59 protein-coding genes and 1 pseudogene (2 of these 60 cut by a window edge) are annotated in these 57,671 nt (G+C 37.7%); 38 read left to right on the top strand and 22 right to left on the bottom strand.

Annotation, left to right across the window (positions count from 1 at the left end; genetic code table 11):
• The 12 genes from gcvH to F928_RS13900 form a co-directional block, all read right to left on the bottom strand.
• Positions 1-286, bottom strand: the 5' portion of a protein-coding gene (gene gcvH / locus F928_RS13955; RefSeq protein ID WP_002121417.1) for a glycine cleavage system protein GcvH. Its footprint begins 89 nt before the window's first position; 286 of the gene's 375 nt are visible here — the first part of the coding sequence; it begins with the start codon at positions 284-286; its stop codon lies beyond the left edge, outside the window.
• Between the two features lie 37 nt (positions 287-323).
• On the bottom strand, positions 324-1,349 hold the full coding sequence (locus F928_RS13950) for an AraC family transcriptional regulator (protein ID WP_002121430.1): 1,026 nt from the start codon (positions 1,347-1,349) through the stop codon (positions 324-326).
• A gap of 108 nt (positions 1,350-1,457) precedes the next feature.
• Positions 1,458-1,898: a MaoC family dehydratase gene (locus tag F928_RS13945; protein ID WP_002121358.1), complete on the bottom strand. Its 441-nt coding sequence runs from the start codon at positions 1,896-1,898 to the stop codon at positions 1,458-1,460.
• A complete protein-coding gene (locus tag F928_RS13940; protein WP_002121372.1) occupies positions 1,898-3,745 on the bottom strand; it encodes an ABC transporter ATP-binding protein in 1,848 nt (615 codons plus the stop codon). The genes F928_RS13945 and F928_RS13940 overlap by 1 nt, the downstream gene beginning before the upstream one ends.
• Positions 3,746-4,106: 361 nt before the next feature.
• Entirely contained in the window at positions 4,107-4,643 is a 537-nt protein-coding gene (gene yaiL / locus F928_RS13935; protein WP_002121466.1) for a DUF2058 domain-containing protein, read from the bottom strand.
• 3 nt (positions 4,644-4,646) lie between these two features.
• Complete coding sequence (locus tag F928_RS13930) at positions 4,647-5,327, bottom strand: YoaK family protein (protein WP_002121399.1); 681 nt, start codon at positions 5,325-5,327, stop codon at positions 4,647-4,649.
• A 5-nt stretch (positions 5,328-5,332) separates the two neighbouring features.
• Positions 5,333-6,535 carry a serine/threonine transporter SstT gene (gene sstT / locus F928_RS13925; protein ID WP_002121409.1) on the bottom strand — a complete coding sequence of 401 codons (1,203 nt, stop codon included), beginning with the start codon at positions 6,533-6,535 and terminating at the stop codon, positions 5,333-5,335.
• A gap of 408 nt (positions 6,536-6,943) precedes the next feature.
• Complete coding sequence (arsR, locus tag F928_RS13920) at positions 6,944-7,255, bottom strand: ArsR/SmtB family transcription factor (RefSeq protein WP_005076291.1); 312 nt, start codon at positions 7,253-7,255, stop codon at positions 6,944-6,946.
• A gap of 468 nt (positions 7,256-7,723) precedes the next feature.
• The gene (locus F928_RS13915; RefSeq protein ID WP_005076289.1) at positions 7,724-8,287 is read right to left on the bottom strand and encodes a TetR/AcrR family transcriptional regulator; all 564 of its coding nucleotides are present in this window, start codon (positions 8,285-8,287) and stop codon (positions 7,724-7,726) included.
• Positions 8,288-8,640: 353 nt separating this feature from the next.
• Entirely contained in the window at positions 8,641-9,804 is a 1,164-nt protein-coding gene (locus F928_RS13910; protein ID WP_005076287.1) for a ribosomal protein uL16 3-hydroxylase, read from the bottom strand.
• A gap of 30 nt (positions 9,805-9,834) precedes the next feature.
• Entirely contained in the window at positions 9,835-10,428 is a 594-nt protein-coding gene (gene maf, locus F928_RS13905; protein WP_005076285.1) for a Maf family protein, read from the bottom strand.
• Complete coding sequence (locus F928_RS13900; RefSeq protein ID WP_002121396.1) at positions 10,428-10,811, bottom strand: DUF2237 family protein; 384 nt, start codon at positions 10,809-10,811, stop codon at positions 10,428-10,430. Before F928_RS13900 ends, maf begins: the two co-directional genes overlap by 1 nt.
• A gap of 138 nt (positions 10,812-10,949) precedes the next feature.
• Between F928_RS13900 and pgk the strand changes: the two genes are divergently transcribed.
• From pgk to fba, 3 genes are all read left to right on the top strand, one after another.
• Positions 10,950-12,137 (top strand): phosphoglycerate kinase, encoded by a 1,188-nt coding sequence (gene pgk / locus F928_RS13895; protein WP_005076283.1) that lies wholly within the window; start codon positions 10,950-10,952, stop codon positions 12,135-12,137.
• A gap of 123 nt (positions 12,138-12,260) precedes the next feature.
• Positions 12,261-12,506 (top strand): hypothetical protein, encoded by a 246-nt coding sequence (locus tag F928_RS13890; RefSeq protein WP_005069561.1) that lies wholly within the window; start codon positions 12,261-12,263, stop codon positions 12,504-12,506.
• A gap of 121 nt (positions 12,507-12,627) precedes the next feature.
• Positions 12,628-13,665 carry a class II fructose-bisphosphate aldolase gene (gene fba / locus F928_RS13885; RefSeq protein WP_002121428.1) on the top strand — a complete coding sequence of 346 codons (1,038 nt, stop codon included), beginning with the start codon at positions 12,628-12,630 and terminating at the stop codon, positions 13,663-13,665.
• 117 nt (positions 13,666-13,782) lie between these two features.
• Here fba and surA read toward each other — a convergent pair whose 3' ends face one another.
• Entirely contained in the window at positions 13,783-15,093 is a 1,311-nt protein-coding gene (gene surA, locus F928_RS13880) for a peptidylprolyl isomerase (RefSeq protein WP_005076281.1), read from the bottom strand.
• A complete protein-coding gene (gene ostA, locus F928_RS13875) occupies positions 15,093-17,534 on the bottom strand; it encodes an LPS-assembly protein LptD (RefSeq protein WP_002121446.1) in 2,442 nt (813 codons plus the stop codon). Before ostA ends, surA begins: the two co-directional genes overlap by 1 nt.
• A 120-nt stretch (positions 17,535-17,654) precedes the next feature.
• Here ostA and F928_RS13870 point away from each other — a divergent pair, with 120 nt between their 5' ends.
• The 28 genes from F928_RS13870 (at position 17,655) to pyrF (ending at position 39,768) form a co-directional block, all read left to right on the top strand.
• Complete coding sequence (locus tag F928_RS13870) at positions 17,655-18,668, top strand: aminoglycoside phosphotransferase family protein (RefSeq protein WP_002121407.1); 1,014 nt, start codon at positions 17,655-17,657, stop codon at positions 18,666-18,668.
• Positions 18,668-19,357 carry an N-acetylmuramate alpha-1-phosphate uridylyltransferase MurU gene (gene murU, locus F928_RS13865; protein WP_002121402.1) on the top strand — a complete coding sequence of 230 codons (690 nt, stop codon included), beginning with the start codon at positions 18,668-18,670 and terminating at the stop codon, positions 19,355-19,357. The genes F928_RS13870 and murU overlap by 1 nt, the downstream gene beginning before the upstream one ends.
• Positions 19,358-19,444: 87 nt before the next feature.
• Complete coding sequence (gene rsmG / locus F928_RS13860) at positions 19,445-20,077, top strand: 16S rRNA (guanine(527)-N(7))-methyltransferase RsmG (RefSeq protein WP_002121443.1); 633 nt, start codon at positions 19,445-19,447, stop codon at positions 20,075-20,077.
• A gap of 21 nt (positions 20,078-20,098) precedes the next feature.
• Complete coding sequence (soj, locus tag F928_RS13855) at positions 20,099-20,881, top strand: ParA family protein (protein ID WP_002121458.1); 783 nt, start codon at positions 20,099-20,101, stop codon at positions 20,879-20,881.
• Positions 20,878-21,765 (top strand): ParB/RepB/Spo0J family partition protein, encoded by an 888-nt coding sequence (gene spoOJ, locus F928_RS13850; protein ID WP_002121476.1) that lies wholly within the window; start codon positions 20,878-20,880, stop codon positions 21,763-21,765. Before soj ends, spoOJ begins: the two co-directional genes overlap by 4 nt.
• Positions 21,766-21,815: 50 nt before the next feature.
• Complete coding sequence (locus F928_RS13845; protein WP_005076279.1) at positions 21,816-22,451, top strand: MotA/TolQ/ExbB proton channel family protein; 636 nt, start codon at positions 21,816-21,818, stop codon at positions 22,449-22,451.
• A 15-nt stretch (positions 22,452-22,466) separates the two neighbouring features.
• Complete coding sequence (locus F928_RS13840; RefSeq protein WP_002121347.1) at positions 22,467-22,895, top strand: ExbD/TolR family protein; 429 nt, start codon at positions 22,467-22,469, stop codon at positions 22,893-22,895.
• Positions 22,892-24,619 (top strand): lipid A export permease/ATP-binding protein MsbA, encoded by a 1,728-nt coding sequence (msbA, locus tag F928_RS13835; RefSeq protein ID WP_002121388.1) that lies wholly within the window; start codon positions 22,892-22,894, stop codon positions 24,617-24,619. Before F928_RS13840 ends, msbA begins: the two co-directional genes overlap by 4 nt.
• A 2-nt stretch (positions 24,620-24,621) precedes the next feature.
• Positions 24,622-25,632, top strand: coding sequence for a tetraacyldisaccharide 4'-kinase (lpxK, locus tag F928_RS13830; protein WP_002121338.1), 1,011 nt, complete (start codon positions 24,622-24,624; stop codon positions 25,630-25,632).
• A gap of 9 nt (positions 25,633-25,641) precedes the next feature.
• The gene (gene kdsB, locus F928_RS13825; protein WP_002121419.1) at positions 25,642-26,403 is read left to right on the top strand and encodes a 3-deoxy-manno-octulosonate cytidylyltransferase; all 762 of its coding nucleotides are present in this window, start codon (positions 25,642-25,644) and stop codon (positions 26,401-26,403) included.
• 13 nt (positions 26,404-26,416) lie between these two features.
• The gene (gene holB / locus F928_RS13820) at positions 26,417-27,397 is read left to right on the top strand and encodes a DNA polymerase III subunit delta' (protein WP_002121362.1); all 981 of its coding nucleotides are present in this window, start codon (positions 26,417-26,419) and stop codon (positions 27,395-27,397) included.
• Between the two features lie 10 nt (positions 27,398-27,407).
• On the top strand, positions 27,408-27,749 hold the full coding sequence (gene pilZ, locus F928_RS13815) for a PilZ domain-containing protein (protein WP_002121335.1): 342 nt from the start codon (positions 27,408-27,410) through the stop codon (positions 27,747-27,749).
• A 17-nt stretch (positions 27,750-27,766) separates the two neighbouring features.
• Entirely contained in the window at positions 27,767-28,540 is a 774-nt protein-coding gene (ycfH, locus tag F928_RS13810) for a TatD family hydrolase (RefSeq protein WP_005069538.1), read from the top strand.
• 36 nt (positions 28,541-28,576) lie between these two features.
• Positions 28,577-29,185 carry a TetR/AcrR family transcriptional regulator gene (locus tag F928_RS13805; protein ID WP_005069536.1) on the top strand — a complete coding sequence of 203 codons (609 nt, stop codon included), beginning with the start codon at positions 28,577-28,579 and terminating at the stop codon, positions 29,183-29,185.
• Positions 29,186-29,191: 6 nt separating this feature from the next.
• Positions 29,192-29,746: a type II secretion system protein gene (locus tag F928_RS13800; RefSeq protein WP_005069534.1), complete on the top strand. Its 555-nt coding sequence runs from the start codon at positions 29,192-29,194 to the stop codon at positions 29,744-29,746.
• Entirely contained in the window at positions 29,736-30,116 is a 381-nt protein-coding gene (gene gspI / locus F928_RS13795) for a type II secretion system minor pseudopilin GspI (protein ID WP_005069533.1), read from the top strand. The genes F928_RS13800 and gspI overlap by 11 nt, the downstream gene beginning before the upstream one ends.
• A complete protein-coding gene (gene gspJ, locus F928_RS13790; RefSeq protein WP_005069530.1) occupies positions 30,116-30,871 on the top strand; it encodes a type II secretion system minor pseudopilin GspJ in 756 nt (251 codons plus the stop codon). The genes gspI and gspJ overlap by 1 nt, the downstream gene beginning before the upstream one ends.
• Positions 30,872-31,831 carry a type II secretion system minor pseudopilin GspK gene (gspK, locus tag F928_RS13785; RefSeq protein ID WP_005076277.1) on the top strand — a complete coding sequence of 320 codons (960 nt, stop codon included), beginning with the start codon at positions 30,872-30,874 and terminating at the stop codon, positions 31,829-31,831.
• 227 nt (positions 31,832-32,058) lie between these two features.
• Positions 32,059-32,655, top strand: a complete 597-nt coding sequence (locus F928_RS13780) for a 6-pyruvoyl trahydropterin synthase family protein (RefSeq protein WP_002121363.1) — start codon at positions 32,059-32,061, stop codon at positions 32,653-32,655.
• Between the two features lie 53 nt (positions 32,656-32,708).
• Positions 32,709-33,422, top strand: a complete 714-nt coding sequence (gene ung / locus F928_RS13775) for a uracil-DNA glycosylase (protein WP_002121342.1) — start codon at positions 32,709-32,711, stop codon at positions 33,420-33,422.
• Positions 33,419-34,543 carry an enoyl-CoA hydratase/isomerase family protein gene (gene hibch / locus F928_RS13770; RefSeq protein ID WP_016803061.1) on the top strand — a complete coding sequence of 375 codons (1,125 nt, stop codon included), beginning with the start codon at positions 33,419-33,421 and terminating at the stop codon, positions 34,541-34,543. The genes ung and hibch overlap by 4 nt, the downstream gene beginning before the upstream one ends.
• A 5-nt stretch (positions 34,544-34,548) precedes the next feature.
• On the top strand, positions 34,549-35,052 hold the full coding sequence (gene tadA / locus F928_RS13765) for a tRNA adenosine(34) deaminase TadA (protein ID WP_002121378.1): 504 nt from the start codon (positions 34,549-34,551) through the stop codon (positions 35,050-35,052).
• Positions 35,053-35,122: 70 nt separating this feature from the next.
• Positions 35,123-35,563, top strand: a complete 441-nt coding sequence (locus F928_RS13760; protein WP_002121449.1) for an SRPBCC family protein — start codon at positions 35,123-35,125, stop codon at positions 35,561-35,563.
• Between the two features lie 10 nt (positions 35,564-35,573).
• On the top strand, positions 35,574-36,254 hold the full coding sequence (cmk, locus tag F928_RS13755) for a (d)CMP kinase (RefSeq protein WP_002121478.1): 681 nt from the start codon (positions 35,574-35,576) through the stop codon (positions 36,252-36,254).
• A gap of 111 nt (positions 36,255-36,365) precedes the next feature.
• Positions 36,366-38,039: a 30S ribosomal protein S1 gene (gene rpsA, locus F928_RS13750; protein WP_002121348.1), complete on the top strand. Its 1,674-nt coding sequence runs from the start codon at positions 36,366-36,368 to the stop codon at positions 38,037-38,039.
• 156 nt (positions 38,040-38,195) lie between these two features.
• A complete protein-coding gene (gene himD, locus F928_RS13745; protein ID WP_002121337.1) occupies positions 38,196-38,498 on the top strand; it encodes an integration host factor subunit beta in 303 nt (100 codons plus the stop codon).
• A gap of 25 nt (positions 38,499-38,523) precedes the next feature.
• Positions 38,524-38,889, top strand: a complete 366-nt coding sequence (locus F928_RS13740; RefSeq protein WP_002121360.1) for a lipopolysaccharide assembly protein LapA domain-containing protein — start codon at positions 38,524-38,526, stop codon at positions 38,887-38,889.
• A 180-nt stretch (positions 38,890-39,069) separates the two neighbouring features.
• A complete protein-coding gene (gene pyrF, locus F928_RS13735; protein ID WP_023187898.1) occupies positions 39,070-39,768 on the top strand; it encodes an orotidine-5'-phosphate decarboxylase in 699 nt (232 codons plus the stop codon).
• Here pyrF and F928_RS13730 read toward each other — a convergent pair.
• Positions 39,765-40,676 (bottom strand): LysO family transporter, encoded by a 912-nt coding sequence (locus F928_RS13730; RefSeq protein ID WP_005076270.1) that lies wholly within the window; start codon positions 40,674-40,676, stop codon positions 39,765-39,767. The genes pyrF and F928_RS13730 overlap by 4 nt on opposite strands.
• Positions 40,677-40,722: 46 nt before the next feature.
• On the bottom strand, positions 40,723-42,270 hold the full coding sequence (locus F928_RS13725) for a flavin-containing monooxygenase (RefSeq protein ID WP_078210396.1): 1,548 nt from the start codon (positions 42,268-42,270) through the stop codon (positions 40,723-40,725).
• 121 nt (positions 42,271-42,391) lie between these two features.
• Here F928_RS13725 and F928_RS13720 point away from each other — a divergent pair, with 121 nt between their 5' ends.
• The 4 genes from F928_RS13720 to F928_RS13705 all read left to right on the top strand — a co-directional run bounded on the left by F928_RS13720 (position 42,392) and on the right by F928_RS13705 (position 47,717).
• On the top strand, positions 42,392-43,414 hold the full coding sequence (locus F928_RS13720; protein WP_002117929.1) for an AraC family transcriptional regulator: 1,023 nt from the start codon (positions 42,392-42,394) through the stop codon (positions 43,412-43,414).
• 77 nt (positions 43,415-43,491) lie between these two features.
• Positions 43,492-44,634 (top strand): cell division protein ZapE, encoded by a 1,143-nt coding sequence (zapE, locus tag F928_RS13715; RefSeq protein WP_002117902.1) that lies wholly within the window; start codon positions 43,492-43,494, stop codon positions 44,632-44,634.
• A gap of 368 nt (positions 44,635-45,002) precedes the next feature.
• Positions 45,003-47,168 (top strand): malate synthase G, encoded by a 2,166-nt coding sequence (gene glcB / locus F928_RS13710; RefSeq protein WP_005076266.1) that lies wholly within the window; start codon positions 45,003-45,005, stop codon positions 47,166-47,168.
• 99 nt (positions 47,169-47,267) lie between these two features.
• On the top strand, positions 47,268-47,717 hold the full coding sequence (locus F928_RS13705; RefSeq protein WP_005076265.1) for a GNAT family N-acetyltransferase: 450 nt from the start codon (positions 47,268-47,270) through the stop codon (positions 47,715-47,717).
• Between the two features lie 68 nt (positions 47,718-47,785).
• On the opposite strand, the gene F928_RS13700 is transcribed toward F928_RS13705, so the two are convergent.
• The 6 genes and pseudogenes from F928_RS13700 to F928_RS22365 all read right to left on the bottom strand — a co-directional run bounded on the left by F928_RS13700 (position 47,786) and on the right by F928_RS22365 (position 53,747).
• A complete protein-coding gene (locus F928_RS13700; RefSeq protein ID WP_005076261.1) occupies positions 47,786-48,199 on the bottom strand; it encodes an ExbD/TolR family protein in 414 nt (137 codons plus the stop codon).
• 19 nt (positions 48,200-48,218) lie between these two features.
• The gene (locus F928_RS13695; protein ID WP_005076257.1) at positions 48,219-48,641 is read right to left on the bottom strand and encodes an ExbD/TolR family protein; all 423 of its coding nucleotides are present in this window, start codon (positions 48,639-48,641) and stop codon (positions 48,219-48,221) included.
• Positions 48,642-48,656: 15 nt separating this feature from the next.
• A complete protein-coding gene (locus F928_RS13690) occupies positions 48,657-49,538 on the bottom strand; it encodes a MotA/TolQ/ExbB proton channel family protein (protein WP_080632712.1) in 882 nt (293 codons plus the stop codon).
• 40 nt (positions 49,539-49,578) lie between these two features.
• Positions 49,579-50,289, bottom strand: coding sequence for an energy transducer TonB (locus F928_RS13685; RefSeq protein WP_002117943.1), 711 nt, complete (start codon positions 50,287-50,289; stop codon positions 49,579-49,581).
• Between the two features lie 143 nt (positions 50,290-50,432).
• A complete protein-coding gene (locus F928_RS13680) occupies positions 50,433-53,105 on the bottom strand; it encodes a TonB-dependent receptor (RefSeq protein WP_002117976.1) in 2,673 nt (890 codons plus the stop codon).
• A 520-nt stretch (positions 53,106-53,625) separates the two neighbouring features.
• Positions 53,626-53,747, bottom strand: a pseudogene (locus tag F928_RS22365) (hypothetical protein).
• A 131-nt stretch (positions 53,748-53,878) separates the two neighbouring features.
• Between F928_RS22365 and hbpA the strand changes: the two are divergent.
• The 3 genes in view from hbpA to F928_RS13665 are tightly spaced (at most 18 nt apart) and all read left to right on the top strand, a layout consistent with a single transcriptional unit that may run on beyond the window.
• Positions 53,879-55,669, top strand: a complete 1,791-nt coding sequence (gene hbpA / locus F928_RS13675) for an ABC transporter substrate-binding protein (RefSeq protein WP_078210397.1) — start codon at positions 53,879-53,881, stop codon at positions 55,667-55,669.
• A 15-nt stretch (positions 55,670-55,684) separates the two neighbouring features.
• The gene (oppA, locus tag F928_RS13670; RefSeq protein ID WP_005076249.1) at positions 55,685-57,508 is read left to right on the top strand and encodes an ABC transporter substrate-binding protein; all 1,824 of its coding nucleotides are present in this window, start codon (positions 55,685-55,687) and stop codon (positions 57,506-57,508) included.
• Positions 57,509-57,526: 18 nt separating this feature from the next.
• Positions 57,527-57,671: the 5' portion of a M3 family metallopeptidase gene (locus F928_RS13665; protein WP_005076247.1), read on the top strand. Its footprint extends 1,868 nt past the window's final position; the window shows 145 of its 2,013 coding nt (coding positions 1-145); it begins with the start codon at positions 57,527-57,529; the stop codon falls past the right edge of the window.

The raw sequence follows: 57,671 nt of genomic DNA, 5'->3' as shown, positions 1-57,671 counted from the left end.
CATATGGATCGTCATTTACAAAATCAGGATCATCTTCAAGGTCAATATTTACTTCTACTACAGTGCCTGAGACAGGAGCATGGATGTCAGAAGCAGTTTTTACTGATTCAACCACACCAGCTTGTTCGCCAGCAGTAACTTTACTCCCAACTTCCGGAGTTTCAACGTAAACCAAATCGCCAAGTTCATCTTGTGCATGATCGGTAATGCCTGTAATAACAAGATCACCCTCAATCTTTACCCACTCATGTGTACGTGCATACTTCAGTTCCGAAGGATGATTCATGGTAACTCCTTAAGCTTGTGTCCAATAGTTTTAAACATTATAAGTATGGGTCTTTACGCCAGTTGCTTGGGCTACGGCCACTCCAGCGTTTAAAAGCACGGCTAAAATTTGCAACGTCCGAATAGCCAAGTTCATCTGCAATTTGCTCAAGACTATAATCTGTACGTGAAAGCAGAGATGTTGCGTGTCGATAGCGTACTTCATCAACTAAAGTTGAAAATGATGTTCCTTCCGCTGCTAATTGGCGCTTTAGTGTGCGGTCTGACATGTGTAGACATTCAGCTACATTTTCAATGCTTAAATAATGTTGTTCAGAATTACTTAAAATATCACGAACTCGCATTGCTAAACGACGGCGCTCACCTAAAGCGGAAAGTTCTGCTTCGCACTGATTAATAGCAACCTGACTTGCGATAGGATCAGCATTAACTAATTTAATTCCTAAGTATTTTTTATCAAAACTTGAAATCAGATGTGGCTGGTTGAAGCGAATTGTGCTGCTTAGTTTATTTCTATACTTTTCAAAGCCTTCTGGTTCAGGAAAGTCCAAATCTACATCACCAGCTAAATCTTCGATACCCGTAATCGCTTTGGCCATACTCATAATACCAATGGTCAAACCTAAAACGATTTCTGTTCTTAGAGGTTCAAGTTCGATGTCACACTGTAATTGTAGGGTAGCTTTTGGCCCAAACGTTGAAAAATAGAGTTGTAAAAAAGGTAGTCGTAGTTGAATAAAGCGTGCTGCAAGGGCAATTGCTTCAGTAATGTCTTTGGCTGTCATAATCGCATAGCCAATAAAGCCATGAATCGAAATACGCATTTGAGTACCAAGATGGTAACCCAACGTGGTTTCACCAGTTAAATTAAGCGCGTGTTTAACTAGTTCGTTTGCTACAGGTGTAGAAATACGATAATCAGGATCGGCCAGTTGCTCACTAGTAAGATGAAATGGAGCAAATAATGTTTCATCGTTATATCCCCAACGTGAAACAACATCTAATAGCAATAAGCCATAGACACCCGGAATACCTTGATCTTGACGAGCTGAGGTAATTTTCATATGCGTTCCATTGCTCTCATCAATTTGTCACATGCATTTCTTACACATCTTGTCATGAAATATAATCTGAGTTTATAAAAACTGTTAGACAATCATATCAACCATGTTTTAAACATTCTTTTTAAAGACAACAATTTTTGTTGTTGAAATAAGTAATACGTCGCCATTTTGATTTAAGGCTTGCGTAACGTAACTTACAATACCACGATCTAATTTTGTTTTGGATGGTGTGATCGCTGAAATTTCTGCTTCAACATGAATTTTATCACCTGGTCGAGTAGGGCGTGGCCACCGTAAGCTGGACTCTGAACCAATCAGGCCGCCATGAATCGGCATACATTCCGTCCATAACCGCATAGTAATTGCAGAAGTATGCCAACCGCTAGCAGCAATTCCCTGAAAAATTGGATCGTGCTTAGCTTGTTCTTCATCTATATGGAAGGGTTGAGGGTCATAGGAGCTTGCGAATTTTTTGATTTCATCTAAGGTAATTTCATATTCACGGCTAATGAAACGATCACCAATTTTCAAATCTTCTAAATAAAGCATTAATCTTGACCCTGTAATACTTTTTGTTCAATTAGGAAACCACCTGTTTGACGTTTCCATAACTGTGCGTATATACCATTTTGCGCAATTAACTCTTCATGAGTTCCTTGCTCAGCAATTCGACCTTCATCAAGAACGATTAAACGATCCATTTGTGCAATAGTAGATAAACGGTGTGCAATTGCAATAACGGTTTTATCAACCATCAGGTCATTTAAACTTGACTGGATTGCTGCTTCAACTTCCGAGTCTAATGCACTAGTTGCTTCATCTAAAATAAGAATAGGAGCATCTTTTAAGAATACACGTGCAATGGCAATACGCTGTCTTTGACCACCAGAAAGTTTAACACCACGTTCACCTACTTGAGCGTTATAACCACTACGTCCTTTTAAATCAACCAATTGCGGAATAAATTCAGCAGCTTTGGCTTTATTTACAGCATTCTCCATGTCTGCATCAGATGCATCAGGGCGACCATATTTAATATTTTCTGCAACTGAGCGATGCAATAAAGACGTATCTTGAGTAACTAAAGCAATATTAGCTCTTAAACTATCTTGAGTTACATCTTCGATGTTTTGACCATCAATTAAAATGGCACCTTGCTTAAGATGGTAAAAATGTAAAAGCAACTGGATCAGCGTAGACTTTCCTGCGCCAGAACGGCCCACGATTCCTATTTTTTCGCCTGCTCTAATATGCAAGTTGAAGTGATCAATCACATTTTTATTGTTATAAGCAAAGCTTACATCTTTAAATACAATCTCACCTTTGGTCACTGCAAGTGGTTTTGCATCTGGTTTGTCTTGAATATTGATTTTTTTACCTAATGTTTGCATACCATCTTGAATGGTTCCAACATTTTCAAATAAGGCTGACATATGCCACATCATAAATTCAGCCATACTATTAAGTTTTAAAATCATTGCAGTAGTTGCTGCGATTACACCTAATGCTGCTAAACCTTGAGTCCATAGCCAAACAGAGGTACCAATTACACCTACAAACAAAACAGCAGACAACATATTAATGCTGACTTCAAAGAGGGTACCTAAACGCATTTGAGCATAGACTGTAGTCATAAACTCTTTCATAGATGCTTTTGCGTATTGGCTTTCACGTCCAGCATGAGCAAATAGTTTTACTGTTTGGATGTTGGTGTATGCATCTGTTACGCGGCCCGTCATGATCGCTCTAGCATCGGCTTGTTGCTGAGAAACTTTACTTAAGCGGGGGATGAAGAACCATGCGCTTAATAAAAAAAGACTTAACCAAACTAAAAGTGGAATAAGTAAAATTGGTGAAATTGCGCCAAGTACAATGCTGACTGTAATGAAGTAAATGCTGACGTATGCCAACATGTCACCCAAAATAATCCAGAACTCACGGATTGCTAATGCTGTTTGCATAACCTTGGCAGAAAGTCGTCCTGCAAAGTCATTATGGAAAAAGTCCAAGCTTTGTTTCAATAAAAGATTATGGAAACGCCAGCGCAAACGCATTGGGAAGGTACTATATAAAATTTGATGTTTGATAATAGATTGAAGATTTACAAAAAAGATGTTGGTAAATAAGACCGCAATCAAAATGAGTAAATCAGTAGCATGCTGACTTAAAAAGCTTTCCGGATGACTTTTACTTAACCAGTCTACGAGTTGTCCAATCTTTGAAAAAAGTAAGGCTTCAAAGCTTGCAGCACCTGCTGTAAAAAGAATAAGTAAGAATAAGTAAGGGCGTAGGCCTTCCGTAGCTTGCCAAACAAATGGAAAAAAACGAGTCGGTAAAGGTTCATCTAAACCTTTAGTTGGGTAGGGATCTACAAGTTTTTCAAACCACTTCAGCATGAATTACTACCTTTGAGACAAAAGCCACTTAATTAAATCTTTGCAATTTAATTTGCAAAAAGTCAGTTAGATCAATATCACTTAGGGTTTCGATCTTGTGAATATATGCAAATACACATGAACTGATAATGTTGTACGTCTTAAATTAATACATGACGCAAAAATGGAGACTCGAAGAAATCTTCAAGAACGTCGCGAGGACTAAAAATATTATTCATTATATCGAGATTAATAGATAAAGGGTGAAGGAATTTATTCTTTAAGTATTTTTTATTAGTATTTTGAACATTTGTTAAATTATTACAGCTACACATATTAGAAAAGGCCTTTAGATTTGGATCATAAAGGCCTAAGTATCGTATTACCACATTAAGTCATCTGGAATAACATATGCTGCATATGGATCTTCCTCATCAGTGGCTTGTTCGTTTTTCTCAGCATTATTAATCAAAATGAAGCCTTGCATTTTTTGATCAATTTTTTCACCTAAAGCTTTTGGAAGATAGGCGTATTGATCTTGATCTTTAGCAATAACTAGGCTACCTGCAACAAGTGCATTATAAACTTGCTGAGATAGATAAACTTTTTTGATTTTATTTTCATCAATAAACTGATAAGCCACATCACCAGCAAAATCAGTAATTTTATGTTGTTTAATCATCTGAATGATTGATGCTTTAAGTGCTTTTTCTTCAAGCTGTTTCTGTTTTTCTAAATTTAAAGCCTGATCTTTAGCTAACTTTTCTTGTTGAGCTTTTTCAATATTTGCTTTGATTTCAGCTTCATTACTTAGCCCAAGACGTTGTTCGTGATGAGCTTGCTTTGTTAATTTTTTTGCTTTTTTATTATCAACTAAACCAGCTTTTAATAGCTGTGCTTGTAAGGCATTTTTAACCATGTCTTAGTCCTTTTGTGAAGTTGAAGTACTATAGAGATAAACTATCCAGTAAGAAATACTTAAGGCTAAGCTTAAAATTGCTGGCAATAAAAATGATTGTAGTTTCAAATATGGATGTACTGAAGCGGCAAGAATTCCACCCAGCAGGAAGCCAGCAAGAATAAGTAAATGTAAAACAATACGTCGATTTTCTACAATTAAGCCTCTGGCTTTATATCCAAGTGCTAAACCAATATCAGTCAGCACACCAGATAGATGAGTAGTGCGAATAATCGTTCCTTTGTAGTGGCTTACCATCGCATTTTGTAACCCCATTGCCGTACAAGCCCATAATAATCCATAGCGTGGAAAATAAGGAAGCAATAGCCAGCAAAGGAAAATGAATAAGGCAACAAGGCTCAAAGGTAAGCCATAACGACGACCTAGTCGAAAATGACTGCTACCTAAAATAAAACCACTATAAAATGAACCGCAAACATAACAAATAATCACCAGAAGTAAAAAAATGATATGTTCTGGTTGCCACTCTACCAAACTCATAGCCAGCATACTAACGTTGCCAGTCATATGTGAAATAGATTGATGCAAAAGAGTAATTAACCCTAATACATTTATCATTCCGGCATTAAATGCCAGCAAAAAGGCTCCAAGTTGGAACCAGTTTGGTAGACGTTGAAATGGCATTTTGTTTAAGACGCTTGCTTAGAGCGAATATCTACAGCTGCGGTAAATAATACATCTGTAGATGAGTTAAGGGCTGTTTCTGTAGAGTCTTGCAATACACTGATAATCATACCAACGGCCACAACTTGCATTGCTACTTCTGATGAAATACCAAATAAACTACAAGCTACTGGAATCAGAAGTAAAGAACCGCCAGCAACACCAGAAGCACCACAAGCTGATACAGTCGCAACAACTGATAAAATAACCATTGTAGCTAAATCAACATGAATGCCAAGCGTATGGACGGTTGCTAATGTAAGTACAGTAATCGTTACTGCCGCACCTGCCATATTTACTGTTGCGCCTAAAGGAATAGACACACTAGCTGTAGACGGGTTAACACCTAAACGCTCTGCTAAATCCAAGTTAACTGGAATGTTTGCTGCTGAGCTTCGTGTGAAGAATGCAGTGATCCCACTTTCTTTTAAACATTTAAAAACTAATGGATATGGATTACCACGGATAGTTAAACCTACTAAAATAGGGTTCACTACGAGGGCAACAAATAACATTGTTCCTAATAACACCACTAATAAGTGTGCATAGCTCTCAAGCGTCGCAAGACCAGCATCAGCAAAGGTCACTGCAACCAATCCAAAAATACCGACTGGTGCAAAAGCAATTACTTTATGAATAATAGCACTTACAGCATGTGAAACATCTTGCATCACTTGTTTTGTGGTATCTGAACTATGGCGCATAGCTAAACCTAGGCCAATTGCCCAAGCTAAAATACCAATAAAGTTAGCTTCACTAATTGCTTGAACAGGGTTCGCAATAAAGCTTAAAAGCAAGTTTTTTAATATATCTGCGAGACTACCAGGCGCTTGTAAATTATTATGAGAAACCGTGTTGAGGTAAAGAGTGCTTGGAAAAGATAAACTTGCAATAACAGCACTAAAAGCGGCTAACAACATACCTATAACGTACAGTAGTAAAACTGGGCGTAAATTGGCGCTATGACCCACTTGGAAGTTGGCAATAGAAGAAAGCACCAATACAAAAACTAAAATAGGGGCAACCGACTTTAAGGCTTTAATGAAAAGCTCACCAAATAAACTTAAGTAAGGCGTAACGTTCGGAAATAGTAATGCAACGCCTATCCCTAGAATAATGGCGATAATAATCTTAGTGACTAAGCTTAATCGAGAAAAGAATGCAAGCATATAAAGGCCTTATTAACCTAATCATGGCTAAAGGTTGAACAAGCGGAGTATTTTATACTTAAGTGATGTGAATCTTAAGCTTTTTTATAGCACCTATAAGTATTTATACTTAATGGTAATATTAAATAATTGTTTTTATTGGTCTTAATTTAATATTTTTAATTTTATAGTTGGTGGTTTTGCTTGTTAATTGCTCATTAAAAAACTAGGTATATCAAAAAGCTGTGAAAGCATGGAATAGGCTAAAGAAAATAGGGTGGCAAAAAGTTAAATATGGTTGAGCTTTTTAGAAAAGCTACGCGAATTTTCAAAACTTTGTGCTTGGATTGGACTCTAAGCTTTCAAGCTGAAAAATCGCATATTTCAGGAAGTTACTACTATTATTATAAATTTATAATTTAAAAAATATTATTTACTTGCACAGTACAGCTTATGAAGCGTATTTAAAATTGAATGCATATTGTCATCCTTAATTGAATAAAAAATTTGCTTGCCATCACGACGGGTTGATACAACATCACTTTTGCGTAGCATCATAAGTTGTTGTGAAAGAGTGGGCTGGGTAATTTGGGTTTTCTCTTCAATTTGAGAAACATTTAACTCCTCATAAGCTAAGTGACATAAAATTAATAAACGATCTGTATTAGCCAAAGATTTAAGAATTCCAACGACTGAATCAGCCGCATTTTTCATTTCTTCGATTTGGAGTCCATCTTTCATACTTTATACCTATATCAATATAGCGGGCATAGTATAGATTGATCTTAAAGAAATGAATGTAGCAAAACTAATCAATCCAATTGTTTTTGTTGAAAAGCAATATAAGGGGAATTGATAAATAAGTAGTCTTTCTAATTAAAAACAACTATTTGTATTTCTTTTGTGTCTAAAATGTTGCTTTGTGTTATAAGTGTAATTGTTAAGTATAAGTGAAACGAAGTCAACCTAAAATAATTCCAATTTGCATCCAATAAATAGTTAAATCTAATTTATCTTGAGACAAATCATAAAAAAGGATTGAGTTTTTATTTTTTAAATATATAATCTGTTTTGTACAGACAGGTCTGTATATTTTGGTTCAGTAAGGTCGAAAAAAACGTCTAATTGTGAACCAAAATGACTTTCAGACGCAGCGTGATACATAAGAAGAATCATTAAATATAAGAAGAAGAATATCACGCTTTATTTTTATGCTGCTCTTTCGAAATCGATTAATTTTTCTACTCGAGTCCAGTAATCATTAATTTTTATTGAACCATGCTCGACTTGAGCCTGTATGGTCATACCTTCCAAAATATTAACGAGTAGTAAAGATAGGGGAACTGGCTCTTTTACATCATACTGGTTAAGAAGATTTTGCATGAGTTGGGTCAACCAAGCTTTATACAAAGTGGCAGGTTGATGTGTTGAAGGATATTGTTTTAAAACCTCTTCCAAGGCTTTTTGAAACATACAGCCATTAAAATCTTCGCTATTAAACCAGTCGGAATACCATAAAAATACTGCTTTAATTCTCGCAAGAGGCTCTAACTCATCATGTTTTGATAAGGCAGAAGTAAGAGAGTTTTGTAGAAGCGTATTTCGAAGAAGTAGACACTCTTCAATTAATTTTTCTTTTGATGGAAAATGCTTATAGAAAGTCATTTTTGCAACGCCAGATTCATTAATGATGCGATCTACACCTATAGAATTATAGCTATACGAGTTAAAAAGTCTTAATGCGGTATTAATAATGTCATCTTTTTTCGACATATTTTAGCCTCTCACAAATGAATTGCTATTAGCTTGAACGGTGATCTTTATCAATGAGAATCTAGATAATTTAATTTTACAAGGTATTGTTTGTTATTGATAGAAAAAAGATATTATTTTTTTAAACGCTGAAGTTTTACTTTTAAGGGAATGGTAAAGAGTTTTAGGCTATATATTTAAATAATTATACTTCCTTTTCCAAAATCTTTTAACTCCAATATTTTTGCGATAAGTCGATTTTAAAATTAAAAAAAGAAAATTAGTAAACAAAAAACAAATTTATTTTTGAGTTTGTCGGCCAATTTAAAAGTGGACTTCCCGTTGCTTTGAAAAGTCCACTTTTATTAAGTTTCTTACTCTGAAGGTGGCAAAAGCATCAAAATAGATTCATTGAGTAAGTAAGCAACATTTTCAAGGATTTCAAGCTCATTAAATTCGCTATCGAAAGCTAAGCTTTCTCCATCAGCAATAGCTTTTAATTTTGGTGCGAAAGTTTCAGCTATACATAGCGCTTCGCCATTTCCCCAGAAGTTTAGAATTCCGTTATTTTCTGTATAAAGTAGGCGAGAGGCAGGTTCTAATAGAACTTCATAACCTTCATGTAAGATCTCTTGAAGATCATCGGCTTCGATCTCATCAGGTTCTGGAATATTATCTGGATATTTAGGTTCGCTCATATAAGACATGATTGCTGCATCAAGTGCTGCAGAGTCTTGCAACTGAGCTAAAACTAATTCTTTTAGATAACTTAGTTCAGTTGAGCTAATTTCACCAATTTGACTCATTTGTGTGCGTGCGATATCTACAACAGGATTTTGAAGTAAAGTATTGGCTGAAAATTGATCACTAATACGTTCCATCATTCCTGCAACGTTTGGCATGCGAAAGCCAAATGAGAAAGTTAAGCAGTCATCTTCAGCAACCCCATAATGTGCCATTCCAGGAGGAACATAGAGTAAATCACCTGGTACTAAAACCTCATCAAATTGCACATCTATTTCTGGCAAAAGTTTTAATGGTTGATTGGGTACAAATGCAGTATTTACATCGCACCTTTGACCTAGCTGCCAGCGACGATGACCATGACCCTGAACTAAAAACACATCATAGAAATCGAAATGTTTCCCAACTGAACCACCCTTAGGCGCATAAGACACCATAATGTCATCGCGGCGCCATTGAGGAATAAAAGAAAATTTTTTCCAAAGTTCAGAAAGATCAAAAGAGTAGTGATCTACTGCCTGTACTAAAATTGACCATAATTTTGGTAGCTTTTGAAAATCACCTTTGGTTAAAGGTGAAGACTTTACGTGCCATTCATTTGGATTTTTATCTTTTTGGCGAATCAGTCTGGCACTTGCATGTTCTTCCAAGGCAAGTTCTTGCACATCCTGAGGTTGTAAAAGACCTATAATTTCTGGTAATCCGTTACGCACCAGTAAAGGTTTTTTCTGCCAATACTCTGCTAAAAATTGCTCGGCAGTAATACCGCCTAAAACTGTTAAAGGTTCTGTCATGGAAATAACCTATTTATAAAATATCTAGAATTAAGGAATTTGTAGATCAAGTTGCCTTAAAATATGGCAAAGTTGAATCATAGGAAGACCCATAAGTGTGGTCTGATCTAGGCCTATCATTTTTTCAAACAAGCTAATTCCTAAACTTTCACACTTAAAGCTACCTGCGCAATGTAGTGGTTGATCTAATAAAACGTATCGTTCAATTTCAGCTTGATTCAGGTTTCGAAATTTAACTTGATAATGTTCAACGAGCGTTTGTTCAAAGTTTCTATCGAGCCATTGCACGCTAAGCGCTGTACTAAAAAAAACAGTTCGACCAGAATTTTCGGCTAGTTGTGCTTTAGCATTTTCACTAGTCATCGGTTTGCCAATAAAGTCATGCGGAGCATGTTCTCGCCAAGCAACTTGATCTGAACCAATAACGATGGCTGATGGGTTCTGTTCAGCAATCACCTGAGCTTTTGTGAAAGCGAGCCTTTTTGCAAGTTCATCGGCATGGGTTTCATCGCGAGGACTTTCATCAATATCGGGACTAATACAAATATAATTAATTCCAAGACGGTCCATTAAGTCTTTGCGAGTTTGACTACTCGATGCCAAAATAATTTGTGGCTGAACCATTACACTGCAAATTCCATTAATACATCTAAAGGTACATAGCTTAATACAGCTTGATGACATGCATGTATTTTAATAGGAGGTGCTTCACCAGCTTGATAAGCCTCTACCCAGCGAGTTACGCAGATACACCAGAAATCACCCGGTTTTAAGCCAGGGAAGCCTACTTCTGGTAAAGGAGTAATAAGATCATTACCAATTTTCTGAGAAAAATTTAAGAAATCAGAGGTCATTTGTGCACATACGGTGTGTTGACCAAGGTCTGTTACTGCAGTGTGGCAGAAACCATTTCTAAAATAGCCTGTAATAGGGTCAAAGCAACAACTTGCTAAAGGTTCCCCTAAAACATTTAAGCGATTGATTTGTGGATCTGGATGAATAGACATAATGGGTGAAATATCAAATAACTACCTCTATCATAATCAAAACTGGGGCTTTCTACAGCTTTTATGCAAAAAAACTAACCTTTTTTGATGTAATCATTTAAAATTGGCGCGTTTTTAAAATCATAAAGAGAGCTTTACATGAATTTTCAGCGTATGACTGACCTTAACTTAACAGGCAAACGTGTCCTTATTCGTGAAGATTTAAACGTTCCTGTCAAAAATGGTGTGATTACTAGCGATGCTCGCTTACGTGCAGCATTACCAACTATTAAAGCTGCTTTAGATAAAGGCGCAGCAGTGATGGTATGTTCACATCTAGGTCGTCCTGTTGAAGGTGAACCAAAGCCAGAACAATCACTTGCACCAGTCGCTGCTTATTTAACAGAAGTATTGGGCCAAGAAGTTAAATTATTAACAGATTATCTAGAGGGCGTTGAAGTTGAAGCTGGTCAAGTTGTATTACTTGAAAATGTACGCTTTAACCATGGCGAAAAGAAAAATAATCCAGAGCTCGCTCAAAAATATGCTGCACTATGTGACGTATTTGTTATGGATGCATTTGGTACTGCTCATCGTGCAGAAGCATCTACTGAAGGTGTAGCTCGTTTTGCTCCAGTTGCTGCTGCTGGTCCTTTGTTGGCTGCTGAGTTAGATGCACTAGGCCGTGCAATGCAAACTCCTGAAAAACCAATGGTTGCAATTGTTGCTGGTTCTAAAGTTTCAACTAAACTCGATGTTTTAAACTCACTTTCTAGTATCTGTGATCAACTGATCGTTGGGGGCGGTATTGCAAATACATTCTTAGCAGCTGCTGGTTTTAACGTTGGTAAATCATTATATGAAGCTGACTTGGTTGAAACTGCTAAACAAATTGCTGCTAAAGTAAGTGTTCCACTTCCTACAGATGTTGTAGTTACTGATGCATCGCAAATTAATTTTGAAGATTTCTTAGGTTCTTTAGGAGCAGCTCAAGCTGTTGTGAAGAAAGTAGAAGATGTGACTGCAAATGATATGATTTTAGACGTTGGTCCAGAAACTGCTAAAGCATTCGCTAATATTTTAACAACATCAAAAACGATCCTTTGGAATGGTCCAGTAGGCGTATTTGAGGTAGATCAATTTGGTGAAGGTACGAAAGCGCTTTCTCTTGCGGTTGCTCAATCGGAAGGATTCTCGATAGCAGGTGGTGGAGATACATTAGCTGCGATTGATAAATATAACGTAGCTGACCAAATTGGTTATATTTCTACAGGTGGTGGTGCATTCCTTGAGTTTGTTGAAGGAAAAACATTGCCAGCAGTTGCTGTTTTGCTGGAACGTGCTTAATACAGTTATATAGAAATAAGAAGGGATTGGGTAACCAATCCCTTTTTCATTGATAAGTCATTAAACTGTCATATATTTGCAATAAAATGTCGAGTATTAAATCACCAACTGTGGAAAATAGTGATGAATTTAAAGCTTACATTTGCTGCTATATTAATTGTACCGATGATGTTGACTGCTTGTGCTAAGAAAGATGAAGCATCTCAAGCGGGCCAAGAATCAGCTGCATCTACTGCTGTTTCTGAAAAAGTAACGCCTGAGCAACAAGCAGCAATTGATGCGATTGATAAGCCAGTTCTAGATGAAAAGAATACAGATGTGGTTGAAGGTAGTGCGCCAAGTGAGGCTGCTGCTTCAGAAACACATTAATTTGTTGTTTTTTGTTAAAAAATCCCTGCAAATGCAGGGATTTTTTTTGAAATACTGTGATTTGTTGCTGAATTGAAATAAATGACAGGGTAGAATAAGCCGCACTACCTGGGAGGATATTATGGCACTCATTTCAATGCGCCAGCTCTTGGATCACGCTGCTGAACATAACTACGGCGTACCAGCATTTAACGTAAATAACTTAGAACAAATGCGTGCAATTATGCTTGCCGCGGATGCAACCAATTCACCTGTAATTGTTCAAGCATCAGCTGGAGCTCGCAAATATGCAGGCGCTCCATTCTTACGCCATCTTATTTTGGCTGCAATTGAAGAATGGCCACATATTCCAGTGGTAATGCATCAAGACCATGGAACAAGCCCTGATATCTGTCAGCGTTCAATTCAGCTTGGCTTTAGCTCAGTGATGATGGACGGTTCATTAGGTACAGATGGTAAAACACCTACTTCTTACGAATACAACGTTGATGTAACTCGTAATGTTGTTGCTTTAGCACATGCATGTGGTGTTTCTGTCGAAGGTGAGATTGGCTGTTTAGGTAGCCTTGAAACTGGTATGGCTGGCGAAGAAGACGGTGTTGGCGCTGAAGGTGTACTTGACCACTCACAACTTCTTACTTCTGTTGAAGAAGCGACTCAGTTTGTTGCCGATACTAATGTAGATGCATTGGCGATTGCTGTAGGTACTTCACATGGTGCTTACAAGTTCACTCGTCCACCTACAGGTGATATCTTGGCAATTGACCGCATTAAAGAAATTCATGCGGCATTACCAAATACTCATCTTGTTATGCATGGTTCAAGTTCTGTGCCGCAAGAGTGGTTGAAAGTAATCAATGAGTTTGGCGGTGATATTAAAGAGACTTATGGTGTACCTGTTGAGCAGCTTGTAGAAGCAATTAAACATGGTGTGCGTAAGATCAATATCGATACAGACTTACGTTTAGCATCTACTGGTGCAATTCGTCAGTTTATGGCTGAAAACCCAGCTGAATTCGATCCACGTAAATACTTTGCTAAAACTGTAGATTCAATGAAGCAAATTTGTATTGATCGTTATGAAGCGTTTGGTACAGCTGGAAATGCTGACAAGATTCGCCCGATTTCTCTAGAGAAAATGGTTGATCGTTATAAATAATTCCCGTTAGGGTTTAATTTATAGAAACCGGTTATTTATATAACCGGTTTTTAATTATGTAAATTTCATACATAAAAAACCTGTGACAAACACAGGTTTTGATGAAAAGAAAAAGACTTACTTTTGTAAGTTCTTTTTGTCTAGACTTGGATCTTTGATTTCTACATATGCATTTGCACGTACTTCACGTAACCAGCTATCAATCTCAGTGTTGAATTGGCGTTCACCTAAAATTTGACGTGCCATACGCTCTTGATATTCATGCGTCATATCTTTTTCACGTTTATCTGTTACTTGTAAGATATGCCAGCCGAATTGAGTTTGGAAAGGTTCGCTAATTTCACCTACAGGAATTTCCTGCATTTTTTTATCAAATTCAGGAACCATCATTCCAGGTGTTACCCAACCCAAACTTCCACCATCACGTGCTGAGCCTGTGTCATTTGAATAGGTTGCTGCAAGTGTTGCAAAATCCTGACCAGCTTTTAAGCGTTTATAGATGTTATCAATAATTTGCTTAGCATTCTCAAGAGTAACTACTTCAGATGGTTGAATGAGAATGTGGCGGGTTTGAAATTGAGGTACTAAAGCTTTTTGCTCATTTTGTTTACGTTCAAGAAGCTTTAAAACATGTACACCATCACGTACTGAAACTAAGTCAGTCGTTTGACCATCTTGTAATGGTGTAATACGAGCCGCAAGTTCAGCAGGAATATCAGACAGTGGGCGGAAACCCATATCAGCACCTTCAACTTTTACATTTGCAGTTGAAAGTTTTTTCAAAGCATTTATATCATTACTTTGCGCAAGCTTTGAACGCACTTCTTGAGCTACAGATTGAACTTCTTGTGCATTGTCACCAGAAATGCGCATATGAATTACATGTGCTTGATTACCTAACGCAGCTTGTCCCTGAGGTGATTTTAAGAAGTTTTCTACATCTTGATCACTAATTTTAATACGAGACATCACTTGTTGTTGGCGCAAACGGCTAATCGCTAAATCTTCAGCGATTCGATTGCGTAAACTTTCATAAGTTCCTGGTGCCATAGCATCCAACTTTTGCTGGAAAGCTTCTAAACTTTTACTTCCAGATTGACTTGCTACTTTTAAGACTGCTTCATTTAAGCTCTTTTCATCAGGTTTGATGCCATATTTTTTAACTTGTTCAAGTTGTGCCTCACGCAAGATGAGTTGATCTAATACTTGAAACTGTAAGTATTGCTGAGGTGGCACTTCTTTCTTTTGAGCTTGCAGTTCATGTGCTGCTTCAGCCATACCTTGTTGAAGATCGCTTTTTAAAATTACGCTATTGTCCACAATTGCCACAACTTCATCAGCGGGTTGGGCAAAACTATGCATTGATGAAGAGATTAGGGCAGCAAGTGTAGTTGCTTTAAAAAACTGTTTAAGATGCTTTGTCTTCATTAACGTTGTGTCCAAGATTGATTAATTTTGTTAAAACCTAAAACGCGATTTTCAAGTAAAGACGCGAGTTTATTGTTTAAACCACCTAAACCTTTTAGTGTAATTTCGGCCATGATCGCGCGCTTTTCACTAACATCTGGAGATTTTGGATCATCTAGATCGTTATAATACGAGCGGCCGTAGACAGAAATACCCCAGCAACATGACTCATAGTTAACTCCTAGTAAGAGTTCGCGGGCAACATCATTGTCCATGTCATATTGTACGTGGCCCATAATACGCCAATTGTCTTTAATTGGTTGTATAAACGATGCAACAACTTGGTCATAAGTATCTTGACGACCAGGAATATCTTTACGATAGAAATAGCCTAGGTTATATAGATTTCCTTTATCACCAGTATAGTAAAGTTGGAAGTCACGTTGAGCATTGTCACCATTCGACATCCAAGCTGAGTTAGCAGCAATGGTAAAGTTTTGGTTAAGCTGGCTTGATAGACTCACCACAGGACCTGTGTTGCGTTCAGTATCAATTTCATCTTGTTGTCGTTGTAAGGTGACACGACGGTCTTCGAAATAGTAACTTTGACCTACACTTGCCCGTAAACGTTCTAAACCTACTGTGTCAAAGAGGCTATAACTTACACCCAAGGATAAAAAGTTATTGTCTTCTAGGCGGTCATGACCATAAAAACGGTAAGGGTTAAATAATTGATCATAACTTACTGACGCAGTAGTTGAGTCAAAGTTAGGGTAACCATCTTGATTTTTGTATGGCGCATATGCATAGAAAGCACGTGGTGTAAGTGTTTGTAAGTACTTACCATCACGTTCAAAGTTCAGTCCAGTGTCTAACGTGAATTGAGGTACAACGACTGATTTGTTTTCGGAACCACCATCTAGATTTTGAGATGCGATACTGTCCTTATCATAAAACGTTTGAATAGAACGTACAGAGACTTCAGGAATCACAAAAGCTGCCGGTGTACGGTAGTTATAACGCGTTGCGAACTGGTTATAAATACGTGTACCACTACTTTCTTGAGCAGAATCATCATTAATTGATTTCTTAAAGTAAGCAGTGTCGTTATTAAATTCGTATTGTAGTCCTAGTGGATTACCAGTGACGTAATTTAATAAGAATTGTGGCAAACGCGCGTATGGTTTATCTGCATCTGCAACTTCAGGATCAAGTGTCTGGAAATCTTCGACCTTAAGCTGTGCTTTTAAACCCGGAATACCATGTTGATAATTAAGTTCCCAAGCTCTACGTAAGTTAAGATCTGTTTTAGAGTTAGGACTGCTATCTAAGTCAGAGAAATAATCTTTATCTGATGCATAGTTATATTCGAGGTTAGTAGACCACTGGTCGTTGATATCCCAATTATGTAAAAAATGGAAATCTTTACGATCTTTGTCATCATAACTTTTGTCAGATGGCAAGATGCCACCCCACATTTCACCAGCACCAAAGCCATCAGTTAAATATCTAAATTCACCTTTTAGCATTGCACCGCGGTCTGCTAAATATCGCGGAGTAAGTGTCAAATCATAGTTAGGTGCAAGGTTTAAATAAACCGGAACAGAAAGCTCAACACCACCATCATTTGAGAAACCAAATTGTGGGTTGAGGATACCTGTAGTACGGCGGTCATCAATCGGGAAGTTAAAATAGGGAACAGCTAGAACAGGAACGTCCTTAACATATAATTTTGTTCCACGAGTTACGCCGCGTCCAGTTTCCTGATTTAACTCAATTTTATTGGCTTGAATTTTCCAACCGGGTTTTTGGCCTGGTGGGCAAGTCGTATAGGTTGCATCATTAAGAACCATAACGTTTGGTGAGGTTCTTTCGATTTTTCCTGCATGACCATGGGCATGTTGCTGTTCAGAAATATAAAAACTATTGTCTAAATTCCCGGTTTGGGTTTTTAGGTTATAATTAATTTCATCACTCTGTGAAAGTAACCCGCCTTGAGCTAACTGTACTCGACCTTGTGCATGCGCAAAGGTTTGGGTCTTATCAATCGTTACTTTGTCAGCACGAACTGTACGTCCTTCCTGATCAATAACGACATCACCTTCTAAAACAGAATCACCCGCTGGATTGTAATGTCCGTAGTTAGCCGTAACGACAGAAGTCGCTTTGTCGGCGTCTAAAGCTTTGGTCTCAGGGTTAATCGGTGTAACCCATGTGCCTTGGCAAAATGCCGAGCTTAAATATTTATTGTCACGAAGCTGTGCTTCAGGTGCAGATTTATCAACATAATATTGCTGAAAGAATTCTTGACCTGGGTAAGCTTCCTTGATGCTCGCTTTAAGTTGATTATTGTCTATATTGGAGACAACATCAGTTGACTCAGCATAACTTGATTGTATGGAGCCACATAAGAGCGTAAAAATAGCTGTCGCTAAAGGATTAAATTTAAACTGATGCTTCATTGTCTCATTAACCAAGTATGCTAATTCACAATTAATTATTGTCGCATCATAGAGAAAAAGTTTATAAGTGGCTACACTTAACCCTTCAAAAATCTCAGCTTGTTTTAGATTTTATTGCAAATGAATACACAACGTGAACAATTGATATATACATGGCTTACATCTGTTCTTGAAAATGATCAATTTAAGATCGCTTTTTTAGCAGGTGATGCAAGCTTCCGCCGTTATGCGCGTATCGAGTTACAAAATAAAACGTATATGCTCATGGATGCCCCTCCAGAAAAAGAAGACTGTGTTCCGTTTGTGACCATTGACGAGTTTTTTGCGAGCCATGGCGTACGTGTGCCTCAGATCGTCGCGAAAGATCTGGCTCAAGGTTTTCTATTGTTAGAAGACTTTGGTGATGTGCTTTTGTCGACATTATTAACTAATGAAACTGTTGATAAATACTACGAACAAAGTTTTAAACAACTTATTCAATTGCAATCTATTGACGGGACTAATCAGTTCCCAGCTTATTCTTACGAAAAATTAATGTCGGAAATGCAGCTACTCACAGACTGGATGTTGCCGTCGCTTTCTATTCAGCCGACTGCTGAACAGAAAAAAACGATTGATAATGCATTTGACTTCTTGGCTCACGCTGCATTAGCCCAACCGCAAGTTATTGTACATCGAGATTTTCATAGTCGAAATTTGATGAAAATTACCGATGAGCAAGAATTAGGGGTAATCGACTTCCAAGATGCTGTTATTGGCGCTGATACATATGATCTAATTTCGATTACTCGTGATGCATATGTTCAATGGAACGCTGATCGTGTTTATCAATGGTTTAAAGTGTTTTATGACCTGTTGCCAGCGTCGACTAAACGGAACCGTAGCTTTGATCAATTTAAACGTGATGCAGATTTAATGGCGATTCAACGCCATATTAAAATTCTAGGTATTTTTGTTCGCTTGTTTGAACGTGATGGGAAGTCGAGTTATTTGAAGGATTTACCACGTGTCATGTGGTATTTGCTCGAAGAAAGTCGTGGTTACGCTGAACTTGAAGAGTTTATGGCATTTATAAATAATATCGTGATGCCTAAATTTATCGAGAAATATGGTAGCTATGAGGTAGCAGCATAATGAAAGCAATGATTCTTGCTGCTGGCTTGGGCAATCGTATGCGTCCACTTACGCTATATACACCAAAGCCTTTGCTCGAGGTGGGCGGTAAGCCCCTGATTGTGTGGCATATTGAAAAACTTAAGAAAATTGGTGTGACTGAAATAGTCATCAATTCTGCATGGTTGGCCGACAAGCTCATCAGTAGTTTAGGTGATGGCTCTCAATTTGGTGTGGATATCCGTTGGACACGAGAGGATGAAGGGCTAGAAACAGCTGGTGGAATTATTAATGCTTTGCCACTGCTTGGAACAGATCCCTTTATTCTGGTGAATGGGGATGTATGGACCACAATGGATTTTGAAGGTCTGCGCCATATTAAGCTAAATGATGATTTGGCACATCTTGTGTTGGTTGATAATCCTAAACAGCATCCTGAAGGCGACTTTACATTATTGGATGGGCGCGCTTTTACATTTGATCAAGATGTGACGGGCGAAAACCTCACTTTTAGTGGTCTATCTGTTATTCATCCTAAACTTTTTGACGGATTGGAAGCGGGTAAGCGTCCTTTAGCTCCACTATTGAAGCAAGCGATGCATAATCAGAAAATATCTGGTGAAAAGCTTAAAGGTGCATGGGTAGATGTGGGAACGCCTGAGCGTTTAATGGAGCTAGATTTGCAAATTCGTGAAGGCTTCTACGATTAAGTGTGTAATCCCTAATCGTTAACTAGTGTTCCACGATGCATAAATGGGTATACTTTGTTTTAAATTTTACTTAGATGTTATCTGTTTATGCATCCGTTTTTTCAAGAGTTACAACAGGGTAGTCAAAAATTAGGTTTATCGCTTAGCGATGAAGCTTTGACATTATTGTTGAAGTATCAAGATGCTTTGGTACTTTGGAACAAAGCTTATAATCTAACAGCGATTCGTGATCCGAAAGAAATGTTAGTGAAGCATTTGTTAGATAGCCTAAGTATTTTGAAAGATTTGCCAACAGGCCGTTTGCTTGATGTAGGTACAGGTGGTGGTATGCCGGGCATGATCATTGCTTTATGTCAGCCGGAACGCTCATGTGTATTACTTGATTCAAATGGTAAGAAAATTCGTTTTTTGAAACAGTTTATTGCTGACCTTAAGTTAAAAAACGTAGTAGCCGTGCAAACACGTGTTGAAAATCAAGATACAATTGATGAGCTTGGTCAGTTTGATGTGATTACAAGTCGCGCTTTTGCTTCTTTAACGGATTTTGTGGATGCAGCTCAGCCATACTTGCATCAAAGCAGTATAATTGCAGCAATGAAAGGAGTTGTGCCAGTTGAGGAAATTGAGCAACTTAAGCAGGACTTTTCATGTAAAGTGATTGAGCTGCGCGTACCAAGACTTGATGAACAACGTCATTTACTTTTACTTCAACGTATTTAAATAAAAAGTATTAGGGTTACCATGGCTCAAATTATTGCGATTGCAAACCAAAAGGGTGGTGTTGGTAAAACAACGACTGCAGTAAATCTTGCAGCGTCTCTAGCTGTATTAAAGAAACGTGTATTACTTGTAGATATGGATTCACAAGGTAATGCTACGATGGGGTCTGGTATTCAAAAGAACGATCTTTTGTATTCCATTACGGATGTTCTACTTGGTGAAGTACCAATTGAAACGGCCATTCAAAAAGCAGAAGTTGGATATAAAGTTTTAGGGTCTAATCGTGAACTTTCCGGTGTTGAGCTTGCTATTGCAGAACAAGAGGGCCGTGAATTCATTCTAAAAAATGCTTTGAATGAAATCCGAAACTCATTTGATTTTATCATTGTGGATTGTGCGCCAAGCTTGAGTTTGATTACTGTCAATGCTTTGGCAGCTGTAGATAGTGTAATCATTCCAATGCAATGCGAATATTATGCGCTAGAAGGTTTAGCTGATTTAACCCAGACTATAGATCGTATTCAAAAGGCATTAAATCCTGATTTAGAGATTATTGGTGTATTACGTACAATGTACGATGCACGAAATGCTTTAACACGTGATGTATCTGCTGAGTTAGAACAGTATTTCGGAAAAAAACTTTATGATACTGTCGTTCCGCGTAATGTTCGCTTAGCAGAAGCGCCGGCGCATGGTTTGCCTGTTATATATTTTGAGAAAAGTTCTAAAGGTGCAGTTGCATACTTAAATCTTGCAGCTGAGATGTTGAAGAAAAGTAAAGTAAAGAAAGGAAGTAAAGTATGAGCATCAAAAAACGCGGATTGGCTAAAGGACGTGGTTTAGATGCATTACTTGGTTCAATTCAAAAAGAAAAATTACAGCTGGAAGCACAGGCACTTGACCACGGACAGTTGAAACAAATTGATGTAAATTTATTGAAACGTGGTGAATATCAACCACGTCGCTTTATTCATGAGCATGATTTGCAAGAGTTAGCATCTTCTATTGAAAAACATGGAGTGATGCAACCTATTGTAATTCGTCCAGTTGATGATGAATCACATCCATACGAAATCATTGCTGGTGAACGACGCTGGCGTGCAGCGCAACTTGCGGGTTTAACTGAAATTCCTGCAATTGTTCGTGATTTAAATGATCAGGTTGCCATTGCATTAGCACTTATTGAGAATATTCAGCGTCAAGATTTAAATCCGATTGATCAGGCTATAGCCTTGCAGCGTTTTCATGATGAATTCGGTTTGAGCCATCAAGAAATTGCTGACACAGTAGGGAAAGCACGTACTACCGTAAGTAATTTACTTCGTTTGTTGAGTTTGGCGGATGAAATTAAAGATTTCATGCAGCAAGGCCAGCTTGATATGGGGCATGCTCGAGCTATCTTGACGTTAAAGGGTAAAGATCAATTAGACGTTGCTAAAATCGTAATTGAAAAAGGACTATCTGTTCGTCAAACAGAGCAATTGGTGCGTGATAGAAGTGAGCCTAAGCAGGAGAAGGAAAAAGCACCTGTAGCACCTGATATTGAACAATTGACACAAAAATTATCAGAGCGTTTTGGCGCTAATGTGAAAATTGATCATAATCAAAAAGGTAAGGGTAAGCTTGTTATTCATTACCATACTTTAGATGAGTTAGATGGCATTTTAAATATTTGTTTGCCTAATTAATTTGTATTTGGGTCATATATTTCTAATTTTATATTCTTGGGGAAGAAGATATGTGGGAACTTGTGAGAGCGGGTGGCTGGTTGATGCTGCCTTTAATTCTGTGCTCAATTTTAACTGTTGCGATCAGCATTGAACGTTTTGTTCGGTTAAGACGTTCACAAGTTCTACTCAAAGCATTAATTGATGATAGTTCGTTAAGAACTGAAGATATTGTGGAAAATTTGGAACAAAATGTAGAAGTGCAAAACAGTGCATTGGCTCACATTTTAAAAGCAGGTTTTGATCATCGTGAGCATGGTGAGCAATTTGCACGTGCGCAGATGGAAGTTGCAGCTTCTCAAGAAATTTCTTATTTAGAAAAAAATATTAATTTTTTGGGCACTTTAAGTGCTGTAGCGCCGTTACTGGGATTGCTTGGCACTGTGGTGGGAATTATTGAATCATTTCTTGTGATTGATTTTGGATCGGCTGGTAGTCCAAGTTTAATGATTCCGGGTATTTCTAAAGCGCTTATTACTACAGCTGTGGGAATGTTAATTGCGATTCCTGCTTTAGTTGCTTATCGCTATTTTCAAAGATTAGTACAAGATTATATTACTGACCTAGAACAGCAATCGACTTTATTTCATGCCTCATTGTTCTATAAACGTTCCTCGTCTATAGCAGAACATCGTCGTGTTGGGTGATGGGTGAATAGCCAGATGAAATTTAAACGTTCTAAGGTTGAAGACATTCATATCAATTTAACGCCTATGATTGACTGTTTGTTGTTCATTTTAGTTTTTTTATTACTATCGACTACTTTTAATCAGCCAAGTCGCCTCAATTTAACTTTACCAGATGCACAAGGTGTTCCACCAAAACAGTACGATCACAAAATTGAAGTCGTGGTAGACTCTTCTGGTCATTATGCTGTAAATGGTCAGGCACTTTCGTCTAAAGAGGTTGCTGATCTGAGTACTGCGATTAAGCAAGTTGCTCAAGAGCGCCGTGATTTTATGTTCATCATTGCTGCGGATGCCAAAGCGTCTCATCAGGATGTAATTCGCGTTATGGATGTAGCAGGACAACTCGGTTTTGTTAACATCAATATTAGTACCAAAGTTCCTTCTAGAGGTTTTTCTGAGTGAATCAAGATTTTAAGGTTTATTTGCGTCTCATAGCCTATTTAAAACCTTATTGGGGCGTGGCCTTATTAGTTCTTATCGGGTTCGGTATTAACTCAGCAACAGAAGTCTCCGTTGCTAAATTGATTAAATTTATTATTGATGCAATCCAAAGTGGCAGTAGAAGTGATTTGGATTGGTTCCCATTATTAATCATTTTATTGGTTTTTTTCCGTGGTTTAGGCCTTTTTATGGGAGGTTACTATACTGCGGTGATTTCACGTAGTTTGGTTTTTAGTATTCGCCAAGAAGTTTATGCCAAACTTTTAAGACTACCGGCACAATATTACCTAGATAATTCATCTGGCCATATTACTGCCAAGATTATGTATAACGTTGAGCAGCTAACAGCAGCTTCTTCGGAGTCATTAAGAGTCATCGTTAGGGATGGGATGATTACACTGGGATTATTAGGCTATCTGTTTTATACCAATTGGCGTCTTACTTTATGTGTTTTTGTATTTTTACCTGTAATTGGTGTATTGGTACGTAAAGCTTCAAAACGTATGCGAAAACTCTCATTACAGGTTCAAGATACAATGGGTGATGTGAACCACGTTGTTCAAGAGAGTATCAATGGTAATGCTGTAGTAAAAACTTTTGCTGGTGAAGAGTCTGAACAAGAACGGTTCTATAAGTCATCAGAAGAAAACTTAAAACGTGGTTTAAAAATGGTAATTGTACAAAACCTGAATAGCCCTGTGGTTCAGGTAGTAATGGCTTGTGCGATGGCCCTTATTGTATGGTTAGCTTTACGACCACAGATTTTAGGTAATACTAGTGCTGGTGAGTTCGTGGCTTACCTTACAGCTGCTGGTCTATTAGCAAAACCAGTTAAAAACTTGACTGATGTTAATGAAAAGTTACAACGCGGTTTAGCAGCAGCTCATTCTGTTTTTGAACTATTAGATTTGCCTGAAGAGCAAAATAACGGTCAGTTGAAACCTAAACTAAATGGTGCAATTCGTTTTGATCATGTGGCATTAAATTATGCTGATGGCGTACAGGCTATTAAAGATTTCTCTTTAGATATTCTTCCTGGGCAAACTGTAGCATTAGTTGGACGTTCAGGTGCTGGTAAAAGCTCATTAGTTAATATGTTGGTACGTTTCCAAGAGGTATCAAGTGGGCAAATTTATTTAGATGGTTTGCCAATTAATGATATTGATCTTTCTTGTTTGCGTACCCAAATCGCAATGGTAAATCAGCAAGTTGTATTATTTAATCGTACTGTTCGTGAAAACATTGCGTATGGTCAGTTGCAAGGTGCGTCAGATGAGGAAATTCATGCCGCTGCAAAAGCTGCATATGCACATGACTTCATTATGAATTTACCAAATGGTTATGATACTGTTTTAGGGGCACAGGGCCTAAACTTATCTGGTGGTCAGCGTCAGCGAATTGCTATTGCTCGAGCAATTTTAAAGAATGCTCCAATATTAATTTTAGATGAAGCTACAAGTGCTCTTGATAATGAATCTGAACATTTTATTCAGCAAGCATTTGATGAAGCGATGCAAGACCGCACTACGATTGTCATTGCTCACCGTTTATCAACAATTGAAAATGCTGACCGTATTGTAGTGATGGATCAAGGACAAATTGTTGAACAAGGTACTCATCAAGAACTCCTCGCAAAACATGGTGCTTATTATCAATTACATCAGCGTAATTTCGAGGATAACTAAGCATGTCATTAGTCCAGCTGATCCAGAATGCATGGAATAAACAATCGAGTTGGTTGATTGCTTTACGTCCATTGTCTTGCTTGTATCGGGCTGGGTTTTTACTAAATCGTAATCTTTATAATTCAGGTTTTAAGCAAATTTATAAAGCGCCCGTACCTGTGATGGTTATAGGTAATATCACAGTAGGTGGAAGCGGAAAAACTCCCTTGCTAATACAACTGGTGAATTATCTACAGCAGCATAATGTAAAAGTAGGGGTAATTAGTCGGGGATATGGGGGTAATGGTCCTTTTCCACTGCTGGTTACCTCGGGCGGCCAAGTAGCTCAAGCTGGGGATGAGCCAGCATTAATTGTTCAGGCTACAAGTGTACCAATGGCAGTAGGTCCTAATAGGCAGGCCGCAATAGAGTTATTGCTTGAGTCATCAGAAATAGATTTGATTATTAGTGATGATGGGTTGCAGCATTGGGCATTAGATCGACAGATCGAGTGGATTGTACTGGATCAAAATCGTGGTTTAGGGAATAAAAAACTATTACCTGAAGGTTATCTGCGAGAGCCTGTTGAACGTTTAGAAACTGGAACAGTGATTGAGCATACTCATAAACCTGCTACAGAATTAAACATGTATCTCGAGACAGGACAGCCATATTTACTTAACCCTTTATCTAATTCTAAACCAAGCTTTAATCTTGAGAATAATTATCATGCTGTAGTGGGTATTGGCTTTCCTCAACGGTTTTATCAAACCCTTAAAGATCTAGGGTTGAAGCAATTCGAAGAGCATGCCTTTCAAGATCATCATGATTACACAATCAATGATTTAATTTTTAATGATGAGCTGCCACTTATTACAACTGAAAAAGATGCAGTTAAACTATTACCGTTACTTGAAAAACATCCTGAATTTAAACAATCTATTTGGGTAGTTCCTGTTACAGCTGTGCTGTCTACACAGTGTTATCAGGTTTTAAAAATGCAATTGCAAGAACTTGATATTCAATTATCTTAGGAAGAAAAAATGAAACACATCGTCATTCCAGCACGCTTCTCAAGTTCGCGTTTGCCAGGTAAACCATTGTTGCTTATTCATAACCGTCCTATGATTTTACGTGTAGTGGATCAGGCAAAAAAAGTCGAAGGTTTTGATGATTTGTGCGTGGCAACAGATGACGAACGTATTGCTGAGATCTGCCGTGCAGATGGAATTGATGTAGTTCTTACCAGTGCAGATCATCCTTCGGGTACAGACCGTTTAAGTGAGGTGGCTCGCATTAAGGGTTGGGATGCAGACGATATTATTGTAAATGTTCAAGGTGATGAACCTTTATTGCCAGCTCAACTTGTTCGGCAAGTTGCAGAACTTTTGGTTGATAAACCAAATTGTTCAATGTCTACGTTGTGTGAGCCGATTCATACCTTAGATGAGTTCCAGCGTGACAGTATTGTAAAAGTAGTCATGTCTAAACAAAATGAAGCTTTATATTTTAGCCGGGCTACCATTCCTTATGATCGAGATGGGGCTAAGCATGATGAACCGACTTTACATTCACAAGCATTTCGTCATTTAGGTTTATATGCTTATCGAGTGAACTTATTACAAGAATACGTAACATGGGATATGGGGAAGCTTGAAAAGTTGGAGAGCCTTGAACAATTACGTGTTTTGGAAAATGGTCATCGAATTGCAATTGCTGTAGCCGAAGCCAATTTACCACCAGGTGTGGACACTCAAGCTGATCTTGATCGCTTAAATAGTATGCCTGTTGAATCTTTTGAATAAGCGTTAATTTTTAATGAATCCGAATGTAACTTCAAAGGTTTATCCTTGGCAGCAAACAACATGGGACACCTTGACAACAAGATTTCCCAATATTGGACATGGTCTCTTATTTTACGGCAAGCAAGGTTGTGGAAAACATGCTTTTGCTAAGCAGTTTTTGGCATGGGTACTTTGTTTAAATAAGCAGCCGCAGGGCCCTTGTGGTGAATGTAGTAGTTGCCAATGGTTAAAATCAGACACTCATCCCAATTATGTTCATATCACAACGGATGAAGAAAATAAAAAACAGAATGCAAAAATTAAAATAGAAAAGATCCGTGACTTACTACCTTTCGTACAACAAACGGGAGAAGGTTGGCGCGTTATTGTGATTGAGCCTGCAGAAGCACTTAATTTGGCATCTTCAAATGCTTTGCTAAAGACTTTAGAAGAACCAGGCGAGCGTGTTGTTTTAATTTTATTAGCTGATCACTATCTTAAACTACCGGCCACTATTCGTAGCCGATTGCAACATTTCGCTTTAGATCGTATTTCATATGAGCAAGCTACTTCTTATTTGAATGAGCATTTATCTGAACTTGCGGAAGTGCAGCCCGATTTACTGCTTGGCTTATCTAATGATATGCCTTTACAAGCAATAGAAATTGCTCAAAGTGACTGGTTTGCGAAAAGGCAAGTTTTCTTAAATGATTGGCTTAAAATTGTTGCTCAAAAAAATATGCCTTTATTTTTCTCAGGCAAATGGCAAAAAGAATTAAATTTTAATGATTTTATAATGCTTTTTGAATACTTATTGGGTGATTTAATTTGTGTCAAGCTAACCCAACCACAGAAAAATACTGATTTAGATTTTGATCAGTTAAGCCCATATTATGATTTAGAAAGCTTATTTAATATTTATAGTGAATTACAGCAAGCAAAAAAGCTTGTTGAACAAAATGTACAAAGCCAACTTATTATTGATCAATTATTTATAACGTTAATGAATATTTAAGGGGAAAACTATGCAGCCGCAAATGGGGGGAATTATTCAGGTAAATATTCCTGATAAAGCTACTTTGCAAGCAAGCTATATGGGATATGTGCAAGGTGGGGGCCTATTCGTACCATCAAAACAAAAGGTAAAGATGGGACAAGAAATTTTCATTTTAGCGACTTTGCCTGAGCAGTCTCAAAAAATTCCTCTAACAGGCAAAGTAATCTGGATCTCCCATAAACAAAGTGGATTTAAACCCCAAGGTTTTGCTATTCAGTTAAGCGGAGATAAGGGAATTTACTATAAAACTGAGGCAGAACGAGTTTTGGCTGGTAGTATGTCTCTAGACCGTCCAAGTTATACGATGTAATTAAATAGGAAAGAAAAGTGTTTGTTGATACGCATTGCCATTTAACGATGTTAGATTTAACGCCTTATAACGGTGATCTGGACCTTGCGCTTGCAGCGGCGCGAGCAGAAGGAGTGTCTAAGTTTATGGCAATTTCCGTTGATCTCGATGACCATATTGCATTGGCTGAAATTGCAAATAAACATGCAGATGTTGGTTATACGGTAGGTGTACACCCTTGTGAGGATGTGGGCACAATGGCACGTGCAACAACTGAGTATTTGGTTGAATTGGCTCAATCAGAAAAAGTATGGGCTTTAGGTGAAACTGGACTGGACTATTATCACAGTACTGATTTTATTGAAGAGCAAAAAGCATGTTTTGCAAGACATATCCAAGCTTCAAAAATTGTAAAAAAACCAGTTGTCGTTCATACCCGATCAGCAAAGCATGATACGGTAGATATTATCCGTGCTGAACACTCAACACATGGGATTCTGCATTGTTTTACTGAAGATTGGGAAACTGCTAAAGCTGTGCTTGATTGTGGTTATTACATTTCTTTTTCCGGTATTGTGTCATTTAAGAATGCACAGGATTTGCGCGATGTAGCTAAACAGGTTCCACTAGATCGCCTTTTAATTGAAACAGATAGCCCGTATTTAGCACCTGTCCCATATCGTGGTAAAACAAATGAACCAAAATATGTGCCTTATGTAGCCAAAGCGCTCAGTGATGTATATGATAAATCGGTTGAGGAAATTGCAATGATAACCTCACAAAATTTTGAGAACTTGCTAAAAGCGATTTAGGTTATAGAAACTATATAAGAGAGTAATTGCGTGAAGATGGATCGTCAGGCTCAGTTCCGAGCAAGAGAAGTATTAATATTTCAGGTTGCGGAACAATTATTGCTAGAAAATGGCGAAGCCGGAATGACACTCGATGTCTTGGCTGCTGAGCTTGATTTAGCAAAAGGAACTTTGTACAAACACTTTCAAAGTAAAGATGAGTTGTACATGCTGTTGATTATTCGTAATGAGCGTATGTTACTTGAAATGGTTCAAGATACTGAAAAAGCCTTTCCAGAGCATTTGGCTTTTTTCATGTTGCATCATTTACATCATCCTGAGCGAACAGTTTTATTCCATCAAATTGAGGAAAAACTCTCAATCACTGCTCAAGGCGTACATCATCTTTTTCACGAACTTTATCAAGTGCGTAAACAGAGATTGCGAATTATCATTCGTATGACAGACCACTACCTAGAATCTATTCAAAGCAGTATGCCTACACGAGATTATCTTGCTTCTATTTGGTCATTAACTCATGGTGCGGCAGCTATTCTCAATTCAAGTTTTTATCAACGATATTTAGGTTCAAGAGACACTTTAAGAGTGGCTTATATTGATCAGGCTTTAGCCTTGCCTAAACAAGCTGTTGAGCAATATGCTTAGGTCGATATGAAATCTCAATCACCACTTAAATCTCAAAAAGGTTTTACTCTCATAGAAGTGATGGTGGTGATTGTTATTATGACCATTATGACCTCTCTAGTTGTACTCAACATAGGTGGGGTTGACCAAAAGAAAGCGATGCAAGCAAGAGAGTTATTTTTGCTTGATATGCATAAGATTGGTAAAGAGTCGCTTGATCAGTCTCGTGTTTTAGCTTTATCTACTCTCAGTGAAACAGATGTTTCACCATTTTCTTATGAATTGTATGAGTATCATGACCAGAGTAAATTACAGGTCCAAGATTTAAAAAATCGCTGGCAAAAATATTCAGAATTTACTACGCGGCAACTGCCTAAACATGTATCGTTTACAATACAACCTTTAGATAAGCAAAACTATTCAAAAGCTACGAATACCGATTTAATTGGAGGGCAGGCTCCTCAGTTAATCTGGTTCGGTAACGGTGAAGCTAAAACTGTGAAAATACAGTTTTACTTTGAACAAAAACCAATTGGTTCAGAAATACAAATTGATCATTTGGGTAAAATAAATGAAATCTAAAGGCTTTACTCTATTAGAAGTAATGGTTGCTTTAGCAATTTTTGCAGTGGCGGCTGTCGCGTTAACTAAAGTAGCAATGCAATATACTCAATCTACCTCAAATGCAATTCTTAGAACAAAAGCACAGTTTGTCGCAATGAATGAAGTTGCTTTAATGGAAATAAATCAGGAATGGCTCGAAGGTACACAAAGCAAGCAAGTGACTTCTCAAGGTGAGACTTGGCAGATTGATAAATCTGCGCAATCTACAATTAGTCCAAATGTTCAAAAAGTAGATGTACAAGTTAGTTTATATGATTCTGATAAGGGGAAAGTTCAAAATGGTATTACTCACTTGGTATTTTTTAATTACCCAATGAAAGCAAAATAATGATAAAGAATAAATATTTTTGCTCTCCAGGCCCAGCTTCACGTCTTGCGGCACGATCAGAGCAGATGATGAGGGGTTACTCCGAGCAAGGCTCTTCGTCTTGCACTCAGACAAAGCTTCGCTTTGTTAATCCTCGCTCAGGATTTACTTTAGTTGAGCTTTTAGTTGCGATTGCAATTTTTGCTATTTTATCTTTGTTGGGTTGGAAGGTTTTTGATTATTTACTAAAAGTCCGTGATCGTAATACTCAACATGAAGTGCAGCTATTTGAATTACAAGATGCTTATCAACAAGTTTTGCGTGATACATTGCAAATTATACCTTTATCAGCCAATCAAGGCGGGCAATTACGTCCAGCTTTAGAGATTGATAATCAAGTTCTCCGCTTTAGTAAGGCGGGTGTTACTGATCCATTAAAGCAAGGATTATCACCTTTTGAGCGTATCGAGTATCGATATGATCCTGATCAAAAAAAGCTTTATCGCCTTAAATATAGTAACTTAAATACTTCAAATAGAGAGCAACCCTTATCAAGTACGCTGTTGAGCCAAGTTGAACAATTTCAAATTATGGTTTTGACACCTCAAGAAGTAACAAAGTGGCCTGAAGTTAATATTGACCCTACAAAACCTGATGAATTTAGGAAGTTGCCAAAAGGAATAAAAATGCAACTCACGGTTGCAGGTGTAAGTTATGAGTGGATTTATAGCTTAAACCAAGGTGATTTATCGCTCTCCAAACAGGGAGGTCAATAAATGTTACTCTATAAAAAAAATCAGCAAGGTGTAGCGTTACTCACAATTTTGATAATGGTTGCTTTGGCTACAATTTTAGCTGCCTCTATCGCAAAGCATCAAACTAATACGATGGAAAATACGGGTTATTTGATGCGTCAAAATCAGTCATTACTCTATGCAAAAAGTGCAGAAGCTTTTTTTTCTGAATTATTAATTCAAGATGCAAATAATGCTGGTGGCATCGATCATTTAAAGGAAAGCTGGGCTCAGCCAATGCCACCTTTCCCAATAGAAGATGGAGCCGTATCGGGGCGCTTACTAGATGAGTCAGGAAAATTTAATCTAAACAATTTAACGACCAATGAAGGCAAGGTAAACGAAGCTGCTAAAAATTGGTTTGAGCGATTGCTTGTGCGTGTAGGATTGCCAGCAGAGTTAAGTCAAGCAGTTATTGATTGGCAAGATCCAGATGATGAACCAAGCGGCCCTATGGGGGCAGAAAGTAACTATTATGAAGGACTTGACTCTGGCTATTTGGCTTCAAATGCTAAATTTCATCGTATAGAAGAGTTGAAATTGGTAAGAGGTTTTGAAGGCAAGAAATATGATTTAATCGCACCATACATTTCTGCATTACCTGAAAATACAAAAGTGAATGTTAATACCGCATCGCCATTAGTATTAGCGAGTATTGATCAAAAAATAGATTTAGGGACTATAGAAAAAGAACTTCAATTACGTCAACAGAATTTAAAGTTCTTTCAAAATATTGATGAATTATGGCAATTGAATGCTTTTTCAACAGTTGATCCACAAAAGAAAACTGAAGTTAATAGCCTTTTAGATGTGAAGTCGAACTTTTTTCAAGCACAAATTGAGGTTGTGTTGAATAATAGAAAAAGACAGTTTACAAGTGCCTTAATGCGCAGTGATAAGCAAGTTTATGTATATTCTAGAAATATAGTGCCTTTTAACTAATTGAAAAGTTATGATTTATTTACTTTAGATGTTTTTTGAAGTTTGTAATTATAAATTTTTCCAAGTTAAACGTTAAAGTAAATATAAACTGTCTATATGTGTATATTCGATATTTCTTCATCAGTCTTATCATACTTTTTGCTAATTGTTTCTAATTGAAAAGTGATGCGAAATTTTTGTCTTTTGCTTTATAATAATGTTCTTAGAAGGAATGATCGATTTGGCACATGTTAATTCGTAAGTTATTTAAGTTTGAAAATGCACATGTTGTACGTAACTGTACATCGGATCGTTGTAAGCGATCAATTCATGGACATAGCTATAAAGTTGAGTTATTGCTTAAAGCTTCGAAATTAGATCATGGGCAAATGGTTTATGATTTTGGACTCCTAAAAGGAGTAATAAAAGACTTATTCGATAGCTTTGATCACGCAATTTGTTTTTGGGAAAAAGATGATTCTCAATATATTGATGCATGTCAGACTTTTAGTGCTCGTTGGATTTCTTTACCTGTTTCACCATCGGCTGAACAGTTTTCACGTATTTTCTTTTATCTAGCTCAGCAAGTTTTACAATCAACAGTCACTCAAAATGGGGAAGGTGATGTTGAAGTATATTCTGTTATTGTTCATGAGACTGATACTGGATATGCTCAGAGTTTTATTGAAGATATTCAAAACGAACAAATGGGTATTTTAAGTCTTGATGGAATTGTTTTTTCAGAACAAATTCAGATAGAGTGGGCAAATCCACAAATGTATGAAGACTTGAAAAAAGGGATTAAATTTAATAATCCTCAAGTTGATTTGCAAGTCGAAGTATAAATCGAATTACTTATTTTATTTGTAGAATTGAAAATTGATCTAGGATGACATTAATGCAATTAACTGAGCAACAGCAAAATAAACTCAGTAAAGTTCAATTAGAAGAAAGTTGGAAAAGATCTTTAGCACCTTTTCTATTAAGTCCTCAGATGGATAGTTTGCGCGATTTCTTATTTCAACAGAAACAAGCTCAGAAAATAATATATCCGCCTAGTAAACAGATCTTTAATGCTTTAAATACCACACCACTGGCTGATGTGAAAGTTGTGATTTTAGGGCAAGACCCATATCACGGGCCAAACCAAGCGAATGGATTAAGTTTCTCTGTTCAAAAAGGTATTGCATTACCACCATCTTTGCGCAATATTTTTCATGAATTACATACAGATTTGGGTATTCCAGCTCCTCGCCATGGTGACTTAACAAAATGGGCTACGCAAGGCGTACTTTTACTGAACAGCGTGCTTACTGTTGAAGCTGGACAGCCAACCTCACATCAAAAGCAAGGTTGGGAAGCATTTACTGATGAAGTTATTGATGTTCTAAATGAACAGAGACAACATATAGTATTTATTTTGTGGGGTGCTTATGCACAGCGCAAAGGACAACGTATAAATAGAGATAAACACTTGGTTTTAACAGCCGCACATCCATCACCTCTTGCTGCAAATAGAGGGGGATTTTTTGGATGCAAAGTGTTTTCAAAAACAAATCAATATTTGAAACAACATGGCATTGAGCCCATAGACTGGCAATTGGACGCATGATGAACTCTCCCAATGTAAATAACTATCACCCGGACTTGGTGGTTGAAGAAGCAAAAAACGGCTGGCGTATAGTACGTTTGAATCGTCCTAAATCGTTACATGCTTTAGACGAATCAATCGTAACGGCATTATTGCGTGTATTTGAAGATTTCCGTGACAATGAACAGGTTAAAGCAATTTGGTTAGACTCAACTACACCAAAAGCTTTTTGTGCAGGTGGTGATGTTAGAAAATTACGCCAACTTGTTATAAATCAAGAAGTCGATACCGCAAATAAGTTCTTCCAGCAGGAATATGCTTTAGATTTACTTTTACATAATTATGCTAAACCGGTTGTGGTTTGGGGAGAAGGTTATGTAATGGGCGGTGGTTTAGGCTTGTTTATGGCTGCACCATTCCGTCTAGTGACGCCATATTCACGTTTAGCAATGCCTGAAATTAATATTGGTTTATATCCTGATGTTGGTGCGAGCCGTTTCTTGGCAGATCGTGGTCCAATAGGTTTGTTTACGGGGTTAACCGGTTCAATCATGACTGCTGCTGGAGCATATAGCATCGGTTGGGCAACACATATTTGTGAAGCACAGCGTGATAATGTTTTGCAAAAAGTTTTAAATATTAATTGGGCTCATTATCCTGCAGGGGATTTCCGAGCAATTGATGATACTTTAAATAGTTTGCACCGTCCTGTTGCGGCGGGTCCATTGCAAAACTCACTTGATGTAATTCATAGCGTTTGCCGTGGTTTTAATTTTGAACAAGACTACCAAGCTATTGTTAGCTTGCGTGATGCGAGCAGTGATTGGTTACGTCAAGCGAGTGAGAATTTGCAAAAAGGATCTCCTAGTACCGCGGCAATTACTTGGTTACTGTGGCAATGGGGCAAACAAATTCACTCATGGGATGAGGTCTTTGATCTAGAGGCTCAGATTTCTGAGTGGAAAATACGTCATCCTGACTTTGTGGAAGGTGTTCGCGCACGCTTAGTTGATAAAGATTTATCACCTGAATGGAAACCATGTGATGATCTAAGCTTGAGAGGTATATTGGCTGATTGTCCACCAGTAACTTCAATTGATAGCTGGAATGCCTTACTTAGACAACACGGTGTGATCAACTAAAGTAAATGACTGAATATAGTGATGAATACTGGATGCAGCTTGCTTACGAGCAAGCTGAATTAGCCGCTCAGCAGGGTGAGATACCTGTTGGAGCGGTTCTGGTGAGCCAAAATCGAGTAATTGGATCTGGTTATAATGCTCCAATTACTTTATTAGATCCAACTGCACATGCAGAAATTCAAGCTATCCGTGCAGCGTGTTCCTCTTTAGAAAATTATCGATTACCTGAAGATACGACTTTATATGTCACTCTTGAGCCATGTACTATGTGTGTAGGTGCGCTCGTACATGCAAGAATTAAGCATGTGGTTTTTGGTACGCCAGAACCTAAAGCAGGCTCTTTGGTGAGTGCGCGTCAGTTATTACAGCAAGGTTATTATAATCATAGGTTTACATTTCAGAATGGTTGTCTACAAGAAAAATGTGCACAACAGCTTAGCCATTTTTTTAAACAAAGACGTGAGCAAAAGAAACAAGAGAAACAACAAAAAACGTCCTTAAATGATTAAAAATTAACATACTCTTATGGCAAACTAACGCGGTTTTAATGTCATGATTCTATTTAATAAGGACGATCCAATGCGTAATGTAATTACCGTAGAAAAAGAATTTAATGCTCCTCTTACTGATGTATTTAATTTGCTCTCTAAGCATTCAACTTACAATACTGCTTTTGCACCTTTACAGGTTGTGCGTGTTAAAGACTCCGCAGATTCTAAAAGACCTGATGGTTTAGGCTCAATTCGACGTATGGGATTTGGTCCAATTAAGCCACTTAAAGAAGAAATTACATTGTTGGAAGAAAATAAAAGTATTGAGTATAAATTAATAGAAAATCCTTTGATTAAACACCATTTAGGTAGAATCGAGTTTTCTGAGATTACTCCATACATTACCTTAGTTACATACCGCATCGAGTTAACGGCAAAAGCGCCAGTGGTCAGTAAATTAATCCTTGCACAGTTAAAACTAGCCATTACACTAGGCTTTTCGAGATTAGCTAAAGCATTTGCTTCTTAGTGAGAGTTCAATGACAGTTCAAATTATTACTATTGATGGTCCGAGTGGTTCGGGTAAAGGAACATTGGCCGCAAAACTTGCAGCACATTATCAATATCATTTACTCGATTCGGGTGCCTTATATCGTTTATTAGGGTTGTCATTACATAAACACGAGTTATTAGAGAAATTAGACAGTCAGCTTGATGAATGTATTCAATATGCACGTCAACTGGACATTAAATTTGAAACGTCTACCTCAGGGATTTTGGTCTTCTTGGATGGCGAAGATGTATCTCAAACAATTCGTACAGAACGAGTTGGTGAGTACGCATCAAAAGTTGCAGTGGTTCCAGAGCTTAGACAGGCACTATTTGAAAGACAAAGAGCTTTTGCGCAAAGCCCTGGTTTAGTTGCAGATGGTCGTGATATGGCAACATCTATCTTTCCAGAAGCCAATGCCAAAATTTATCTGACAGCTTCGGCAGAGTCACGCGCTGAGCGAAGAGTAAAACAGTTGCAGGGTATGGGGCTAGATGCTAAAATAAACGACATTTTAGCTAATATACAGGCACGAGACAAAAGAGATATGGAGCGAGAAGTTGCTCCGCTCAAGCCAGCCAAAGATGCTTATATCATTGATAGTTCGGAATTAACGATCGATCAGGTATTTAAGTTAATGGTTGATTATGTCGATAGCCGTACTATTTAGTAAATAGAATTATCAGTTGAAGCATAGCTTGATCAGTCTATAAAGACTATGTTGATACTTAACTAAACCGGCCTTGTCTGATCCAAGACCGCTGAATTTATCAGGTATATCATGACCGAATCTTTTGCAGCCCTCTTTGAAGAAAGTGAATTAAACCTCAACGTTGAAAAGGGTGCAGTCATCCAAGGTGTTGTTGTAAACATCGATAGCGACTGGGTAACTGTTGACACTGGCCTAAAGTCTGAAGGCATTGTTGACCGTGCTGAATTTTTAAATGAACAACGTGAACTTGAAGTTCAGGTTGGTGATACTGTTGACGTAGTTGTTGAAGCTCTTGACAACGGTATGGGTCAAACAGTTTTATCACGTGAAAAAGCTAAGCGTGCTGAAACTTGGACTAAACTTGAAAAAATCTTTGAAGATGGCGAAATCGTTACTGGTGTTATCTCTGGTAAAGTTAAAGGCGGTTTCACTGTTGACATCGGTCCTGTTCGTGCATTCTTACCAGGTTCATTAGTTGACACTCGTCCTATCCGTGACACTACTCACCTTGAAGGTAAAGAGTTAGAGTTTAAAGTAATCAAACTTGATGCTAAACGTAATAACGTTGTTGTATCTCGTCGTGCTGTTATGGAAGCTGAATCTTCTGCTGACCGTGAAGCATTACTTGCTCAACTTGAAGAAGGTCAAACAGTTACAGGTACAATCAAAAACCTTACTGATTACGGTGCATTCGTTGATCTTGGCGGTATTGATGGTCTTCTACATATCACAGATATGGCTTGGAAGCGTATCAAGCACCCTTCAGAAGTTGTTGAAGTTGGTCAAGAAGTTACTGTTAAAGTACTTAAATTTGACCGTGAACGTAACCGCGTATCTTTAGGCCTTAAACAATTAGGCGAAGATCCATGGTTAGCGATCATGAGCCGTTACCCTAAAGGTTCTATCGTTAAAGCTCGCGTAACTAACTTAACTGACTACGGTTGTTTCGCTGAAATCGCTGAAGGCGTTGAAGGTTTAGTTCACGTTTCTGAAATGGACCACACTAACAAAAACATCCACCCATCTAAAGTTGTTCAGATTGGTGATGAAGTTGATGTTATGGTTCTTGAAGTTGATGAAGAACGTCGTCGTATTAGCCTTGGTATCAAACAAACTCGTGCTAACCCATGGGAAGAGTTTGCTAAAGCTCATGAGAAAGGCGAAAAAGTATCTGGTACGATCAAGTCTATCACTGACTTTGGTATCTTCATTGGCTTGAACGGCGGTATCGACGGTTTAGTACACTTGTCTGATATTTCTTGGAACGAGCAAGGTGAAGAAGCTATTCGTCGTTACAAGAAAGGTGACACTGTTGAAGCTGTTATCTTGTCTGTAGACGCTGAAGGTAACCGTATCAGCCTTGGTATCAAGCAATTGAACAGCGATCCGTTCAATGACTTCTTAGCTGCTAACGAACGTGGTGCTTTAGTTAAAGGTACTGTAACTGCAGTTGATGCTCGTGGTGCAACTGTTAAGTTAGCTGACGAAGTTGAAGCAACTCTTAAAGCTTCTGAAATCAACCGTGACCGCGTAGAAGATGCGACTAAATTCTTAGAAGTTGGTCAAGAAGTTGAAGCGAAGATCATCAACGTTGATCGTAAATCTCGCTCTATCAACTTGTCTATCAAAGCGAAAGACGAAGCTGAAGAGAAAGAAGCAGTTGCTAGCTTGCGTACAGCAACTACAAGTCAAGACAATGGTCCTAAGACTATTGGTGACTTGATCAAAGCACAAATGAAGTAATAAGTTAACAAAGTACAGTTTCATGTAACGGAATTGTACTTTTTATACAAATTACTGTAAACGGTAGCCTAGTATTCAACATACTGCGCTACCGTTTTGTATTTAAACAGGTTATTATCGAACGACATAGAGTAGCAATAAATAACGAGGTCGTAGATGACTACTGAAGCTCTTAATAAGTCTGATTTGATTGAACGCATTGCGCTAAAAAACCCACACTTAGCTGAACCTTTGGTGGAAGAGGCGGTTAAAATTATGATTGATCAAATGATAGAAGCACTATCAACTGATAATCGAATTGAAATCCGTGGTTTTGGTAGCTTTGCTTTACACCACCGTGATCCAAGAGTTGGTCGCAATCCTAAAACAGGAAAATCAGTTGAAGTTGCAGCTAAAGCTGTTCCACATTTTAAACCCGGAAAAGCCCTTCGTGACGCAGTAAACGAATCTGGGAAATAAATAAAATTTATAAGTCGGGGTGTCTATGCGTTATATTTTAATTGCATTGCTTATTGTTGTATTTGGCTATTCTTTAGCACTTGTTTTGCAGAATCCAACAGAACTTTCTGTTGATTTGTTATTTACCCAAGTTCCAGCTATGCGTTTAGGCTTATTATTGCTACTCACATTAGTACTAGGAACAGTGGTCGGTCTTTTACTTGGTGTACAGGTTTTCAGAGTATTCCAAAAAGGTTGGGAAATTAAACGCCTGCGTAAAGATATTGACCATTTAAGAAAAGAACAAATCCAAAGTGCTCAATTAGCAGCGGCTGAAGCAGCTGCAAATGTAAGACATGAAAAAACCGTTGTAGATATTTATCCGCAAGATAAAAATTCTACTCCGCTATAATCCCCCCCGTACTACTCTTTATTAATGAGTAAAGAGTAGTATGTCTCTAAATTTTATCTCTTCTTTTATTCTTCTAAATATAAACGCTTTTGATCTTATCGCTTTAATTTTGGAAAGCAGCTCTCTACATTCCTTTATTCCTTCATGAGTTGTCTATTATAATAACGCTGATTTTATATGATGGAAGAAAGTCTCTTGAGTATCATTGTTGCGTTAGATGCAAAAAGCCAATATGACGCTTTAAAAATTGTTGAACAGCTTGATCCTGCTTTATGCCGCGTAAAAGTAGGTAAAGAGCTTTTTACTCATGAAGGCCCATCTGTTGTAAAAAAACTGCAAGAACAAAATTTTGAAGTTTTTCTTGATCTTAAATTTCATGATATTCCAAATACTACCGCTCAAGCAGTATGTGCAGCGGCTGATTTAGGCGTATGGATGGTAAATGTTCACGCTTCAGGTGGCCGTAAAATGATGGAAACTTGTGTGGAACGTTTAAAAGCGGGTAACTATCAAACCCAACTTATTGCTGTGACAGTACTCACATCAATGGGTCGTGAAGATTTAAAAGATATTGGTTTAGATGTTGAACCTGTAGAGCATGTAAAGCGCTTGGCTAATTTAACGAAAGAAAGTGGCTTGGATGGGGTGGTTTGTTCAGCTCAAGAAGCTAAGATTCTTCGTGAATTAATTGGGCAAGACTTCTCTTTAGTAACACCTGGTATTCGTCCAGAAGGTTCTAATGCAGACGACCAAAAACGTATTGTAACTCCAAAGCAAGCTATGCTTGATGGCTCTACGCATCTGGTAATTGGTCGCCCGATTACTAAAGCAGAAAAGCCAACAGAAATGTTGAAGTCTATTCTTGCTTCAATTACCTAAAAATTTAGGAATAAGCTAATTAATAACGGGGCAAGTAGGCTTAGTAATAAGCCGCTCATCATGGCATGTGGTACATAATGTGTACCACATGATTGTTTTACCATTGCTAAGGTAACATCCATGGATGTTGCTCCAGCACTTGAGATAGCAGGGCGTGGAAAACGCCAACCCATGGTATACATTAGAAAAATAGCAACAATTTCTCTAAATAAGTCGGTTAATAAGGCGATTCCACCCAACTCTGCCGAATGTAATTGCGTAAATAAAATCCCTGACATTGAATACCAGCCATAGCCTTGTGCTAAAGCTAAAGTTTCATTAAGTGTAAAATGCTTGAGAAGTAAATAGTAATTCAAAAAGCCTGCTATACAAGACCCTATAAAAGCAGCTAAGGGCACAATTAAAATTTTCCAGCTTAACCATGTGCGGTTAAAGTGGGTGAAGGCAAGTTCGATACCAATTAAAAAAATAAAAAGTAATAACAAATACCAGCTATTAAATGCGATATGAGAGGTGAATTGAGTAATGATAGCGCCGAATAAAACACCGACACCTAGTGCAAGAAAAGCCTTCGTAATATTCTTTAAAGCATTTACAAAAAGTTGTAGGGAAATTTTTCCTTTAACACTTTGTTTATCAAAAATTGTATAAGCAAATAAACACGTAAAGAACGAACCAAAAGACGTGGTAAGAGCAATTATAATAGCGGGTGGAAGTATGGTAGAAGGATTCTCGATTTGATCAAGTGCCAAGGTTAATTCCAAAGCTACACTAGCTAAAAGAATATAAGAAAAATAGGGCAGTATTTTAAATATAAAGTGTCGGATATTTAGAGATAGTTTGGGTGCTAGGAAATAACCGAAAGCAAGTGCTAAAAAAATTTGAATAATGAGATAAAGAGATTGCATATAATAGGTAGATTGTTATCAACCTACCTATTATGTCTTGAACATTTTAAGCTGCATAGCTTTGTGAGCTTTTATTTAAAAGTAAGTAGTCTTTGGGCTTAACTTTACGTGTTTCTAACCAATACTTCCATGTGTAAGTTGGCCATAGTGAAAAGTTTCTACCATCGGCAGATTGATACCAACTACTACAGCCGCCAGCTTGCCATACGGTTCCTTGCAGCTGCTTTTGAACACGTTCGTTAAAAGCGTCTTGAATTTCAGGCTTGATCTCAATTGCTTTTTGACCAGACTCTTCTACTAACCGAATAAGCTGTAAAATGTAATTTACTTGAGATTCAATCATAAAAATAATCGAATTATGACCTAGAACTGTATTAGGGCCTACCAGTTGGAATAGGTTGGGAAAGTTTTTAGTCATAATGCCGTAATAGCTTTCAGCACCATCTTTCCATGCTTGTTTTAACTCGATTTGATTACGTCCGATACATGTGAAATGTTTTAAATAAATACGTGGGTCAGTAATAAAACCTGTACCGTAAATTAAACAATCAATAGGTCGTTCTCGACCATCTTTAGTAACAATACTGTTTTCTTTGATCTCTTGAATACTATCAGTTACTAGCTCAACATTTTTTCGGTTAAAGGTAGGAAAGTATTTATTTGAGATAAGAATACGTTTACATCCCATAACGAAGTCAGGTGTGAGTTTTTTTGCTAACTCTTTATCCTTAACTTGAAAACGGATGAATGCTTCTGCCAATTTTTGGCCATACTTCATGATTTGAGGTTGAACAATGGGCACAACGCGAGATTCATTACTCCAGTAAAGACGACTACGATGAATCTGGCGATAAATATTAGAAGATTTGAATAATGCTTTACTTAAGCTTGAATATTTGCGCTCATCGCGTGGTATTACCCATGCAGCTGTTCTTTGAAATACATAGAGCTGTTTAACATCTTTGGCTATTTCAGGAATATATTGAATTGCGCTACCACCTGTACCAATAGATGCAACTGACTTTGCGTTTAAGTCATAGTCATGTTCCCATTTTGAGGAATGAAACACTTTTCCTTTGAATTTTTCAATCCCCTTAATAGCAGGAATTTGTGGGATGTGTAGGGGCCCAGATGCAAAAACTACAAATTGCGCTTCTATTGAAGGTTGATTCTTAAAATCTAGAATCCAGACATGACGTGTTTCATCATATTGGACATGAGTTACGTCATGGTTAAACTTACAGTAATCTTTAATCTTATATTTCCCTGTAATGTCTTGAATATAATTAAAGATCTCTGGTCCCTCAGCATAGCGTTTGGTCCAATCTGTTTTGGGTGCAAAAGACAATGAATACATATGAGATTGAACATCACATGCTGCACCTGGATAACGATTTTCTCGCCAAGTTCCACCGACATCGTTTGATTTTTCTAAAATAACAAAGTCTTGCTGTTGATTTTGTAGTAAACGGATTGCCATTGCTAGGCCACCAAAGCCAGCACCAATAATAGCGATTTTAGTTTTTTGAATAGCATCTTGCTTTGCGTTTAGCATTGGAAACCCTGCATAAGCTGAAAAGAGGATTGCACGCAAGACTAACGTTTTTTAATCAGTTTAAACATGATTGTATCGATGTGAAAATTGATAGATTCGGCAATTAATTTTCTTGCTTCTTTATAGTAAAACATTTCAGTCTAGGGAAATTGATAGAAGAATGAAACGGTCGATACTTGGTTTAATCTATTTAATTCAAGGAATGCGCAATGCTGGCATTGATGTCGACTCACGTTTGGCCGATATAGGTATTAAAGTCGATGCTCTAGACCCGAGTTCCACAATTCATGATCGTCTTGAATGGGACATTCAACAAATAATTAGTAAAAATGTAGAGCCTGAAAAGGGTTTATTTATTGGACAGCATTATGCTTTAGCCGGTTACGGCCCATTGCTTATGCTACTTGTCACAAGTAATGATATTCAAACTGCTTTAAATAAGGGTATAAAATATCAAAAGCTTACGCATTTATTTGGTAGCTTAGCTTTATACGAAACTGATGAGCGGACGATTTTAAATTATTTGCCGGTTGATTTAAAAACGGAAATTGGTCAGTTACGGGCACAATGTGAAGTCTCTGGAACTTATAAGTTTATTCAAGATATTTATACGATGATGGGATTACAAATGCCTACGATGCGTATAGAACTTCCATTTGAAAAGCCTACTGATATGGATACTTTGTCATGTTATTTTGCATATTATGGCGAAGATGTGCATTTTAATGGTAAATATGCGGCATTTAGCCTAAGTAAGGATGTACTTGAAATCAAGATTCCTTCTGCTGATATCATTACACATCGTATTTATGAATCAAAATGTATTGCAGAAATAACAAGATTAAATCAACAAGATCATCAAACTCCACATATCATACAATGTGTGCAAGATTATCTTGAACTGCAACAAGGAATTATCCCGAGCATGGCGGAAACAGCTTTTGCATTGAAAATGCCTGAAAGGACATTAAGGCATCAACTGCAACAGCTAAATACGAGTTATAAGCAAATTCGTGAACAAATTATCAAGAATAAGGCATTGAAGCTTATGGAATATAGGGAATACTCAATAGAAGTTGTTGCTGAATTACTCGGCTATTCTGAACCGGCGGCATTTAATCATGCATTTAAACGATGGTTTGGACAGAGTCCTCGGCAATATGCAAAAGAGTCATCGTCGTAACTCTTGATGCTAAAAGCTAATGTGGTTGAACAAAATGTTCGCTATACTCTCATCAGTTAAAATTGAAATAAAACGATATGTTAAATTTAAAATCTTCTCATAGTACTGCATTCACACCTTCTTCCCCAGCAGAACGCTATGCTGAGGCTTTAGCTTCAGGTCAATTTATGGCAGATGAAGCGCAAGCACAGGCAGTGCAAGAATTAGATCGCGTATGGAAAGAACTTTTAAACCGTTATAAAGCCTCAAAAAAAGCTTTCCGTCGTTTTCGTCGCCAAACTTCACCTAAAGGTGTATATATGTGGGGCGGAGTAGGCCGTGGAAAAACTTGGCTGATGGATCAATTTTATGAATCTGTGCCATTTCGCCGTAAAACGCGTATGCATTTTCATCATTTCATGCAACATGTTCATAAAGAACTAAATAAGCTTTCAGGCCAACGTAATCCACTTGAAATCGTAGCTGACCAAATCTATAAAGATGCTGTCGTTATCTGTTTTGATGAGTTCTTTGTATCAAACGTAACAGATGCAATGATTTTGAGTGATTTATTCCAAAAATTGTTTGTTCGTGGTGTGACATTAATCGCAACATCAAACATTGCACCAGATGGCTTATATAAAAACGGTATTCACCGTGATCGTTTCTTGCCAACCATTGAAATGGTTAAAAAGAACTGTGCTGTTTTAAATGTAGATGCAGGTGTGGACTATCGTTTGCGTGTACTAAAACAAGCTCAATTATTTAAATCGCCATTAACGAATGAAGCGCAAAGCTGGATGGCTGAACGTTTTAGTGCTTTAACCCATACACAAGCTCATTCTCAAGAGCCGATTGTGATTAATAATCGTGTTGTCGAGACTTTGGGACATACAGAAGATGTGTTGTGGTGTGAGTTTTCTGAACTCTGCTTTAAACCACGTAGCCCAGCAGATTTTATTGAAATTGCAAATATTTATAATACGGTTCTAGTGAGTAATGTTCCTCATTTGACAGATTTCTTATCTGAAGGTACTCGTCGCTTTATTTATCTAGTCGATGAGTTTTACGATCGAGGTGTGAAATTACTTTTAACGTCTCAAGATAGTATTATTGATATTTATCAAGGTGAAAAGTTAGCATTTGAGATTGAACGTACGCGTTCACGTTTGCTAGAAATGCAGTCTGATGAATATTTACATTCTGAACACCGACATATTGATGCTACAAAAACCTCTTAAGTAAAATAGATATGAAAAGCGCTCTAGATTGAGCGCTTTTTTATAACAAAAAATAGATAAATTTAATTAAATAGTGCTTTTTCACGCAGCAAAGTTTGATATAACTAAATACGCTTTAGAAAAACAAGATAGTGAAACTTTTTGTCTGTTAACAAAAAGTCTAGTTTCAGTATCTTTAAATATTGAATAAATTGATGGGAATCCTAGTTAGAATTTTAATATTTCCTATATAGAAAAATTTATCTTTGTCAATAGTTTTGCAAGGGAAAATGCTTACTATTTAGGAATGTGATATTAGTATTCAGCTTAATTTAAATCGGTATACTAGGATTCTCTTGGTATAAAAAGTAGCAACTTCAGGAAAGACAATGACTGCACGTATTCAAAAAGGCAAGTTAGCGATTGCTAAAGAACTTTACGATTTTATCGAAAATGAAGCTTTACCAGGTTCTGGTTTAGATAGTGAAACTTACTGGAAGAACTTTGAGCAAGTTGTTGTCGATCTTAGCCCAAAAAATAAAGCATTATTGGCTAAGCGTGATGAATTACAAGCAAAAATTGATGAATGGCACCGTAACAATAAATTTGAATTAGGTGCTTATAAAGCGTTCTTAACTGAAATTGGTTATTTATTACCAGAAGTTGAAGATTTTCAAATCACTACTGAAAATGTAGATGAAGAAATTGCGTTGTTGGCAGGACCACAGTTAGTTGTACCTGTACGTAATGCACGTTATTGCTTAAATGCAGCAAATGCCCGTTGGGGTTCTTTATATGATGCACTTTACGGCTTCGATGTAATTTCTGAAGAAGGCGGAGCTGAAAAGGGTAAAGGATATAATCCTGTTCGTGGTGCAAAAGTTATTGAGTTCGCTAAGAATTTCTTAAATGAAGTTTTCCCGCTTGCTCAAGGTTCACATGCAGATGCAACAAAATATGCAATTGAGCAAAATAAACTCGTTGTAACTTTGAAAGATGGTTCAAAAACAGGTTTAGCTCATGAAGCTCAGTTTGTTGGTTTCAATGGTGAAGAAGCAAATCCTTCAGAAGTTGTACTTTTAAGTAATGGTCTTCATGTCATTATCGAAATTGATGCAAATAGCCCAATTGGACAAACTGATCCAGCGGGTGTTAAAGATTTAACATTTGAAGCGGCAGTAACCACAATTCAAGATTTGGAAGACTCGGTTGCGGCTGTCGATGCAGAAGAAAAAGTTGAAGGTTACCGTAATTGGTTAGGTTTAATGAAGGGTACACTTCAAGAATCTATTGAAAAGAATGGTAAAACGATTGTTCGTGATCTAAATAAAGATCGCGAAATTAAAAACTTAATTGGTGGTACAACAAAACTTCATGGTCGTTCACTTATGTTACTTCGTAACGTGGGTCACTTAATGACTAACCCAGCTATTTTGGTAGACGGCGAAGAAATTTTTGAAGGTATTATGGATGCATTGGTGACTCCATTGTTATCAATTGCTGATATCCGTAGTACAAACGAAAATAAAAACTCTCGTAAAGGTTCTATGTATATTGTTAAGCCAAAAATGCATGGTCCTGAAGAAGTTGCGTTTGCTGTAGAGTTATTTGAACGTGCTGAACAGGCGATTGGATTACCACCTAAGTCGTTAAAAATCGGTATTATGGATGAAGAGCGCCGTACATCTGTAAACTTGAAAAACTGTATTGCTGCTGCTAAAGACCGTACAATCTTTATTAATACTGGCTTTATGGACCGTACGGGTGACGAAATCCATACTTCTATGGAAGCTGCGCCAGTTGTTCGTAAAGAAGCTGTTAAAACACAAAAATGGATCGCTGCTTACGAAAACCGTAACGTTGCAATTGGCTTGAAATGTGGTTTACAAGGTAAAGCACAGATTGGTAAAGGTATGTGGCCAAAACCAGATAGCATGAAAGATATGTTAGCAACTAAAGCTGCACATCCAAATGCGGGTGCTTCATGTGCTTGGGTACCATCTCCAACGGGTGCTGTTCTTCACGCGATGCATTACCATCAAGTAAATGTAAAAGCACGTCAAGATCAGTTAAAAGCTGAAGAAATGTTGTCATTAGATGACTTGTTAACCCCTCCATTTGCACCGGAAACAAACTGGTCAGCAGAAGAGATCAACAATGAACTTGAAAATAACTGCCAAGGTATTTTAGGTTACGTTGTTCGTTGGGTTGACTTAGGTGTAGGTTGTTCGAAAGTTCCTGATATTAACAACGTGGGCTTAATGGAAGACCGTGCAACATTACGTATTTCTTCTCAACACGTTGCTAACTGGTTACGTCACGGTATTGTAACTCGTGAACAAGTTGAAGAAGTGCTTAAACGTATGGCAAAAATTGTTGATGAGCAAAATGCGAATGATCCATTGTATAAACCAATGGCAGCTAACTTTGAAACAAATATTGCTTTCCAAGCGGCTTCTGATCTTATCTTCAAAGGTTGTGAACAGCCTTCTGGTTATACTGAGCCTTTACTTCATGCTGCTCGTTTGAAGTTAAAAGGTTATACAGGTGATTAATTTCATCCTGTTTTGAAAAAAAGCCTCTTCGGAGGCTTTTTTATTTTCGGTATATTTTGTGCTTATGGAATATAGATTAATAGCTAAGAGGTTTTTAATTTGATTAGTCTAAAAGATCTTGATCGTGAGAATTGGATTCTATGTGCGAGATTATCGTTGGATGAATCCCAAAAAGATTATGTTGCACCAAATGTATATTCTATTGCTGAGTCTAAAGTGGAAGAACATTACTGTCCAAGAGTGATTTTTTCGGATGATAAAGTCATTGGATTTTTAATGTATTGTGTCGAAGTTGATCCACCTGATGAGACATTATTTTGGTTGTTTCGTTTTATGATTGATGCAAATAATCAGGCTAAAGGTTGTGGTACCACGGCATTGCAAATGGCAATTGATGAAATGGCTGCAAAAGGAGCTAAACGAATTAGAACGATGTATAAATCTTCTAATAACATTGCTGGAAAACTTTATAAAAAAATGGGTTTCCGAGAAACTGGAGAACATGATGAGTGTGGAGATATTATTTTAGAGTTGAATATTTCTAATTAAAAAAAACGCTAACTGAAGATTCAAGTTAGCGCAGGAGTTAATAGAATTAAATATATTGAAAAGCAATATTAGTTATTGCTCACAATTCCAATTTTAGTGACACCTAAACGTTGTGCAGTAGCCATGACCATCGCTACATTTTTATATTCAGCCATCTGGTCTGGTTTGAGTTTGATCTGGTCTTGATCTTTTTTAGCAACAACACCTTGAAATAAAGTCTCTAGCGCCTTTCGGTCAGAAACCTCTTGATTATTCCAAAATACTTTGCCTACCGCATCAATTCTTACATCAATCACTTCAGGTGGCTTTTCATTTGTTGGTGGCGGTGTGCCATTTGGCAAATTAATATTAATCGCGTTGTTTGGTGCAGGTATGGTAATAATAAACATAATAATGAGTACTAACATGACATCAATAAGAGGTGTCATGTTGACTTCTAACATCACATCGTCATCATTATTTGAACCGACATTCATACCCATAAAATTCTCCTTAAGTTAATTACGGGGAGGCTGGAGGGGTAGTAACAAAAGCAATTTTGCCAATACCAGCTTCTTTGGTCGTACTAATGACCTGATCTATCGCTTCAAAATGGGTAAGCTGATCACCCCGAATATGAACTTCTGGCTGAGGTCTTTTTTGTGCAACTGCTTGGAGTTTTGCCAGCAATATCTCTTTACTAGGCACATAACTTTCGTTCCAGAAAATATCGCCTTTCTTATTTACTGAGAGTTGAATATTTTCAGGCGTGGTTGCGTACGGCGTATTTTTTTCTTCTGGTAGTTTCACTGGAACCGTATGTGTGACTACCGGAACAGTAATAAGAAAAATAATAAGTAAAACCAACATGACATCAACCAAAGGTGTCGTGTTAATTGTGCCAATCATTTCATCATCATCTTCAGAACCAACACTCATACCCATAATGTTTGCTCCCGATTATTTAATACTGCGATTAACTGAATTATTGGTATTAATTTCTCCACTTAATAAAACCGCGTGTAAATCTGAACCAAATGAACGGACATTTTCCATAACGGCTTTATTGCGGCGTGTAAGCCAGTTATAACCAAGTACAGCAGGTACTGCGACTGCAAGACCAATCGCTGTCATAATGAGAGCTTCACCAACGGGGCCTGCAACTTTATCGATAGACGCTTGACCTGAGATACCGATGGCTGTTAATGCGTGATAAATTCCCCAAACGGTACCAAAAAGACCAACAAATGGTGCAGTAGAGCCTACTGTTGCTAAAAAGGCTAAACCACCACCTAAATGATTTTGTATTTTCTCAATTGCGCGCTGAATTGAAATGCTCACCCATGTATTAAAATCGATTCGTTCAAGTAAAGAACCGCCATGTGATTTAGTCGAGTTAATGCCTTTTTCTGCAATAAAGCGATAAGCGCTACTTTGTTCTAAACCTTCTGCAGCATTATCAAGGGAAGTCGCTTCCCAGAAATGTTTTTCAGCTTCTTTGCCTTGGCGTTTGACTTTACCTTGCTGCAATAGTTTAGAGATGATGATGTACCAAGTTCCAATAGACATGAGTACTAATATAAATAAGGTAGACTTAGCAACTAAATCACCTTCGCGCCAAAGGGCTTCTAGACCATAAGGATTTTTAACAGTTTCACTCGTTGCGGGTTTCGGTGGTGGAGTTGGAGTATTTGTACTTGACGTAGCTTCAGTAGTTGCTATGGCCACAGGAGTATTGCTTGTTTCTTCTGCGAAAACTGAGCTTAAGGGAAGTAATGAGCAAGCTGCGATTAGACTTGCAGAAGCGAAACGAACTAACGGTTGAGTTGATTTTTTCATCATATATCTCCAATATTTTTTAATTTCTTGCTAATTCAATTGTTTATTCAATTACAAATGGATATTCAATTTCATACCAATCTTGCTGAGGTACACCATCTTTCATTGCTGGCTTAAAGGTACATAAGCTGTAAGCTTTAGTTGCCGCCTTATCTAAAATTTTGCTGCCACTCGATTTTTTTACTTTGGCATCAATAACTTTGCCGGATGTATCAACCAAAACACGTATTCGCACTGTCCCTTGTTCTTCATTCATAAGTGCTTCGCGTGGATATTCTGGTTTTTCACAGCCAGCAGAACCCTCTGAAACACCACGACTTACACCAGCTGGTTTTGGTGCCGGCGCAGCAGCCACTGGGGTAGGTGCAGCAACAGGGCTTGGTGATGGGGTACTAGGTGCAGCAGGAGCTGGGGTAGCCACTTTAGTTGGTTGAGCCACCGGGGGCGTTTTTTGTACAGGTGTAACTTTTTCGACCTGTTTCACTGGCTCAGGAACCTTGGCAACTTTTTCTACCATTTTTGGTGGTTCAGGTGGTTTTTCCTTTGGTTTCGGCTCTTCCGGCTTTGGTGGTGGAGGCGGCTTAATATCCTGAATAATTTGTAATTCCACAGGTTTTTCTGCTGGTTTTTGAATATTGTTTGCTAAACCTGACATCAGAATATAGGCAACAAGAAGATGCAGAAAAATGACTGCAGCAATACCAATTAGGCGTTTGGCAGATTTATTTTCTATGTCTGTAAAAGTCATGCCCATAGTTACTCCTGAAACTGTAGACAAACAATTTATATTGAAATGCTTGGATAAAGACTTATGCATTTTTTGTTTGGCTAAGTGAGAATTTCATTTTGCAAACATGGTCCATTGATGTTATGGAGCCATATTTGCAAAACACCCGTTTAGAACTTGTAAGTACCACGTAGGAAGTACGTACGGCCTGTAGGGTCGCTGTAACGAGGGTCATAACCCATTTGGAAGTTGTCCTCAACATTGGTTGCAGCAGGTTCTTCATCAAAGATATTCTTGATACCGGCTGTTAACTCTAAGTTCTTAAAGCCTTTGTATGTGCCTGAAACGTTGTAGAGTGTGTAGTCGCTGACTTTATGGTTTTGGTCTGATGCATTCTGATCGTCATAACCGCGAGTGAACTGTTGTTGGAAGTTGAGTGCCCAGTCTTCGTAATTCCAATTAAGGTTGGCAACATGTTTCCATCGAATAATTGGACCAGTACCTTCGTAGCTGCCTACATTGTGAATCCATTCACCATCTTTTTCATTTTGGTAGTCATATTTGATGACATAAGTACCATCAATACCAAAGCTATAACGGCCTGTTGCAGTCATTGGTGTAGCATAGTTTAAGCTCACATCAATGCCGGAGGTTTTTAAATCTCCCATATTTTGTTGAGTAGTGATGATATATGCGAGTGAACCATCAGAATTACGTACAAATTTATCTGCATATTTGGTTGGATTATTAAAAATATCACTTTCTGGAAGAGATGAAATTTGTTTTTCAACTTCGATATTGTAATAGTCTAATGTTAAGACTAGGTTTTTGATTGGTTCTAACACAAAACCAGCTGTAAACGATTTTGATTCCTCTGCATCTAAGTCTTTGTTACCACCATTTTTACGGTCAAATTGCATATTACAGTCGCGGCTTTTATCACCACCAGCGGCTTCGTTTACTTTCCCACCTGGGCAAAGAATTGGATCATCATAGTTGGCAGATGTATTAGTTATCGAGTTTGGTGCATTCATTTCCCAAAGAGTAGGGGCGCGGAAACCTGTACTATAAGAGGTACGGAACATCAATTGTTTGATTGGTTCCCAACGGAGTGCAAATTTAGGGTTAAAAGTATCACCAAAGTCGCTGTAATCATCATAACGTGCAGCAAGTTGAGCTTCTAATGTTTTGTGGAGTGGAATGTGCAGCTCGGTAAAAGCTGCTTTGATTTCACGTTTACCTTTGTTAATAGGTTCATCTGGATCTACACCAGTACTCGGTGCGAGACTTGCGATTTCTGAATTTACTTTTGATGTCCAGTCATCTCGACGGTAACTAGCCCCGACTGCGAAACCAACATCGCCTGCTGGTAAAGTAAAAATTGGACGGCTTGCTGTGAAATCAACTGTGGTTGAATCAACATCAGCATCCATATATTTGCCAGTTACACCTAAAGTATCCCATAAACCAGCATCTTCAGGTTGTTGTGCACCAAAAGGGTTAAGTTTTCCTGCAAGTAGTGCTTCAGAAGTCTTGCCGTAGTTTAAGTAGCCGCTGTCTAATGCATCTGAGGCTTTACTTTTTGCATAGGTAATACCTGTGTTGATGTCCCAACCATAAGCGTCACCTTCTATACCGCCAAAGATACGATGGGATTCATTGACACTCGTACTTACACGATTGCCAGCTTGAGAGCGTAGAGATAGGGTGACGTCTTGTCCATTGACACCTGCTAATGCAGGGGTAATGCCGTTACCTGGATAGTATTTACTATTTCCTTCAAGTGGTAAATCGAAGAATACATCTGGAGCCACAGAGGTCGTAATTTCATTACGTGCATATACATATTCAGCTATAGCATTAAAATTATCATTGAGTTTAAAGGTTGCACGTCCCATTGCTGAGATGTCTTCTGTTTTTGGAACAATTCCAATCACAGCTTGGCTATTGAAGCGACAGGTATTTCCATCAACGTAAATAAGAGGATTATCTCCACAACCTGTTGCGGCATAAGGATTCCCTAAGTTTTTTGAAATATTTGCAGGAAATGCACCGCTACTACCTCTTGTAACACCTAGTTCAGGAAGTAAGCCACCGCGCTTACTAACCTTACGATCTTGGGCCATGATGTCATTACCATGACGATAATCTACAACACCAAAAACGTTGAAACCATTTTCATCTATATCACCAAAACCGCCAAAAACGCTAATATCTTGAGTATCTCCACCAGTTTGTTCTGGTTGGGTCAACCCGGCACTAATATTTAAACCAGTGAATTGTTTTTTTGTAATGAAATTAATAACGCCACCAATAGCATCTGTCCCGTAAATGGCAGAGGCTCCATCACGTAAGACTTCAATGCGCTCTAACATAGCAAGTGGGATGATATTGAGGTTAGTCACACCGCTATCGTAAGCATTGGCTGCTAGACGTCGTCCATTGAGTAAAATCAGGGTTTTGTTGGCGCCAATACCACGTAGGTTTGCTGTTGAGCCAGCTGTACCGCTAGCTCCTACATTTTGTGCCGTAACAAATCCCGCTTGATTTGCGGTTATTTTAGATAATGCTTCCTCTGTTGTTGTTACACCTTGTTTTAACATTTCATCAACTTTCACCACTGTGATTGGCGACGCACTTTGTGCTGCAACCCCTTTGATTGAAGAACCAGTAACGGCAACTTTTACGACTTTTGTTGGTTTTTCATCAGTACTTGATTGTTCAGTTTCTGCTGCCTGTGCCAGGGTAAGACACATCATACTTAAACTAAGGGTGCTTAATTTAAGAATTGTTTTGCTGATCTTGGGGGTTGCCTGAGATCGAACATTGTATTTTTTTTTCATCGTGGATTTGATCCCTTTTTGTTGTCGTTAGCGATATTGCTGGAAAGTTTTTAAGCAAAGCAAGTGCCAACTATATATTTTTCTTTTTTTAGTTTATGCAAAATATTGATATATATTGATTTTATTATGATTCAGTACGAAGATTCATCTGTTATTAAACAAAAAAAAATTTTCCGTTTGGAAAATTTTTGATCGCTGGCCAAAAGTTTCAAATTTTTTTGTATAAAAAATATACATTGCTGGACTCTTCACATGCTTAATAAATAAAAATGTATCGTTTTAGAACCTTTTTATATGTAATGTTATAGTATTTATTGCTATGTCTTTGAGTTGTATTTTTATTATAAATCAATATATTGAATGGTAGTTATGTGTGGGGGGAGCTTGATCTAATGTGGAACATAATTAATTTTTAATGTATTTTATTTGTGCATTTAAGGTATTAGATGATTAACATATGCAAATATAATATTTGGCAAAAAGTTACTTTTATTTATATAGTTCAAACCATTTTAAGTACCTAATAAAAATATGAATTTCTAATATTATTAATTATTTTGTGATGAATATTAATAAATGGCATGAAATTCGCTTTATTTTCAGTAGTTACAAAAGATTGGGTTTTTGACTTTGTTTTTCCATTTGTTCAAATAAAAATGCTCATAGAAAAGTAAAGAATTAAACCTAAATAGGCTTATCTGTTGAAAAAGAACTTTTCTTATGCAGATTTAGATGTTACTCAAAAGGATAATATCTTTTAAAAAACTAATTACGTGGGTATGAACTTGAAATTAAAATTTTTTAAGCTCGCCATTTTAAGTCTGGCTATTACATCTGTTCCTTGTGCTTACGCAATTACGCCAGCGCAACCAAACAAAATTTTGCATGTTGCCTATGAAGCCCCGGATGATGGCTTCGATATGGTTAAAACTACCAATTTCTATAGTGCTAATATTGCTGAGGCAATTTTTGAGCCTTTACTTAAATATGACTATCTGGCACGCCCATTACAGTTAGCTCCCTATACAGTAGAGAGCCTGCCCAAAGTGGAACAAGACGGTAAAGTGTATACTTTTAAAATTAAGCCAGGTATCTATTTTACTAATGATCCCGCTTTTAAAGGTAAACGCCGTGAGCTAGTAGCCGAAGACTACGTCTATACAATTAAACGTATTCTAGATCCTAAAAATAGAGCACCGTCTGTTTCATTCATTGATGGTAAGTTACTAGGTGCCGATGCGGTTGTAGCCCAAGCAAAGAAAACTGGAAAATTTGATTATGCTGCTCCAATTGCAGGAGTCAAAGCACTTGATCGATATACTTTACAATTTACCTTAACTCGCCAAGACTATAATTTCCCTTATATTCTTGCCTATATTGCATTTGGCGGAGTTGCTAAAGAGGTTGTCGATTATTACGGTGACCGTATTGGTATGCATCCCGTAGGTACAGGCCCTTACATGTTAAGTAAGTATGTACCAAGAAGTAAGGTCGAGTTGATTGCTAATCCTGATTATCGTGGTTTTGTCTGGAACTTTAAGTCGACAGGAACACCTTGGGATAACCAGCTTGTTAAGGAAATGTCTGGAAAGAAAATGCCACAAATTGGAAAGGTGGTAGTCAGTATTATTGAAGAAGAGCAGTCAAGATGGTTAGCTTTCCAGTCGGGTCAACTCGACTTTGACAAACTTACAGCGAGTGCAGTTCCTCAAGCTTTAGATGGAAATCAGCTTAAAGCTTCTTTTAAGAAGAGAGGAATTAAACACTTCCCATATAAGGAACCTGAAATTACCTATACGATGATGAACATGCGTGATCCGGTGATTGGTGGTTTTAGCCCAGAAAAGATCGCTCTTCGTAGAGCAATTACTTTGTCGTACAACCAAAAAGAAAGTATAAAACAGGCTTATAAAGGGCAAGCTGTTCGGGCTGAAATGTTTATATCTGAAGGTGTGAATGGCTATAATCCGAAATATAAAAGTAGCGTAGGATATAACCCGCTGCTAGCAAATAAATTACTTGATTATTATGGTTATAAAAAAGGTGCTGATGGTTATAGAACCCAGCCAAACGGGAAACCTTTGATTTTAAAAATCAATACAGAAAATAGCTCGGCCTCAGTTATCCACTCAGAACTCTGGAAAAAGAATCTGGATGCAATTGGCATTCGAGCTGACTTTAAGGTAAGTAATTTTGCAGATAACTTAAAAGCCGCAACTCAATGTAAATATATGATTTGGAGTGGGGCATGGATTGCTGACTATCCTGAAGGAGATAATTTTGCACAGTTGCTTTATGGACCAAATGCTGGACAGGGAAACCATGCTTGTTATCAGTCTAAAACATATGACGCTCTTTATACTCAGGCCATTCATTTACCACCGCAACAACGTCTACCATATTATGAAAAGCTCAATCGCCAGATTGAAGCTGATAACCCATGGATTGTTCATGTAACTCGAATTCGTAACTGGTTAGTACGGCCACAAGTTCAAGGTTTTAAACCCCATCCTATGATGAATACAAACTGGCAATATCTTGATATTACTCCTATTAAAAAATAATTTTAGATAAAGATCATGATGACTGAAAATTTAAAACAAAAGCTCAAGCACTGTAGTATCAGCTTGCTATTCGCTAGTATGGCCTTAACGGGATCTACAAGTATTTTTGCGAAAAGCCCAGCCGATCCGAATAAAGTTTTACGTTATGTATTTCCAACAGCTGAGACAGGTTTCGACCCGGCTTATATCCATGATTTATATTCTGCGCATGTAACCACATCGATATTTGAAACTCTATATACCTATGATTATTTAGCAAGGCCGGCAAAACTTATTCCGCAAATAGCAACCGCTATGCCAGAAGTCAGTTCCGATGGTCTGACCTATACCATTCACATTAAAAAGGGAATTTATTTTACGCCAGACCCTGTTTTTAAAGGCAAACCTAGAGAATTAACAGCCAATGATTATGCGTACTCTTTTAAGCGTTTATTGGACCCGAATCTGCGCTCTCCAAATAGCTGGTTATTAGAAAACAAAATTGAAGGTATGGATGCGTTAGTCAAAGCAGCTAATAAATCCGGAAAATTTAACTATGACCAAAAGGTAAGTGGTTTACAAACACCTGATAAATACACTTTGGTGATTCGTTTAGTTAAGCCAGACTATAACTTTCCTTTATTACTGGCCCATGACCCGACAGGTGCAGTGGCACGTGAAGTCATCGAAAAGTATAAAGACAAAGCCGGTTATGTTATGGGCCATCCTGTAGGTACAGGTCCTTATGTGCTGAGCAAGTGGATACCAGCATCGCGTATTGTTTTAAAAGCGAATCCTGATTATCGGGGCTTTACTTGGAACTTTAATGCCAGCAGCCCTGAAGATCAGGCAATTGTGAAGCGACTTAAAGGTAAAAAAATGCCCCAAATCGGCACAATTGATATTCAGGTGATGGAAGAAAACCAATCGCGGTGGCTAGCATTTCAGCGTGGTGAGGTTGATATATTTCAGCTTGAAGGCCAACTGGTCGCAAAAGCGGTTAAAGACGGTAAATTAAGACCTGAACTTGCTAAAGAAGGTGTGCAGTTATCTCGCATTGTTGACCCCGAAATTAGTTATATTTATTGGAATCTTAAAAATCCAGTTGTTGGGGGAATGAGTAAAGAGAAAATTGCTTTACGCCGTGCGATTGCGATGTCTCGTTCAATAGATCAAGAAATTAAATTAGTAAGAAATGATGATGCACAGCGTCTACATTTTCCAATTCCACCAGGTGTAGTGGGTAATGACCCTCAATACAGAACCAGTACGCCATATTCTGTGAAAGCAGCAAATTTACTATTAGATCGATATCACTATAAAAAAGATGCCTCAGGTTGGCGTACGCAACCAGACGGAAAACCACTTGTCATTGAATATATGGCTCGTAGTGACAGTATTGGCCAGCAAAGCGCTGAGCTGTGGAAAAAAAATTTTGATAGTTTGAATATCCGTATGGTCTTTAAACCCATGCTCTTTGCAGATCTTATTCGTGCGCAAAAACAATGTGACGGGATGTTCGGGTCTTCTGCATGGATAGCCGATTATCCAGATGGAGATAATTTTATGCAGAATTTTTATGGACCCAATACCCATATGACGAACTGGTCTTGTGGTTCTATACCAGAGTTTGATCAGTTGTATCGCCAAACGCAACAAATGCAAGCAGGTCCTGAGAGAGATGCACTTTATCGAAAAATGACACGGTTGTTAGAAGTTTATATGCCTGTTCAAATCTCATATGCACGCTACCGGAATATGCTGGCTCAACCAAAAATCATTGGATATAAGAAGCATCCAATTTTACATGCAGAGTGGATGTATTTCGATATTGATACAAATACCAAATCTAATCATTAAATGAAAATTGGAGATACGATGAAAAATAATACACTGAAAATGACAACTTTATGTATGTTGACCATAAGTATAAGTCAGTTTGCAACGGCAGAGACAACACGTCCTACTTTGCCATTACTTAAAGCACAACAACTGCCAGCATGGTGTGATGGGAATTTAAAAA

This window comes from Acinetobacter pittii ATCC 19004 = CIP 70.29, assembly GCF_000369045.1.
Classification (GTDB): domain Bacteria; phylum Pseudomonadota; class Gammaproteobacteria; order Pseudomonadales; family Moraxellaceae; genus Acinetobacter; species Acinetobacter pittii.
Note: the sequence above shows the minus strand (reverse complement) of the source record. Positions and strands in the feature narration are given on the sequence as shown.

Bases quoted from the DNA above. Each gene is read 5' to 3' on its own strand.
- F928_RS13900 (WP_002121396.1), bottom strand. From the start codon at position 10,811: ATGTCTATTCATCCAGATCCACAAATCAATCGCTTAAATGTTTTAGGG.
- F928_RS13690 (WP_080632712.1), bottom strand. From the start codon at position 49,538: ATGATGAAAAAATCAACTCAACCGTTAGTTCGTTTCGCTTCTGCAAGT.
- pyrF (WP_023187898.1), top strand. From the start codon at position 39,070: ATGGAAGAAAGTCTCTTGAGTATCATTGTTGCGTTAGATGCAAAAAGC.
- F928_RS13760 (WP_002121449.1), top strand. From the start codon at position 35,123: ATGCGTAATGTAATTACCGTAGAAAAAGAATTTAATGCTCCTCTTACT.
- lpxK (WP_002121338.1), top strand. From the start codon at position 24,622: ATGTCATTAGTCCAGCTGATCCAGAATGCATGGAATAAACAATCGAGT.
- F928_RS13800 (WP_005069534.1), top strand. From the start codon at position 29,192: ATGAAATCTCAATCACCACTTAAATCTCAAAAAGGTTTTACTCTCATA.
- gspJ (WP_005069530.1), top strand. From the start codon at position 30,116: ATGATAAAGAATAAATATTTTTGCTCTCCAGGCCCAGCTTCACGTCTT.
- cmk (WP_002121478.1), top strand. From the start codon at position 35,574: ATGACAGTTCAAATTATTACTATTGATGGTCCGAGTGGTTCGGGTAAA.
- F928_RS13950 (WP_002121430.1), bottom strand. From the start codon at position 1,349: ATGAAAATTACCTCAGCTCGTCAAGATCAAGGTATTCCGGGTGTCTAT.
- rsmG (WP_002121443.1), top strand. From the start codon at position 19,445: ATGCATCCGTTTTTTCAAGAGTTACAACAGGGTAGTCAAAAATTAGGT.
- rpsA (WP_002121348.1), top strand. From the start codon at position 36,366: ATGACCGAATCTTTTGCAGCCCTCTTTGAAGAAAGTGAATTAAACCTC.
- ostA (WP_002121446.1), bottom strand. From the start codon at position 17,534: ATGAAGCATCAGTTTAAATTTAATCCTTTAGCGACAGCTATTTTTACG.
- F928_RS13730 (WP_005076270.1), bottom strand. From the start codon at position 40,676: ATGCAATCTCTTTATCTCATTATTCAAATTTTTTTAGCACTTGCTTTC.
- tadA (WP_002121378.1), top strand. From the start codon at position 34,549: ATGACTGAATATAGTGATGAATACTGGATGCAGCTTGCTTACGAGCAA.
- himD (WP_002121337.1), top strand. From the start codon at position 38,196: ATGACTACTGAAGCTCTTAATAAGTCTGATTTGATTGAACGCATTGCG.
- F928_RS13720 (WP_002117929.1), top strand. From the start codon at position 42,392: ATGAAACGGTCGATACTTGGTTTAATCTATTTAATTCAAGGAATGCGC.
- gspI (WP_005069533.1), top strand. From the start codon at position 29,736: ATGAAATCTAAAGGCTTTACTCTATTAGAAGTAATGGTTGCTTTAGCA.
- F928_RS13845 (WP_005076279.1), top strand. From the start codon at position 21,816: ATGTGGGAACTTGTGAGAGCGGGTGGCTGGTTGATGCTGCCTTTAATT.
- kdsB (WP_002121419.1), top strand. From the start codon at position 25,642: ATGAAACACATCGTCATTCCAGCACGCTTCTCAAGTTCGCGTTTGCCA.
- pgk (WP_005076283.1), top strand. From the start codon at position 10,950: ATGAATTTTCAGCGTATGACTGACCTTAACTTAACAGGCAAACGTGTC.
- soj (WP_002121458.1), top strand. From the start codon at position 20,099: ATGGCTCAAATTATTGCGATTGCAAACCAAAAGGGTGGTGTTGGTAAA.
- yaiL (WP_002121466.1), bottom strand. From the start codon at position 4,643: ATGGTTAAAAATGCCTTACAAGCACAGCTATTAAAAGCTGGTTTAGTT.
- zapE (WP_002117902.1), top strand. From the start codon at position 43,492: ATGTTAAATTTAAAATCTTCTCATAGTACTGCATTCACACCTTCTTCC.
- F928_RS13695 (WP_005076257.1), bottom strand. From the start codon at position 48,641: ATGGGTATGAGTGTTGGTTCTGAAGATGATGATGAAATGATTGGCACA.
- F928_RS13890 (WP_005069561.1), top strand. From the start codon at position 12,261: ATGAATTTAAAGCTTACATTTGCTGCTATATTAATTGTACCGATGATG.
- F928_RS13840 (WP_002121347.1), top strand. From the start codon at position 22,467: ATGAAATTTAAACGTTCTAAGGTTGAAGACATTCATATCAATTTAACG.
- F928_RS13940 (WP_002121372.1), bottom strand. From the start codon at position 3,745: ATGCTGAAGTGGTTTGAAAAACTTGTAGATCCCTACCCAACTAAAGGT.
- oppA (WP_005076249.1), top strand. From the start codon at position 55,685: ATGATGACTGAAAATTTAAAACAAAAGCTCAAGCACTGTAGTATCAGC.
- glcB (WP_005076266.1), top strand. From the start codon at position 45,003: ATGACTGCACGTATTCAAAAAGGCAAGTTAGCGATTGCTAAAGAACTT.
- ung (WP_002121342.1), top strand. From the start codon at position 32,709: ATGCAATTAACTGAGCAACAGCAAAATAAACTCAGTAAAGTTCAATTA.
- holB (WP_002121362.1), top strand. From the start codon at position 26,417: ATGAATCCGAATGTAACTTCAAAGGTTTATCCTTGGCAGCAAACAACA.
- F928_RS13945 (WP_002121358.1), bottom strand. From the start codon at position 1,898: ATGCTTTATTTAGAAGATTTGAAAATTGGTGATCGTTTCATTAGCCGT.
- F928_RS13915 (WP_005076289.1), bottom strand. From the start codon at position 8,287: ATGTCGAAAAAAGATGACATTATTAATACCGCATTAAGACTTTTTAAC.
- F928_RS13680 (WP_002117976.1), bottom strand. From the start codon at position 53,105: ATGAAAAAAAAATACAATGTTCGATCTCAGGCAACCCCCAAGATCAGC.
- murU (WP_002121402.1), top strand. From the start codon at position 18,668: ATGAAAGCAATGATTCTTGCTGCTGGCTTGGGCAATCGTATGCGTCCA.
- F928_RS13870 (WP_002121407.1), top strand. From the start codon at position 17,655: ATGAATACACAACGTGAACAATTGATATATACATGGCTTACATCTGTT.
- spoOJ (WP_002121476.1), top strand. From the start codon at position 20,878: ATGAGCATCAAAAAACGCGGATTGGCTAAAGGACGTGGTTTAGATGCA.
- fba (WP_002121428.1), top strand. From the start codon at position 12,628: ATGGCACTCATTTCAATGCGCCAGCTCTTGGATCACGCTGCTGAACAT.
- F928_RS13740 (WP_002121360.1), top strand. From the start codon at position 38,524: ATGCGTTATATTTTAATTGCATTGCTTATTGTTGTATTTGGCTATTCT.
- pilZ (WP_002121335.1), top strand. From the start codon at position 27,408: ATGCAGCCGCAAATGGGGGGAATTATTCAGGTAAATATTCCTGATAAA.
- F928_RS13780 (WP_002121363.1), top strand. From the start codon at position 32,059: ATGTTAATTCGTAAGTTATTTAAGTTTGAAAATGCACATGTTGTACGT.
- F928_RS13685 (WP_002117943.1), bottom strand. From the start codon at position 50,289: ATGGGCATGACTTTTACAGACATAGAAAATAAATCTGCCAAACGCCTA.
- F928_RS13805 (WP_005069536.1), top strand. From the start codon at position 28,577: ATGGATCGTCAGGCTCAGTTCCGAGCAAGAGAAGTATTAATATTTCAG.
- hibch (WP_016803061.1), top strand. From the start codon at position 33,419: ATGATGAACTCTCCCAATGTAAATAACTATCACCCGGACTTGGTGGTT.
- maf (WP_005076285.1), bottom strand. From the start codon at position 10,428: ATGGTTCAGCCACAAATTATTTTGGCATCGAGTAGTCAAACTCGCAAA.
- gspK (WP_005076277.1), top strand. From the start codon at position 30,872: ATGTTACTCTATAAAAAAAATCAGCAAGGTGTAGCGTTACTCACAATT.
- F928_RS13930 (WP_002121399.1), bottom strand. From the start codon at position 5,327: ATGCCATTTCAACGTCTACCAAACTGGTTCCAACTTGGAGCCTTTTTG.
- sstT (WP_002121409.1), bottom strand. From the start codon at position 6,535: ATGCTTGCATTCTTTTCTCGATTAAGCTTAGTCACTAAGATTATTATC.
- arsR (WP_005076291.1), bottom strand. From the start codon at position 7,255: ATGAAAGATGGACTCCAAATCGAAGAAATGAAAAATGCGGCTGATTCA.
- F928_RS13700 (WP_005076261.1), bottom strand. From the start codon at position 48,199: ATGGGTATGAATGTCGGTTCAAATAATGATGACGATGTGATGTTAGAA.
- F928_RS13910 (WP_005076287.1), bottom strand. From the start codon at position 9,804: ATGACAGAACCTTTAACAGTTTTAGGCGGTATTACTGCCGAGCAATTT.
- surA (WP_005076281.1), bottom strand. From the start codon at position 15,093: ATGAAGACAAAGCATCTTAAACAGTTTTTTAAAGCAACTACACTTGCT.